This is a genomic window from Ruegeria sp. CDSC054, from assembly GCF_059610645.1.
On the sequence record NZ_JBXWOA010000020.1, the window covers coordinates 1 to 54094 of the forward strand.

At 58.6% G+C, this 54094-nt stretch carries 53 protein-coding genes and 1 pseudogene; 32 read left to right on the forward strand and 22 right to left on the reverse strand.

From position 1 onward, the window contains the following. Positions 1 to 105 precede the first annotated feature (105 nt). The 5 genes from AC2FGC_RS22520 to glyA form a co-directional block, all read right to left on the reverse strand. Positions 106 to 528 carry a universal stress protein gene (locus tag AC2FGC_RS22520; RefSeq protein ID WP_496783514.1) on the reverse strand — a complete coding sequence of 141 codons (423 nt, stop codon included), beginning with the start codon at positions 526 to 528 and terminating at the stop codon, positions 106 to 108. Between the two features lie 78 nt (positions 529 to 606). Beyond that, positions 607 to 1977, reverse strand: a complete 1371-nt coding sequence (locus AC2FGC_RS22525; protein ID WP_108860658.1) for an alanine/glycine:cation symporter family protein — start codon at positions 1975 to 1977, stop codon at positions 607 to 609. A 25-nt stretch (positions 1978 to 2002) separates the two neighbouring features. Beyond that, the gene (gene lipA, locus AC2FGC_RS22530) at positions 2003 to 2947 is read right to left on the reverse strand and encodes a lipoyl synthase (protein WP_496727254.1); all 945 of its coding nucleotides are present in this window, start codon (positions 2945 to 2947) and stop codon (positions 2003 to 2005) included. A gap of 14 nt (positions 2948 to 2961) precedes the next feature. Then, positions 2962 to 4344, reverse strand: a complete 1383-nt coding sequence (gene lpdA, locus AC2FGC_RS22535) for a dihydrolipoyl dehydrogenase (RefSeq protein ID WP_496727255.1) — start codon at positions 4342 to 4344, stop codon at positions 2962 to 2964. A gap of 11 nt (positions 4345 to 4355) precedes the next feature. Then, complete coding sequence (gene glyA / locus AC2FGC_RS22540) at positions 4356 to 5609, reverse strand: serine hydroxymethyltransferase (RefSeq protein ID WP_108860661.1); 1254 nt, start codon at positions 5607 to 5609, stop codon at positions 4356 to 4358. Positions 5610 to 5756: 147 nt separating this feature from the next. Between glyA and AC2FGC_RS22545 the strand changes: the two genes are divergently transcribed. Then, positions 5757 to 6359, forward strand: coding sequence for a helix-turn-helix domain-containing protein (locus AC2FGC_RS22545; protein WP_058273647.1), 603 nt, complete (start codon positions 5757 to 5759; stop codon positions 6357 to 6359). 69 nt (positions 6360 to 6428) lie between these two features. Here AC2FGC_RS22545 and AC2FGC_RS22550 read toward each other — a convergent pair whose 3' ends face one another. Genes AC2FGC_RS22550 through AC2FGC_RS22570 form a run of 5 tightly spaced genes read right to left on the reverse strand, consistent with a single transcriptional unit; the run spans position 6429 to position 10404 of the window. Further along, on the reverse strand, positions 6429 to 6812 hold the full coding sequence (locus tag AC2FGC_RS22550; protein ID WP_058273646.1) for a carboxymuconolactone decarboxylase family protein: 384 nt from the start codon (positions 6810 to 6812) through the stop codon (positions 6429 to 6431). A gap of 17 nt (positions 6813 to 6829) precedes the next feature. Beyond that, on the reverse strand, positions 6830 to 7570 hold the full coding sequence (locus AC2FGC_RS22555) for a sulfotransferase-like domain-containing protein (protein WP_496779054.1): 741 nt from the start codon (positions 7568 to 7570) through the stop codon (positions 6830 to 6832). Positions 7571 to 7594: 24 nt separating this feature from the next. Continuing rightward, a complete protein-coding gene (locus AC2FGC_RS22560; RefSeq protein ID WP_496727257.1) occupies positions 7595 to 8413 on the reverse strand; it encodes a hypothetical protein in 819 nt (272 codons plus the stop codon). An 18-nt stretch (positions 8414 to 8431) separates the two neighbouring features. Next, complete coding sequence (locus tag AC2FGC_RS22565) at positions 8432 to 9520, reverse strand: aromatic ring-hydroxylating oxygenase subunit alpha (protein ID WP_496727258.1); 1089 nt, start codon at positions 9518 to 9520, stop codon at positions 8432 to 8434. Then, entirely contained in the window at positions 9517 to 10404 is an 888-nt protein-coding gene (locus tag AC2FGC_RS22570; protein ID WP_496783516.1) for a MurR/RpiR family transcriptional regulator, read from the reverse strand. The genes AC2FGC_RS22565 and AC2FGC_RS22570 overlap by 4 nt, the downstream gene beginning before the upstream one ends. A gap of 68 nt (positions 10405 to 10472) precedes the next feature. Here AC2FGC_RS22570 and AC2FGC_RS22575 point away from each other — a divergent pair, with 68 nt between their 5' ends. The 7 genes from AC2FGC_RS22575 (at position 10473) to AC2FGC_RS22605 (ending at position 18438) form a co-directional block, all read left to right on the forward strand. Beyond that, a complete protein-coding gene (locus AC2FGC_RS22575; RefSeq protein WP_496727260.1) occupies positions 10473 to 12926 on the forward strand; it encodes an FAD-dependent oxidoreductase in 2454 nt (817 codons plus the stop codon). Beyond that, positions 12926 to 14008: an alcohol dehydrogenase family protein gene (locus AC2FGC_RS22580; RefSeq protein ID WP_496727261.1), complete on the forward strand. Its 1083-nt coding sequence runs from the start codon at positions 12926 to 12928 to the stop codon at positions 14006 to 14008. Before AC2FGC_RS22575 ends, AC2FGC_RS22580 begins: the two co-directional genes overlap by 1 nt. Further along, entirely contained in the window at positions 14005 to 14583 is a 579-nt protein-coding gene (locus AC2FGC_RS22585) for a dimethylsulfonioproprionate lyase family protein (RefSeq protein WP_496783518.1), read from the forward strand. The genes AC2FGC_RS22580 and AC2FGC_RS22585 overlap by 4 nt, the downstream gene beginning before the upstream one ends. 88 nt (positions 14584 to 14671) lie before the next feature. Further along, on the forward strand, positions 14672 to 14956 hold the full coding sequence (locus AC2FGC_RS22590) for a cupin domain-containing protein (protein ID WP_496727263.1): 285 nt from the start codon (positions 14672 to 14674) through the stop codon (positions 14954 to 14956). Next, on the forward strand, positions 14953 to 16059 hold the full coding sequence (locus tag AC2FGC_RS22595; RefSeq protein ID WP_496727264.1) for a mandelate racemase/muconate lactonizing enzyme family protein: 1107 nt from the start codon (positions 14953 to 14955) through the stop codon (positions 16057 to 16059). The genes AC2FGC_RS22590 and AC2FGC_RS22595 overlap by 4 nt, the downstream gene beginning before the upstream one ends. After that, on the forward strand, positions 16056 to 17159 hold the full coding sequence (locus AC2FGC_RS22600) for a mandelate racemase/muconate lactonizing enzyme family protein (protein WP_496727265.1): 1104 nt from the start codon (positions 16056 to 16058) through the stop codon (positions 17157 to 17159). The genes AC2FGC_RS22595 and AC2FGC_RS22600 overlap by 4 nt, the downstream gene beginning before the upstream one ends. Before the next feature lies 1 nt (position 17160). Then, on the forward strand, positions 17161 to 18438 hold the full coding sequence (locus AC2FGC_RS22605; RefSeq protein WP_496727266.1) for an aspartate aminotransferase family protein: 1278 nt from the start codon (positions 17161 to 17163) through the stop codon (positions 18436 to 18438). 228 nt (positions 18439 to 18666) lie between these two features. Here AC2FGC_RS22605 and hemC read toward each other — a convergent pair whose 3' ends face one another. Then, a complete protein-coding gene (hemC, locus tag AC2FGC_RS22610) occupies positions 18667 to 19626 on the reverse strand; it encodes a hydroxymethylbilane synthase (protein WP_496727267.1) in 960 nt (319 codons plus the stop codon). A gap of 107 nt (positions 19627 to 19733) precedes the next feature. On the opposite strand from hemC, the gene hemE reads away from it, so the two are divergent. After that, the gene (hemE, locus tag AC2FGC_RS22615; RefSeq protein ID WP_496727268.1) at positions 19734 to 20777 is read left to right on the forward strand and encodes a uroporphyrinogen decarboxylase; all 1044 of its coding nucleotides are present in this window, start codon (positions 19734 to 19736) and stop codon (positions 20775 to 20777) included. A 47-nt stretch (positions 20778 to 20824) separates the two neighbouring features. Here the strand turns inward: hemE and AC2FGC_RS22620 are convergent, their stop codons facing one another. Further along, entirely contained in the window at positions 20825 to 21934 is a 1110-nt protein-coding gene (locus AC2FGC_RS22620; protein ID WP_496783519.1) for a CaiB/BaiF CoA transferase family protein, read from the reverse strand. Between the two features lie 339 nt (positions 21935 to 22273). On the opposite strand from AC2FGC_RS22620, the gene AC2FGC_RS22625 reads away from it, so the two are divergent. The 6 genes from AC2FGC_RS22625 to uvrC all read left to right on the forward strand — a co-directional run bounded on the left by AC2FGC_RS22625 (position 22274) and on the right by uvrC (position 28960). Then, complete coding sequence (locus AC2FGC_RS22625) at positions 22274 to 23203, forward strand: ABC transporter ATP-binding protein (RefSeq protein ID WP_058273632.1); 930 nt, start codon at positions 22274 to 22276, stop codon at positions 23201 to 23203. After that, entirely contained in the window at positions 23200 to 23961 is a 762-nt protein-coding gene (locus AC2FGC_RS22630; RefSeq protein WP_496727270.1) for an ABC transporter permease, read from the forward strand. Before AC2FGC_RS22625 ends, AC2FGC_RS22630 begins: the two co-directional genes overlap by 4 nt. 104 nt (positions 23962 to 24065) lie before the next feature. Then, complete coding sequence (locus tag AC2FGC_RS22635) at positions 24066 to 24863, forward strand: S49 family peptidase (RefSeq protein ID WP_496727271.1); 798 nt, start codon at positions 24066 to 24068, stop codon at positions 24861 to 24863. 168 nt (positions 24864 to 25031) lie between these two features. Next, entirely contained in the window at positions 25032 to 25994 is a 963-nt protein-coding gene (locus tag AC2FGC_RS22640; RefSeq protein ID WP_496727272.1) for a calcium/sodium antiporter, read from the forward strand. A gap of 21 nt (positions 25995 to 26015) precedes the next feature. Next, on the forward strand, positions 26016 to 26795 hold the full coding sequence (locus tag AC2FGC_RS22645) for an SDR family oxidoreductase (protein WP_496783522.1): 780 nt from the start codon (positions 26016 to 26018) through the stop codon (positions 26793 to 26795). Between the two features lie 326 nt (positions 26796 to 27121). Further along, complete coding sequence (gene uvrC, locus AC2FGC_RS22650) at positions 27122 to 28960, forward strand: excinuclease ABC subunit UvrC (RefSeq protein ID WP_496783524.1); 1839 nt, start codon at positions 27122 to 27124, stop codon at positions 28958 to 28960. On the opposite strand, the gene AC2FGC_RS22655 is transcribed toward uvrC, so the two are convergent. Further along, positions 28957 to 29841, reverse strand: coding sequence for a DMT family transporter (locus AC2FGC_RS22655; protein ID WP_496727276.1), 885 nt, complete (start codon positions 29839 to 29841; stop codon positions 28957 to 28959). The two genes, uvrC and AC2FGC_RS22655, sit on opposite strands and share 4 nt — an antisense overlap. A 178-nt stretch (positions 29842 to 30019) precedes the next feature. Between AC2FGC_RS22655 and pgsA the strand changes: the two genes are divergently transcribed. From pgsA to AC2FGC_RS22670, 3 genes are read left to right on the forward strand one after another with little or no spacing between them, the layout of a single operon-like run. After that, complete coding sequence (pgsA, locus tag AC2FGC_RS22660) at positions 30020 to 30688, forward strand: CDP-diacylglycerol--glycerol-3-phosphate 3-phosphatidyltransferase (RefSeq protein WP_496727277.1); 669 nt, start codon at positions 30020 to 30022, stop codon at positions 30686 to 30688. 3 nt (positions 30689 to 30691) lie between these two features. Continuing rightward, complete coding sequence (gene moaD / locus AC2FGC_RS22665; RefSeq protein ID WP_496727279.1) at positions 30692 to 30937, forward strand: molybdopterin converting factor subunit 1; 246 nt, start codon at positions 30692 to 30694, stop codon at positions 30935 to 30937. Between the two features lie 4 nt (positions 30938 to 30941). Further along, positions 30942 to 31385 (forward strand): molybdenum cofactor biosynthesis protein MoaE, encoded by a 444-nt coding sequence (locus tag AC2FGC_RS22670; protein ID WP_496727281.1) that lies wholly within the window; start codon positions 30942 to 30944, stop codon positions 31383 to 31385. A gap of 49 nt (positions 31386 to 31434) precedes the next feature. On the opposite strand, the gene AC2FGC_RS22675 is transcribed toward AC2FGC_RS22670, so the two are convergent. From AC2FGC_RS22675 to ubiA, 4 genes are all read right to left on the reverse strand, one after another. After that, positions 31435 to 31965 carry a hypothetical protein gene (locus AC2FGC_RS22675; protein ID WP_496727282.1) on the reverse strand — a complete coding sequence of 177 codons (531 nt, stop codon included), beginning with the start codon at positions 31963 to 31965 and terminating at the stop codon, positions 31435 to 31437. A 172-nt stretch (positions 31966 to 32137) separates the two neighbouring features. After that, the gene (locus tag AC2FGC_RS22680) at positions 32138 to 32458 is read right to left on the reverse strand and encodes a hypothetical protein (RefSeq protein WP_058273621.1); all 321 of its coding nucleotides are present in this window, start codon (positions 32456 to 32458) and stop codon (positions 32138 to 32140) included. 1 nt (position 32459) lies between these two features. Further along, complete coding sequence (locus AC2FGC_RS22685; protein WP_496727283.1) at positions 32460 to 34394, reverse strand: OmpA family protein; 1935 nt, start codon at positions 34392 to 34394, stop codon at positions 32460 to 32462. Positions 34395 to 34459: 65 nt separating this feature from the next. Next, positions 34460 to 35422: a 4-hydroxybenzoate octaprenyltransferase gene (gene ubiA, locus AC2FGC_RS22690; RefSeq protein ID WP_496727284.1), complete on the reverse strand. Its 963-nt coding sequence runs from the start codon at positions 35420 to 35422 to the stop codon at positions 34460 to 34462. 12 nt (positions 35423 to 35434) lie between these two features. Between ubiA and AC2FGC_RS22695 the strand changes: the two genes are divergently transcribed. The 6 genes from AC2FGC_RS22695 to pheS all read left to right on the forward strand — a co-directional run bounded on the left by AC2FGC_RS22695 (position 35435) and on the right by pheS (position 41289). Continuing rightward, on the forward strand, positions 35435 to 36160 hold the full coding sequence (locus tag AC2FGC_RS22695) for a 16S rRNA (uracil(1498)-N(3))-methyltransferase (RefSeq protein WP_496727285.1): 726 nt from the start codon (positions 35435 to 35437) through the stop codon (positions 36158 to 36160). Then, a complete protein-coding gene (locus tag AC2FGC_RS22700; RefSeq protein WP_496727286.1) occupies positions 36157 to 37005 on the forward strand; it encodes a GNAT family N-acetyltransferase in 849 nt (282 codons plus the stop codon). Before AC2FGC_RS22695 ends, AC2FGC_RS22700 begins: the two co-directional genes overlap by 4 nt. Continuing rightward, entirely contained in the window at positions 37002 to 37529 is a 528-nt protein-coding gene (locus AC2FGC_RS22705; protein WP_496783526.1) for a hypothetical protein, read from the forward strand. Before AC2FGC_RS22700 ends, AC2FGC_RS22705 begins: the two co-directional genes overlap by 4 nt. A gap of 64 nt (positions 37530 to 37593) precedes the next feature. Then, entirely contained in the window at positions 37594 to 38964 is a 1371-nt protein-coding gene (locus AC2FGC_RS22710; RefSeq protein WP_058273615.1) for a glutamate--cysteine ligase, read from the forward strand. A gap of 64 nt (positions 38965 to 39028) precedes the next feature. Beyond that, on the forward strand, positions 39029 to 40150 hold the full coding sequence (locus AC2FGC_RS22715) for a Hint domain-containing protein (RefSeq protein ID WP_496727288.1): 1122 nt from the start codon (positions 39029 to 39031) through the stop codon (positions 40148 to 40150). Positions 40151 to 40215: 65 nt separating this feature from the next. Next, on the forward strand, positions 40216 to 41289 hold the full coding sequence (pheS, locus tag AC2FGC_RS22720; RefSeq protein ID WP_496783528.1) for a phenylalanine--tRNA ligase subunit alpha: 1074 nt from the start codon (positions 40216 to 40218) through the stop codon (positions 41287 to 41289). A gap of 107 nt (positions 41290 to 41396) precedes the next feature. Here pheS and AC2FGC_RS22725 read toward each other — a convergent pair whose 3' ends face one another. Beyond that, positions 41397 to 41795, reverse strand: coding sequence for a hypothetical protein (locus AC2FGC_RS22725; RefSeq protein ID WP_496727290.1), 399 nt, complete (start codon positions 41793 to 41795; stop codon positions 41397 to 41399). A 247-nt stretch (positions 41796 to 42042) separates the two neighbouring features. Here AC2FGC_RS22725 and AC2FGC_RS22730 point away from each other — a divergent pair, with 247 nt between their 5' ends. The 5 genes from AC2FGC_RS22730 to AC2FGC_RS22750 all read left to right on the forward strand — a co-directional run bounded on the left by AC2FGC_RS22730 (position 42043) and on the right by AC2FGC_RS22750 (position 48003). Then, positions 42043 to 42837, forward strand: coding sequence for a CE1 family esterase (locus tag AC2FGC_RS22730; RefSeq protein ID WP_496727292.1), 795 nt, complete (start codon positions 42043 to 42045; stop codon positions 42835 to 42837). 65 nt (positions 42838 to 42902) lie between these two features. Then, the gene (locus AC2FGC_RS22735) at positions 42903 to 43310 is read left to right on the forward strand and encodes a cupin domain-containing protein (RefSeq protein WP_496783532.1); all 408 of its coding nucleotides are present in this window, start codon (positions 42903 to 42905) and stop codon (positions 43308 to 43310) included. An 88-nt stretch (positions 43311 to 43398) separates the two neighbouring features. Next, positions 43399 to 45795 carry a phenylalanine--tRNA ligase subunit beta gene (gene pheT, locus AC2FGC_RS22740; protein WP_496727294.1) on the forward strand — a complete coding sequence of 799 codons (2397 nt, stop codon included), beginning with the start codon at positions 43399 to 43401 and terminating at the stop codon, positions 45793 to 45795. A gap of 77 nt (positions 45796 to 45872) precedes the next feature. Continuing rightward, positions 45873 to 46322 carry a YtoQ family protein gene (locus tag AC2FGC_RS22745; RefSeq protein ID WP_496727296.1) on the forward strand — a complete coding sequence of 150 codons (450 nt, stop codon included), beginning with the start codon at positions 45873 to 45875 and terminating at the stop codon, positions 46320 to 46322. A 73-nt stretch (positions 46323 to 46395) separates the two neighbouring features. Then, entirely contained in the window at positions 46396 to 48003 is a 1608-nt protein-coding gene (locus AC2FGC_RS22750; RefSeq protein WP_496727297.1) for a GMC family oxidoreductase, read from the forward strand. Here AC2FGC_RS22750 and AC2FGC_RS22755 read toward each other — a convergent pair. Then, positions 47984 to 48682, reverse strand: a complete 699-nt coding sequence (locus AC2FGC_RS22755; RefSeq protein WP_496727299.1) for a glutathione S-transferase family protein — start codon at positions 48680 to 48682, stop codon at positions 47984 to 47986. The genes AC2FGC_RS22750 and AC2FGC_RS22755 overlap by 20 nt on opposite strands. A gap of 211 nt (positions 48683 to 48893) precedes the next feature. Here AC2FGC_RS22755 and AC2FGC_RS22760 point away from each other — a divergent pair, with 211 nt between their 5' ends. Then, the gene (locus AC2FGC_RS22760; protein WP_496727304.1) at positions 48894 to 49706 is read left to right on the forward strand and encodes a mechanosensitive ion channel family protein; all 813 of its coding nucleotides are present in this window, start codon (positions 48894 to 48896) and stop codon (positions 49704 to 49706) included. Between the two features lie 195 nt (positions 49707 to 49901). On the opposite strand, the gene ald is transcribed toward AC2FGC_RS22760, so the two are convergent. Then, on the reverse strand, positions 49902 to 51020 hold the full coding sequence (ald, locus tag AC2FGC_RS22765; RefSeq protein ID WP_058273693.1) for an alanine dehydrogenase: 1119 nt from the start codon (positions 51018 to 51020) through the stop codon (positions 49902 to 49904). A 138-nt stretch (positions 51021 to 51158) separates the two neighbouring features. On the opposite strand from ald, the gene AC2FGC_RS22770 reads away from it, so the two are divergent. Further along, positions 51159 to 51617 (forward strand): Lrp/AsnC family transcriptional regulator, encoded by a 459-nt coding sequence (locus tag AC2FGC_RS22770; RefSeq protein WP_496727301.1) that lies wholly within the window; start codon positions 51159 to 51161, stop codon positions 51615 to 51617. 3 nt (positions 51618 to 51620) lie between these two features. Here the strand turns inward: AC2FGC_RS22770 and AC2FGC_RS22775 are convergent, their stop codons facing one another. Beyond that, on the reverse strand, positions 51621 to 52460 hold the full coding sequence (locus tag AC2FGC_RS22775) for a CPBP family intramembrane glutamic endopeptidase (protein ID WP_496727302.1): 840 nt from the start codon (positions 52458 to 52460) through the stop codon (positions 51621 to 51623). Positions 52461 to 52749: 289 nt separating this feature from the next. On the opposite strand from AC2FGC_RS22775, the gene ppk2 reads away from it, so the two are divergent. Beyond that, the gene (gene ppk2 / locus AC2FGC_RS22780; protein ID WP_496727303.1) at positions 52750 to 53667 is read left to right on the forward strand and encodes a polyphosphate kinase 2; all 918 of its coding nucleotides are present in this window, start codon (positions 52750 to 52752) and stop codon (positions 53665 to 53667) included. 60 nt (positions 53668 to 53727) lie between these two features. Here the strand turns inward: ppk2 and AC2FGC_RS22785 are convergent. Next, positions 53728 to 54094 (reverse strand): annotated as a pseudogene (locus AC2FGC_RS22785) (CAP domain-containing protein); the annotation flags it as partial.

A 54094-nucleotide genomic window follows, 5' to 3' on the forward strand; every position in this document is an offset into this window, starting at 1 on the left:
ACAGGCATCTCCCAACCAGCAAAATCAACCAACTTACCGCCAAGTTCGACGTGCAAGTCATACAAGGGGGTGCGTTTTAAATCGGTCATATCTCTAGCCTTTCGATCAGCGAGATTGGTCACGAACGACCATGACAGTGCAGTGCGCGTTGCGTACGACACGGGCCAGGTTCGGGCCAATTTCATAATTCGGGAAATCGCCTTTGGTCGACGCCATGACGATCAGATCAATGCCGTCCTTGTAGGCCAGCTTTAGGATTTCGCGGTAGACGCTGCCTTCTTCGATGTGAATTGCAACGTCGGAGGCATTGGCATGATCCAGAATGGCTTGAACCGCATTACGCACGTGCTCTTTGGCACCGGCGCCATAGTTGGCGGGCAGGTTCGGCAGCTGGATGATCTCGGGAATGACGGCAACCGCATGCAGTTCGGCACCGTAGAACTTCGCCTGTTCCAGTGCGACCGGCAGGGCCAGTTTCCACGAGCGGTCGTCGGTGTGGTCAATAGGCAGCAGGATTTTCGTGGCCATCACGTCTCTCCTCGAGATATGGAATTCTATTTCAAAGGCGGGGGGCCGGAATGGCCCCCCGTATTCTTCAGGGCCGGATTATTCGGCAGGCGTGCCGCCCGGCTCTTCGGATTTGCCGCCCGAGGCAAAGAACTCTTTCGTCAGTTTGAAGACGATCGGGCTCAGCAGGGCCAGGGCGATCAGGTTCGGAATGGCCATCATGGCGTTCAGCGTATCCGCCAGCAGCCAGACAAAGCCCAGATCCGCGGTTGCGCCGAAGTAGATCGCGACAATCCACAGAACGCGGTACGGCATCAGGGATTTAACACCCAGCAGGAACTCGACGCATTTTTCACCGTAGAACGACCAGCCGAGGATGGTTGTGAAGGCGAAGATCGACAGAGCGATTGCGATCAGAGCACCGCCACCCGGCAGCGACGTGGCGAATGCCAGCGAGGTCAAGGCCGCACCGGATTCACCGGAGGTCCATGCACCTGTGGAGATGATCGCCAGACCGGTGATCGAGCACACGATGATGGTGTCGATGAACGTACCCAGCATCGCGATCAGGCCCTGGTTGACCGGACCTTTGGTCTCGGCTGCCGCGTGAGCAATCGGAGCCGAACCCAGACCGGCTTCGTTCGAAAACACACCACGTGCCACACCAAAACGGATGGCGGCCCAAACGGCTGCACCTGCAAAGCCACCTTCGGCGGCGGACGGCGTGAAGGCGTAGGTGAAGACCAGTGACAGCGCGTTGCCGATCTCGCCGATATTGATGATCAGAACCAAAAGGCCTGCAACAATGTATGCAATTGCCATGGCCGGAACCAGTTTACCAGCAACCGCACCGATGCGGGTGATGCCGCCCAGAATAACGGCTGCGGTCAGGACCATCAGAACAACGCCGGTGACCGAAGTGTTTACGCCGAAGTTCGATTCCAGAACCTGCGCCACGCCGTTGGCCTGCACGCCGTTTCCGATGCCAAAGGCTGCAACTGCGCCGAACAGGGCAAATGCAACGCCCAGCCATGCCCATTTCGCGCCGAGGCCGTTTTTGATGTAGTACATCGGGCCGCCGACAAAATTGCCCAGCTCGTCTTTTTCACGGTATTTCACCGCCAGAACAGCTTCGGCATATTTGGTGGCCATGCCCACCAGGGCGGTCATCCACATCCAGAACAAAGCGCCCGGACCGCCCAGGAAGACAGCAGTGGCCACACCGGCGATGTTGCCGGTACCAATGGTTGCCGACAGCGACGTCATCAGCGCGTTGAACGGGCTGATCTGACCATCACCTTGGCCTTCGCGGCCAGCAAACAGCAGCTTGAAGCCGGTGCCGATTTTCAGGATCGGCATGAATTTCAGCCCGACCTGCAGGAAGAAGCCGACGCCAAGGATGAGGACCAGCATCAGCGGCCCCCATACGACGCCATTGATGGCTCCTACGATTGAATTTAACGCTTCCATGGTTTCCCTCCCATTTGCGTTTGGTTTATGCCCCGTTGGCGATGGCCCGCTGGCGGGCCTGCTTGAGGGCGGCAAAATCTTCGTCGGCGTGGAACGAGGAACGTGTCAGCGGCGTCGCCGACACATGCAAAAAGCCCTTGGACCTTGCGATCTGTTCCAGTTGGGCGAACTCCTCCGGTGACCAGAACCGGTCAATTGGATGGTGTTTTGGGGTCGGCTGCAGGTATTGACCCACGGTCAGAAAATCGACCTGAGCCGCGCGCAGATCGTCCATGACCTGACGCACGTCATTCAGGCTCTCGCCCAGGCCAACCATCAAGCCGGATTTCGTAAAGATTTCTGGGTTTGCGCGCTTGGCATCATCCAGAAGTCGCAGTGAAGTATAGTAGCGTGCGCCGGGGCGAACGGTCGGGTACAGGTGCGGAACGGTTTCCAGATTGTGGTTGAACACGTCCGGGGCAGCATCGAACACCACATCCGCCGCATCGCCTTTGCCCAGAAAATCGGGAGTTAGCACCTCGACCGTGGTGCCGGGGTTCTGATGACGCACGGCACGGATGGTTTGCGCGATATGCTCGGCCCCGCCGTCTGCCAGATCATCGCGATCGACCGAGGTGATCACTACGTGGCGCAAGCCTAGTTTCATAACCGCTGCAGCAACCCGGCCCGGCTCGAACAGGTCCAGTGCATTGGGGCGTCCTGTTGAGACGTTGCAGAAGGAACAGCCGCGGGTGCAGACTTCGCCCATGATCATCATGGTGGCGTGGCGCTTGGACCAGCATTCGCCGATGTTGGGGCATGCAGCCTCTTCACAAACCGTCGTCAGATTTTGGTCGCGCATCAGGCGGCGGGTCTCGTAATATTCGGGCCCGTCGCCCTTTTTCTTGCGAATCCACTTGGGCTTTCGCGGGATGACGCTGTCAGTCTTTTTGGCTTTTTCCGGATGGCGGGTGCGAAGCTGGATGGTCATCTGGCTGTTCCCTCTCAGGCGTGAATTGCGCGGCCCATGGCGTCCAGGCAGGCTTCCTTGACGGCCTCGCCCATTGCCGGATGCGCATGACAGGTTGAGGCGACTTCGGCGACGGTTGCGCCCTTGGTCATGGCCAGAACCAGTTCGGCGATTAGGTCACCGCCATGTGCGCCGCAGATATGCGCGCCCAGGATTTTGCCATTTGGGTCGGCCAGTACTTTGACGGCTCCGTCTGTCTCGCCAGTCGAACGCGCGCGTGAGTTGGCCATGAAGGCAAACTTGCCGACAGCGTATTCGGACCCGGCTTCTTTCAGCGCTTCCTCGGTCAAACCGACCGAAGCGACCTCGGGGTCCGTATACACAACGCCAGGAACGGTATTGTAGTCCACATGCCCGGTTTCACCGGCCAGCATTTCGACACAGGCGACGCCGTCTTCTTCGGCCTTGTGGGCAAGCATCGGGCCGGGGACACAGTCGCCAATCGCATAGATGCCGGGAACCGAGGTGCGGAACGACGTGTCCACCTGAATGAAGCCGCGCGGGTCAAGGGCTATCCCCAGATCTTCCAACCCAAGCCCGCGCGATACGGGGCGGCGTCCGACGGCGATCAGAACCTTGTCGGCTTCGATCACCTCTTCCTTGTCTTTGCCGACCCGGTCCAATGTCAGCGTCAGCCCAACGTTGGTTTTGTCGATGGTTTTCAGTGCGCGCCCCAGCTGAAACTTCAGGCCACGCTTTGACAGGGCGCGCTGTGCGAGTTTTGCTATCTCGCCGTCGATTCCGGGCAGAATGCGGTCAAGATACTCAACAACCGTGACCTTCGCGCCCAATCGGGACCAGACCTGTCCAAGTTCCAGGCCGATCACGCCAGCACCGACGACCACCAGATGTTCGGGAACAGCATCCAGCGCGATCGCTCCGGTCGAGCTTAGGATATCCTGCTCGTCAATCTCGATCCCGTTTAGCGGGGTTGGCTCGGAACCGGTGGCGATCAGGATGTTTTTGGCTTCATAAACATCGTCGCCAACTTTGACCTGCCCGTCGGAGGGGATACTGGCCCAGCCCTCGATCAGATCGACGCCGTTTTTCTTGAACAGAAACGCAATGCCCTTGGTCAGATCGCCGACGATCTTGTCCTTGCGCCCCATCATCGAGCTCAGATCGATGCTGGCCCCCTCGACAGCAATGCCATGGGAGGAGAGATGTGCAAGCTCGGCATATTTGGCCGAGGAGGTCAGCAACGCTTTGGAGGGTATGCACCCCACATTCAGACAGGTTCCGCCAAGCGAACCGCGGCCTTCAACGCAGGCGACTTTCATGCCCAGTTGTGCTGCGCGGATTGCTGCAACATATCCGCCGGGTCCGCCCCCGATGACGATTAGGTCGTAGATACTCATTGAACGGTCTTTCAGTAGATCGGGTGGCTGGCGCAGAGTGCGCGGACTTTTTCGCGGGTTTCGGCTTCGATCTTCGCGTCGCCCTCGGGGGATTGGGCCAAGGCCTCGAGCACGTCGCCGATCAGGTGACCGATCTGTTTGAACTCTTCCGGTCCAAACCCGCGGCTGCAGCCTGCTGCGGTACCCAGCCGGATACCGCTGGTCACGGTAGGTTTTTGCGGATCGCCCGGCACGCTGTTCTTGTTGCAGGTGAAACCGGCACGCTCCAGCGCGGCTTCTGCGTCTTTGCCGGTCACGCCCAGCGGGCGCAGATCGACCAGCATCAGGTGGTTTTCCGTGCCGCCCGAAACGATGTCACATCCACGCGCCATCATGACGTTTGCCAGCGCCGATGCGCTATCCACAACGCGTTGCATGTAGTCCTTGAATTCGGGCTTTAGCGCCTCGCCAAACGCGACAGCCTTACCGGCAATCACATGCATCAGGGGGCCGCCCTGAAGGCCGGGGAATACGGCCGAATTCATCTTTTTCGCCAGCGCCTCGTCATTCGTCAGAATGATCCCGCCGCGCGGACCGCGCAGGGTTTTATGTGTGGTCGAGGTAACCACATGCGCGTGGCCGATAGGCGAGGGGTGCAGCCCGGTTGCGACCAGACCGGCGATATGTGCCATATCCGCCAGCAGCCAAGCGCCGACCTCATCCGCAATGGCGCGGAAGCGGGCGAAATCGATCTTTTGCGAATAGGCGGATGCGCCAGCGATGATCAGTTGCGGCTTTTCGGCTTTCGCCAGTTCTTCGACCTGATCATAGTCAATCAGACCGGCATCGGTCAGACCGTACTGAACCGGGCGGAACCACTTGCCGGATTGTGCTGGTTTGGCACCGTGCGTCAGGTGGCCACCCGCATCCAGTGACATGCCCAGGATCGTGTCGCCGGGGCTGAGCAGGGCCAATTTAACAGCGCCGTTTGCCTGCGCGCCCGAATGCGGCTGAACGTTTGCGTATTCGCAGCCGAACAACTGTTTCAGACGGTCGATGGCCTCGGATTCAACTTCGTCTACAAATTCGCAGCCGCCATAGTAGCGACGACCAGGGTACCCTTCGGCGTATTTGTTGGTCAGGACTGACCCCTGCGCGTCGATCACAGCTTGCGAGACAATATTCTCGGACGCGATCAATTCGATCTGTTCAGCCTGACGTTTGCCTTCTCGCGCAATTGACGCTGCGACAACCGGATCAGCTTCGGTAAGCGACGTTTTGAACATGGTTTCCTCCTCAGGCACCGAATCCTCAGTACGAAATTTTGTTTCCTATAGTGGAAATAGTGCAGATAAAGCAACATATATCTCACATTTGTGAAGTTGTGTGGTTTGAGGGAAATCTGTAACCTCTGATAAAACAGGGAGATTTTTATGGGCGACGAGACTCGCGGTGATGTTTCCTCACCGGAAGATCAGGACGAAGGTGAGGTTCTGGGGCGTTCCATACGCGATGCACGACGTGCAAAAGGCTGGACTTTGGAGGAAGCTGGACGCGCGGCGGGAATCGGTCGGTCCACGCTGTCGAAGATCGAGAACAACCAGACGCGGCCAAGTTTCGACATCGTGCGCAGGCTGACACAGGCGCTGGATATGAGCACCCCTCAGCTGTTTCTGCAGTCCGGGCAATCGGGGATTTCGGGAAGGCGCGACTTTACCCCGAAAGGTGAAGGCGAGATAAAAAGCACGCCGACCTATTTACATGAATTGCTGTGTCCCGAGCTGACCAGTAAGAGGATGCTGCCCTATATCGCGACAATCAAAGCCCGCGACCTGTCGGAGTTCGAAAACTGGATCCGGCATACGGGTGAAGAGTTCATGTATGTCATCAGCGGCGAGTTGATCTTTGTATCAGAGCATTATCGCCCCCTGCCGATGAAGGCTGGTGACTCGCTTTATTATGACAGCGGGATGGGGCACGGGTGCATTTCAACCAGTGAGGAAGATGCGAAAGTGCTGTGGGTGTCACTCGAATAAGCACGACGCACAAGGCATGAATAAAAGCGGCCCCAGCGGCCGCTTTTTTTGGATAAGACGGTCACCGGGTCAGGTGTGGCCCAGTACCTTGCGGGCAACGCGGAAACACTCCAGCGCTTGTGGGACACCACAGTAGATGCCAATCACGTGGATGATGGCTCGGATTTCCTCGGGCGAGACGCCGTTGTTGATCGCGCCTTTGCAGTGAATTTCCCATTCATGCATCTTCCCAAGCGCGCCGATCATGGACAGGTTCATCATCGACCGCGTCTTGGCGTCGATCACGTCATCGCCCCAGCCAAATCCCCAGCACCAAGCGGTCATCGCCTCTTGGAACGGACGGGTAAAGTCATCTGCCGCCGCCAGGTTCTTTTCCACGTATTCCGCGCCCAGCGTGTTCTTGCGCTGTTCAAGGCCTTTCAGAAACAGGTCCTCGTCAAAAATGTCTGCCATGTTTTCTCTCCGGTGTATCAGCCAGTCAGCCGATGTTTGTACAGATGGTCGTAGTGGGGTTTCATCCGGCGGTACACCTGTTTGACCCGATCCGGCGCGTCCGAGATCGAGATATGTTTGCGGGGCTGCGGAGCCAACCCCGTCGAATTGGCCAGATTGGCGTGGAACGACCCGCCATCCCACCAAGAGTGCGCGGATGGGTCGCCACCGGGTTCCCAACTCAACGCGTCTTCCAGAAACGGGATGCCGACCGCTTCGCAAAAGCGTTCGGTCATGGCGTGCGGGTTTTCCAGCAGGTCATCACTGTCGATAACAGGTGGGGGCGTGCCGTTCAGGGCTGTAACCAGATCGAACAGGGCCCGCTGTTCTGGAAAGCCGACCTCACCTTCGGCGAAGTCGGGCCATTGTTTGTACATTGAGGTTATCGTTTTTGCCGGATCGCGGATCAGGAAGGCGTGGTTGAAATTCGACAGGAACTCGGCGTCCCACATGTGATTGATGTAATGCGGGAAATCCTTGATGAAGACAGACCTCTTCTGCGCGCGCGCCTGAATGTCGGCCCAAACCGTGTCCAGTGTCAGGCCCGGTGTCGTCACATCCTCCGGCTGGAACCTGTGCCACAGCGGGTCTTCACCCTGATACCACGCTTCGCCAAAGGGTTCGTGCAGACAATCCAGATCTCCGCGCTGTCGCATCATCCATTCAAAAGCAGTGGACGTAGAGCGGGGCACCGCCCAGAGCGCGAGGACTTTGTTCATGTCGATGATCCTTTGAAGTGAAGTTTATAGCCGCCCCAGAAGTTGCCCGCGGGGTGTTTCCGGCGCGAGGTTGAGGGATTTGAAGATGCGCCAGTACAGCGCGATGTCGTGGCCGATCACCGGTTTGCCAAGCGCGGCCTCAAGCGTATCCGCCAGATGCAAGGGGCGCTGTGGCAGGCCATTCGGCCCCGTGCGGAAATTGCACATGCCGTTGATCAGGATCGCATCGGCCTGCGGGGCCTGCTCGGCCACGTATTCGAAGCTTTTCATCGCGATATCACCGTCAAAAACCCAGCGGTAGGAATTGACCTCCTCCTGGCTGCTGAACCATCCCTGATCGTGGAAATTACCGGCATACAGCACGTCGAACCCGGCTTCTTTTAGAAATCCGACGGTGCCCCGCCACCATTCAGGCCAGTGGTAGGCCGCGTTCAGGGCGACCTTTTCGACATTCATCTCGCGCAGCGCTTCGACCATGGCGTAACCGGCCATGTGGAACTGTGTGCCGTACTTGTCCGACAGATCCGCGCAATGCTGCCGGACCCCTTCGACGCCTAACCCACAGGCGTGGACCCAGTTCGAACCGACCTGCCCGCAAACATCGACGCCGTTGCGGGACATACAATGGACGAAATCCTCGAGCATGCCGAAGTTCTGTTTCCGCTGGTTCAACCCGTGCACGTAGTTCGGGACGTGCAGCATCCAGCCATGCACACCGACCGTTTCAGGGCACATGCGCAGAAAATCCGACGGCGCCGCGTCAAAGTCGAAGGGCGGGCTGGTAAAGCCGACCTGATAGGGAAACAGCTTGTGTTCGGGGCGCCAGTCTTCAGGCATCAGCATGGGCGGGCCACCTCATCACTAGTCCACCGCCTCGCGCATCCATTGCTGCAAACGGGCAATCGAGTGTTCCGACATCACGCCACAACCCGGGTCCAGCACCAGCGGGCCGGGGCGGTAACCGCGGGATTTCAGGCCGCGGTGAACGGATTCAACGAGGTGGATATCTTCTTCTACCGTGGTTTCGCGGTCCTGCACGGCCAGTTGCCGGATCACCGCACTTTCCGAGCCGCCCTCGGTGTACCAGCCGCGCCAGACGGTGCAGTGGTCGGCATCGACCGCGCGCCAGTGATAAGTGTTGAGCACATTGCCCGGGTAGCACTGGAACGAGAACATGGGCCACAGGAACCACGACTGATAATCGCCCGCATGGGGCACCGACAGATCGATGGGGTAGGTCATCTTGTCGAGGCTCTGACACTCTGTCGTATGGCGCAGGACATAACCACCCCCTGCGTCGGGCTGGATGTCATAGGTCTCGGGCTTGACCACGCCTTCCGCAAAGGTCGGGTGGTTGGTCGGGCAGTGATAGCATTCCGAGTAGTTCTCGATGCTGACCTTCCAGTTGCAGTTCTCGGGGATCTTGACCCACTCCAGTGGTTCCAGATCGTCGATATGCGGAACAAAGGCGCGGATTTCCTCGCGCACGCCGGGGTACCATTCATCCATCGGCGCGGCGTCATCGTCGAGATTGACGAAGATGAATCCGTTGAACACCTCGGTCCGAACCGAGTTCAAGCAGATGGCACTGCGGTCAAAGCCGGGTACAGATTTGATGTTCGGCCCGGCGCGCAATTGACCGGACAGCTCATAAGTCCAGGCATGGTAGGGGCAGACCACGACCCGAGTGTTGCCTGCGCCCGTCACCATCTCATGTGCGCGGTGCTGGCAGACGTTGTAAAAAGTTCGGATTTCCCCGTCGCGGCCGTGAATGCAAAAAAGGTTCTGTCCAGCAATCTCGAAGGTGAAGTAATCCCCTGTCTCGCGCACCTGGGCGACGTGACCTGCAAATTGCCACGTTCGGGCCAGTAATCCCTGCATCTCTTGCTCGAAGATCGCTGGGTCAGTGTAATACCGGGCGTCCAGTGAATGCGTCAGAGGTGCGTTCATTCGGGTTCCTCCGCGTAGAGGCCAAGCTGGTGGCGGCGTTGGTGAAATCGTTCTACCCGCTCGACGATCTCATCGCTGGAAACGGCAATCACAAAGGACAGCAGCGTTTCCAGCAAGGCGATGGTCGAAACCGAGGACGGAAAGAACTGTGGTGTGTCGGCGGCAACGACAAAACCGTGTTGTGCGTTCAGGATCACCGGGCTGGCCGGGCTGTCTGAAATGCCGATGACGGTCATTCCCTGTTGCCGCGCCAGTTTGATCGCGTCGATCACTTCGGTGCGGTAGGGATGGCAGGTGATGGCGATCAGTACGTCCTGCTGGTCAGCCCATGCCAGATCATCCACCGGAGTAGAGCCGGGACGCGGGATAGCGTGGAACTGTTTCATGCCGGTTGAAGCCAGATAGGTGAAATTGCGTGCGTTCGAATTGTTGACGCCCACACCCAGTGTGAAAATCTGGCGACAATTCCAGATATTCTCGGCTGCGGACTTAAGATTAGCGGCGTCAATCCCGGCAAAGGTTTCTTCGATATTGCGGATCGCGGCGCCGATCATATCGGCATAGAGGCCGCCCAGTTCCCCTGACTTGCCGATGTCCTGCAACCAGCGGGCGCGGTCCGGAAATGACACTCGTCCCTGCCGGATCGCATCCCGGAACGGGGCGCGAAAATCTTCGTAGCCCTCGAACCCCACCTGCCGCGCCATGCGGACAAACGTGTTGGGTTTGACTTTCGCCGCCTCGGCGATCTCTCGCACGGTAGAAACTCCAACATCGGTTGGGTTTTCCAGCACGTAACGCGCGGCCTTCTGCGCTTCGGGCGTAAGGGCGTCCCATTCCTCGGACAGGCGATCCAGAACAGTTGATGATACATTTGTGTCATTCATGATTGACGATGGTACATTTGTGGAATTAGCCTGTCGAGCAGAAACGCGACTCGGGAAGAGGAAAAATCATGTCCGAGAAGAATCTGCCGTCGCATGCCCGCGTGGTGATCGTGGGCGGAGGTGTCATGGGAGTCGGTCTGGCCTATCATCTGGCGCATGAAGGATGGGGCGACGACACCATCCTGCTTGAAAAGGCCGAGCTGACCAGCGGCAGCACCTGGCACGCCGCTGGGCAGATCACGCATTCGACGTCCAGTTTTGGGTTGGGTAAATGCGTCGACTACAACATCAGTTTGTATTCTGGCCAGCTAGAGGCCGAAACCGGCCAGCCGGTGACGTGGCATGGCTGCGGATCGTTCCGTCTGGCCTATACCGAGGACGAGATGGACTGGTTGCGTCACACCCTGTCTGTGGGCCGGTCGCTGGGGTTCAACATTGAGCTGGTCGGACCTGAAAAGGTGGCCGAACTGCACCCGTTCTACAATCTCGAAGGCGTGTTGGGTGCACTGCACACGCCTGATGACGGGCATGTGGACCCGACCAACGTCACCATGGCAATGGCAACTGGAGCGCGGCAAAAGGGTGTACGCATCTTCCGCAACTGCCGCGCCATCAACATTACGCAGGCCGAGAATGGCGAGTGGGTGGTAGAGACCGCACAGGGCACCATAACTTGTGAGCATGTGGTGAACGCTGGCGGCACCTATGCCCGTCAGATGGGCGAATGGTCGGGGCTGCAACTGCCCATGACCTCGATGACCCACCATTACTTCGTGACCGAGCCGGTGCCCGACTTCCAGAATCTGGACAAGGAACTGCCCGTGATCCGCGATGACCGCAAGGTCTCGGGCTACATCCGGATGGAGCAGCAGCGCGGCCTGATCGGGATTTACGAAAAAGAAAACCCGAACTCGGTCTGGCATGATCATTGCCCCTGGGAATACGAGAACTGGCTGTTCGATGCGGATTACGACCGGGTGATACCCTGGCTTGAAGAAAGCCTGAACCGGATGCCGATCTTTGCTGATCTGGGCATTCAACGTGACGTGCATGGGGCGATTTCGCACCCGCCCGACGGCAACCCGCTGATCGGGCCAGCGCCGGGTGTTCGGAACTATTGGTGTTGTTGCGGGACGCAGATCGGCATCGGCTGGGGGCCAGGTCTGACCCGCGAACTGGCGCGCTGGATGGTGCATGGGGCGGCCGATATCTCGATGCGCGAATTCGACCCGCGCCGGTTTGGGGCGTATGCCACCAAGGATTGGCAGGTGATCAAGGCCGAGGAAGACTACTGCCTGCGCCATGAAATCCCTTTCCCGCATTTCAATCGTCTGGAAGGCCGCCCGATCAAGCCATCGCCGCTGTATGAGCTGCTGAACTCCAAAGGCGCGGTGCATGAAGAGGTCTATGGGTTCGAACGCCCCCGCTGGTTCGCGCGGGATGGGGTTGAGCAGCACGATCACTACTCCTTCCGCCGCACACCGGCAGACGACATGGTCGCGGCTGAAGTCAATGCGGTGCGCGAACAGGTCGGCATCATGGATGTCACCGCTTTCACCAAGGTCGAGGTTTCGGGTCCAGACGCCCACGCCCTGCTGGACCGGTTGACCGCCAATCGGATGCCGCAAAAGGTGGGCTCGATCACGCTGACCCATATGTTGAACCGACGCGGGCGGATCGAATTGGAAACGACGATTGTCCGCAAGGCCGAGGACCGCTTCTACCTGGTCTGTGCGGCCTTCTTTGAACAGCGCCTACTGGATCATCTGGCACACGAGCGTGCCGGTGAGGATGTACAGATTACCGCGCTGTCCACCGACTGGTCGGCCTTGTCGCTGAACGGTCCCCGGTCACGCGACGTACTGTCCCGCTGCACCGATGCCAATCTGACCAATGCCGGGTTCCGCTGGCTGTCCGCGCAGGAGATCACCATCGCAGGCCACAAGGTCTGGGCCTTCCGCATGTCCTATGCAGGTGAGCTGGGATGGGAACTTCACATGCCCAATGCCGCCTGTCTTGACGTCTACAACGCGCTTTGGGCCGCGGGTGAGGCGCATGGCATCACCGACTATGGCAGCTTTGCCATGAATGTGATGCGGATGGAGAAGGGGTTCAAGGGCGCGGGCGAGCTGACCAACGAGGTCACCTTGGCCGAGGCTGATGTGCTGCGCTTTGCGCGTACGGACAAAAGGTATCTGGGCAAAGACAAAACCCTGAACGCTGACTTGCCGTGGGTGTGTGCCTATCTCGAAATTGAGCCGGATGGTGAAATTGACGGCCACGGTGGAGAAGCGGTGATGCTGGATAGTCGTGTCGTGGGTTCAACAGCCTCGGTCGTCTATGGGCACACGGTCGGCAAGATACTCGCCTTTGCGTACATCAAGCCCGAGGCTGCTGCCCCTGGCACCGAGTTACAGGTCGTGATCCATGGCCAACCCCGCGCGGCCTGTGTTCTGGGCGAACCAGCCTATGATCCGCAAAGCCTGCTGCCCCGCACCGACGCTATTTTGGAGACTGCATAATGAGCTTGCCTGACAGAATGAAGGCCATGGTCACGATGGGCCATGGCGGCTTGGAACAAATGGTGCTGCACAAAGACTGGCCGCGCCCGGATCCCGCAGCCGGCGAGGTGTTGATCAAAGTCGCAGCCTGCGGGCTAAACAATACCGACGTCAACACGCGATCCGGCTGGTACTCAAAAACCGTGACCGATGCAACGACGGGCGACGCGTTCGAGGAAGTCAGTGACGAGGATCCTACCTGGGGCGGCGCGCCCATCACTTTTCCCCGGATCCAAGGGGCTGATATCTGCGGGGAGGTCGTCGCCGTGGGAAAAGGCGTCGACCCCGGGTTGATCGGTCAACGTGTGATCACCGATGGATGGCTGCGCGACCCGTCTGATCCGGGCAATAAGGACAAAACCGGCTATTTCGGCTCGGAACGGGACGGTGGGTTCGCCGAATACGCCACGACCCTGGCGGTTAACGCGGTGCCGATCCGGTCCGACCTGTCGGATGCCGAACTGGCAACGTTCTCGTGTTCCTATTCGACTGCCGAGGGCATGCTGACCCGCGCCAACGTCACCGACGCCGACACGGTTCTGGTGCCCGGAGCCTCGGGCGGGGTTGGCGGTGCCTTGGTGCAACTGGCCAAACGCCGGGGTGCCCGTGTCATTGCACTGGCGTCAGAGGCGAAACACGCAGACGTGGCGAAACTGGGCGCGGACATGATCCTGCCACGCGCTCCGGAAAACCTGCGTGCGGCGCTTGGCAATGAAAAGGTCACCGTTGTAGCCGACGTGGTTGGTGGCCCCTACTGGCCCAACCTGATCGACATTCTGGAACGTGGGGGGCGCTATACATGCTCGGGCGCGATTGCCGGGCCCATGGTCGAATTTGACCTGCGCACATTCTACCTGCGTGACCTGACCTTCACCGGCTCTACCGTGATTGATCCGCAGGTGATGCGTAACATCGTTCAGTATATCGAGGCCGGTGAGATCAAGCCCGCCCTGGCCGCGACATTTCCGCTGGAAGAGTTGCGCGAAGCGCAAGCCGCTTTCATTGCCAAGCAGCACACCGGCAATATCGTGGTGATCCCATGACGATGGACGACGTTCTCGAAGCTGCCCGACAGATGCATCAATCACATCCTGAGCTTTCAGAATTCGGAGCCTGGCCTGATGACCTGACGCCAACGGATCAGGAGCCATACCAAATCCCAGCCGTTGAATTGATTCAGCAAACTGACTTCGCGACCGGGTACGCAACGCGATCCCTTTCCGACGCGATCAGGGCAACCGCACATCTAGCGCAGTGGAAACACACCTATACGGAGGAAGAGGTCGGCGCCGATTTTCTTAACCGCTATGGCTATTATGAGCTGTTCGGCCCAACCGGGCATTTCCACTCGACCCAAATGCGCGGCTACGTCGCCTACTGGGGGGCGGGTCTGAATTATGATTGGCACAGCCATCAGGCCGAAGAACTCTATCTGATCGTAGGCGGTGGAGCGATGTTCCGTGTCGATGAAGACGAGACTTATGTCGGCCCCAATCAGACACGACATCACTGCAGCTGGCAAAGCCACGCCATGACAACAACCGACGAGCCAATTCTGGCTTTCGTTCTTTGGCGAGGACAAGGATTGAACGACTTGCCACAAATGGATGCGGCATGAAAACCATTCCGATACCTATCTGCCCATCCCAATGTGGGCATGCCTGTGTTGCGAAATGGCCCAGTAGCTCGATTGAGGAGTTCCGTCTATGAGACCGCAAGCCGAAGCCACTCAGATGATTGATGACGCCCGCGTGCGTGTGACGCGATTTGACTTTGCACCGGGGGCCGAAACGGGATGGCATCGCCACGCAATGGACTACGTCATCACCGCCATAACCGATTGCCATATGCGGCTGGAACTGCCCGATGGTTTGGTCAATGAAGTAACGGTTGCTGCAGGAGTAACTTATCGCCGCGACGAGGGTGTCGAACACAACGTGATCAATGCCGGGGACGCGCCGATGACCTTTGTTGAAGTGGAACTGAAATGAAAATCACTCGTCTTTCAGTCTACCATGTCGACCTACCGCTTGAGCATCCGTATTGGTTGTCTGGCGGGCGGTTGAAGTTTGAAACGCTCGACGCAACGATTGTAAAGATCGAAACCGATTCAGGTCTGACCGGTTGGGGCGAGGGTACCCCGTGGGGCCACACATATGTTCCAGCCCACGGTCCGGGTATTCGCGCCGGAATTCAGACGATGGCACCGTTCATTCTGGGCCTTGATCCGCGTCGGGTGCTGGATGTCGAACGGGCGATGGATATCGCTCTGCCAGGCCACCTCTATGCCAAAAGCCCCATTGATATGGCTTGCTGGGATATTGCGGGTCAGGCCGCCGGTCTGCCAATTGCCGATCTGATGGGCGGCGGGTCTCGCACGCCGCGCCCGATTGCCTCGTCGGTCGGTGCGAAGACCGTCGAAGAAACGCGCGAAGTGATGGAGCGCTATCGCAGCCGAGGCTACGTTGCGCATTCGGTTAAAATCGGTGGGGATGTAGAACGCGACATTGCCCGCGTCCGTGACGTGGAAAGCATCCGACGCCCCGGCGAGATCGTCCTTTATGACGTCAACCGTGGCTGGACCCGGCAGCAAGCCCTGCGGGTGATGAGCGCCTGTGAGGATCTGAACGTGATGTTTGAACAGCCCTGCGAGTCGCTGGACGATATCGCCGCGATCGCGGGCCGCCATGCCTCACCCGTTTCGGTGGATGAAAGTCTTGTGACCCTGCAAGATGCCGCCCGCATTGCCCACGAAGGGTTGGCTGAGGTGTTCGGAATAAAACTGAACCGCGTCGGCGGCCTGACTAAGGCGGCGCGGATGCGGGACATCGCGTTGGCGCATGGAATCGACATGTTCGTGATGGCCACCGGTGGTTCGGTTCTGGCCGATACCGAGGCGCTGCATCTGGCGGCCACCATCCCGGACGACAACTGTCATGCCGTTTGGGCGTGTCAGGACATGATCACCGTCGATGTCGCTGGCGGGCGAGGCCCCCGCAATATCGACGGCCACCTGCACTTGCCGGAAACGCCGGGACTTGGCGTGCAACCTGACGAGAATGCGTTGGGCGATCCTGTCGGGGTATACCAGTGAAGATCACCAAGATAACCCTTTGGTCCGTCGACCTTACCAGCCACGAGACCTATCATATGGCCGAGGGTAAGACCTGTGCGACCGTGATCTCTCATATCCTGAGCCTTGAGACGGATACGGGCCTACAGGGTTGGGGCGAGGTCTGTCCGATCCCGCATTACCTGCCAGCTTTTGCGGGCGGAGTGCCAAGCGCGATTGCTGAGATGGGTCCCGAGATCTTGGGCATATCCCCTTACGGGGTGGACGCGCCAATGCGTAAGCTGGAAGGTTTCCTGCAGGGACATCGCTATGCCAAGTCCATAGTCGACATTGCGCTTTGGGATTTGTTCGGGCAGGCAACGGGCCAGCCGGTCTATGCGTTGCTGGGTGGGCGGACGCGGAAGGACATGCCGCTGTATCACTCGATCACTTGCATCGCGCCAGATGACATGGCGCGGATCGCTAAGACGGCTTATCAGACCGGCATTCGCCAGTTTCAGGTCAAGCTGGGGATCGAAGGCGACTGGCAGGCCGACGCCGAGCGTTTGACCAAAGTGCGTGAGGCCGTGGGACCGGGGCCTTTGGTCTATGGCGACTGGAATTGTGGTGCGTCACGCCTGCACGCTACGCGAACGGGCAGGGCGGTGGCCCAGCTGGATGTGATGCTGGAACAGCCCTGCAAAACACTTGAGGACTGTGCCGCGGTTCGACGGGCCACTGGCTTACCTATGAAGATAGACGAGAACGCCCATGATCTGGCGTCGCTGCGGCGTGCATATGAGCTGGGCTGCATGGATGCCGTCGCTTTGAAACTGTCAAAGTTCGGCGGGTTGTCGGCCATGCGCCGGGCGCGCGATCTGACCGTGCATTTCGGAGCCGAAATCTGCGCCGAATGCACCTGGGGCTCGGATATTGTCACCGCTGCATCGCTGCATTTTGCGGCCTCGACCCCGCACGGGTCACTGATGAACACCTGCGACCTGTCATCTTATGTGGCGCCTCGCATTTGCCCCGACGCACCAAACCGTGAAAACGGCCGGATTGCCCCGCCCGAAGGACCGGGGTTAGGTGTTGTGCCGAACCCGGAGGTTCTTGGCCCGCCAGTATTGGAGATCGTTTGAGATGCTGAAAATCAACACCCAAACCGAATGGATCGCCCGCGCGAATGAGGTACTGCCCGCCGGTGGGTTTGGTAATTTCGACCCCGGTATCGTCATCGCGCGCGGCGAAGGCAGCCGGGTCTGGGATGAGGATGGCAATGAATATGTGGACTACCTGATCGGTTCCGGTCCGATGTTGCTGGGCCATGGTCATCCCGAGGTCATGGAAGCCGTGCTGGAACAACTGCCCAAGGGCATGACCTTCTTTGCCAACAACGCGCGGGGTATCGAACTGGCCGAAGCGATTGTTGACGCGGTGCCGTGTTGCGAGCAGGTCCGCTTTGTCGCTGCGGGTGGTGAGGCGGATATGTACGCCATCCGTCTGGCCCGTGCCTATACTGGCCGCAGCAAGATCCTGAAGTTCGAAGGCGGCTATCATGGGATGAGCGCCGAGGCACAGATGAGCCTGGCCCCCAGCCGCCACGTCAACTTCCCCCGCGCTGTCCCGGACAGCGCGGGCATTCCCGACAGTGTGGCCGAACAGATGCTGATCGCGCCCTTCAATGATCTTGATGCGGTGGCCAATCTACTGGCCGAGCATGATGACGTTGCCGCGATCATGGTTGAGCCGTTGCAACGAATTGTCCCTCCGGCACCCGGATACCTTCAGGGATTGCGCGATCTCTGCGACAAATACAATGTCCTGTTGATTTTCGATGAAATCGTCACCGGATTCCGTTTGGCCTATGGCGGTGCGCAAGAGAAATATGGCGTGACGCCCGATATCTGCACCTTGGGCAAAATTATCGGCGGCGGCTTCCCTTTGGCCGCGCTGGGCGCAAGCGCCGAGATCATGCAGCATTTCGACAAAGCGAAAGTAGGCGAGGAAGGCTGGCTGATGCAGTTGGGCACGCTGTCGGGTAACCCCGTCGCATCGGCTGCCGGGTTGAAGACAATGGAGGTTTTGCGGCGCGACGGCATGTATGACCGCCTGCGTGAAATCGGTGCCGAGCTTCAACAGATGCAGGTGGATGCACTGACCGGGGCCGGCATCCCGCATCAGATCTGCGGGGACGAAACCCTGTTCGACATCTATTTCACCGATACGGACTGTCGTGACTACCGCAGCGCCAAACATGACGACCCCCGCCGTAACGCTGTCTACAACGATTTGCTGCGCGCACATGGGATTTTCAAAGCCCCCGGCAAACTCTATCCGTCACTGGCTGTGACCCAAGCAGATCTGGATCAGACGCGGATGGCCGTTGAGAAAGCGGTTCAGGCGATCAGCGCAGAATAGAGGTCACAAGGTCATAAAAATAAGCGGGCCGCCGTCATTTCTGACAGCGGCCCTAACTGGTTGGATTTCAGGGTCTGGTCTCGCCCCCTCGAATACCACTTAAAACAAAACGGACTAAAAAAACTTTCGACTTTTTCGAGACCGACCCGACTTCACAACCGGTATGAATACTTTATGCACCATCGACGGCACTGTCTCAGTGAAGTAGTTCACTTTTCATAAACTTTTTTATTTTTTCCAATCAAAAAAGCCTGGGCCTGCCTGTTTCAGCAGGGATTCTGCCATGGCGCGACCTATTTCCGGGCCATCTGCGACCGATCCAGTGGTGTCCTCGGATATGGATTCGGACCCGTCGGGGCGCAAAACCTCTCCGCGCAGGCGTAGTTGATCACCTTTTATTTCCGCCAAACCCGCTATCGGCGTTTCGCAGGAGCCGTCCAAAGCGGCCAGCAATGCGCGTTCCGCCGCCAAACGCTGCCCGGTCTCAGCGTGGTGGATGGCCTCGAGCATTTCGGCTGCACGGGAATCGTCGATACGGCGCTCGATGCCGATCGTGCCCTGGGCAATGGCGGGCAGCATGTCTTCGGCGGCGATGGCGGTTGCGGGAACATCCGCCATATTCAGACGCCGGATGCCCGCCATGGCCAGAAACGTGCAATCGGCCACACCATCTGCCAGCTTCTTGAGCCGCGTTTGAACATTGCCCCGGAACTCGACCACATTCAGGTCCGGGCGACGGTTCAACAATTGTGCCCGGCGCCGTAGCGATGAGGTGCCCACAACTGCACCCTGCGCGAGGTCACGAATCGAGCTCAGGCTGGGTGAGATAAAGGCGTCTCGCACATCTTCGCGCGGCAGAAACGTGTCCAGCACCAGACCCTGGGGCTGTTCGACCGGCATGTCCTTGGTCGAATGCACCGCGATGTCGATATCGCCACGCAGCATCGCCTCTTCGATTTCCTTGGTGAACAGGCCCTTGTTGCCAATCTCTTTCAGCGGGCGGTCCGCATCAATCATGGCGCGGTTGTCACCAGTGGTCTTGATCACCACAATCTCAAACGCGTCTTCGGGCAGATCAAAGGCTTTGCCCAGCCGTTGCCGGGTTTCATAGGCTTGTGCCAGCGCCAGCGGTGAGCCACGAGTGCCGATCTTGAGCGGTGATGCGGGGGTTGGCAGGGTCAAAGTCATGGGCACAGCTTTAGTCGCGTCACATTGCCCTGACAATGGGGGCAGAGCTTGACAAATTGCCACTGAGGCACGACCCGTTGCGACAAACCTGACGATTGGGGACAAAGATGGCCGAGACAAAGAAACTGCTGCGGGCGCTGGCTGGCGAAGTACAGGACGTGCCACCGATCTGGATGATGCGGCAGGCGGGGCGTTATTTGCCGGAGTACCGCGCAACCCGGGCGCGGGCCGGGGACTTTTTGTCTTTGTGTTATAACCCCGAGTTGGCGGCCGAGGTGACGTTACAGCCGATCCGCCGCTACGGGTTCGACGCAGCGATCCTGTTTGCGGATATCCTGTTGGTGCCGCAAGCTCTGGGTGCGGATCTGTGGTTTGTCACAGGTGAGGGGCCGCGGTTGTCGACGATCACTCAGCAATCTGATTTCGATGCGCTGAAACCGGTATCGGATATCCATGAAACCCTGTCGCCGGTGTACGAAACTGTCCGAATCCTTTCGCGAGAATTGCCATCTGAGACCACCCTTATCGGGTTCGCAGGCGCGCCGTGGACTGTGGCGACCTACATGATTGCCGGGCGGGGTACACCGGACCAAGGACCGGCCCACGCGTTGCGTGAAGAGAACACGGCCTTGTTCGAGGCGTTGCTGGACCGGATCACACTGGCAACGATCGAGTATCTCTCGGCCCAGATCGAGGCCGGGGCCGAGGTGGTGAAGATTTTCGACAGCTGGGCCGGGTCGCTGAAGGGCGATGCCTTTCAGAAATACGCGGTCGAGCCTTGCCGCGTGATCACGCAGGCGATCAAAGCGCGCCATCCCGGTATTCCGGTGATTGGCTTCCCGCGCGAGGCGGGTGATGCCTATGTCGGCTTCGCCAATACCACCGGGGTAGATTGTGTCGCGCTGGACAATTCGGTGTCGCCGGATTGGGCGGTCGAACATGTGCAGGTGGATGGTTGCGTTCAGGGCAATCTGGCCTCGTCACACATGGTGACGGGCGGACAGGCGCTGGTGGATGAGACGCGTCAGATTGTCGAGGCGTTCTCGAAAGGACCGCATATCTTTAATCTGGGCCACGGGATCACACCCGATGCCGATCCCGATAATGTTCAGCTGATGATCGACACGGTGCGGTCGTGGCGGGACGCGTAGAGGGGCCAGCCCCTCTTGGTCTTTGGCCAATTCACCCCAGGATATTTTTAGCCAGGTGAAGGGTCGGGAGGCGCGTTGGTGGACAGCTGATCCAGAATGTCCTGCCTGTGTTCGCCTCGGCGGGGGCTGGGTTTGGGCTGCCATGTCTCGGTCGAAAAGCGGGGTGCAGCCGCGGCCTGCAACGCGCCGTCTTGGTTGATCCAGGTTTGGCGCGCGGCGTTCATGGGATGGGCTTGCGCCTCGACCGGGTCGAGTACGGGCGCGACGCAGGCATCGGATCCCTGAAACATATCGGCCCAGTGGGCGCGGGGTTTGCTGGCAAAAATTTCTGAGAGTCGCTGTGTGAGTTTGGGCCAAAGTGCCGGAACATACTGGTTTTTGAATTCGGGATCGCCTGAGAGCCCCAGTTTTTCCAGGAATTCGGCGTAGAATTTGGGTTCAAGACACTGGACGGTCATAAACCCCCCGTCCAGGCACGCGTACGTGCGGCTCCAATGCGGGCCGTCCAGCAGGCTGTGACCACGCGTCTCAGACAGATTTCCGGATTGGCGCATGCTCATCAACAGGTTCATCATGTGGGCTGAGCCGTCATAGATGGCCGCATCAACCACGGTGCCCTGTCCGGTCCGCTGCGCGTTGAGAAGCCCGGCCAGAATACCAGCAACTAGATACATGGCACCGCCGCCAATATCCCCGACCAGAGTCGCCGGGGTCTGCGGGAGCTGGTCCGCGGCTGAGGCGTACCACAATGCCCCGGACAGAGAGATATAGTTCAGATCGTGCCCGGCAGTTGCGGAGAACGGGCTGTCCTGACCCCATCCGGTCATGCGACCATAGACCAGTTTGGGGTTGGTATCCTGAAAAGCGTCGGGGCCAAGCCCCAGCTTTTCCATCACGCCTGGGCGAAACCCTTCGATCAGCGCGTCGGCCGAGGCGATCAGGCGTCTTGCGATGTCCAGATCGGCTGTATCCTTCAAATTCAGATCAATCGAGCGTTTGCCGCGATCCAGGACGGATTGCTCGGGCATACCAGGTCCGGCAGGCTGGCCCTTGCGGTGGATCGTGATGACGTCCGCCCCCAGATCGGCCAGTAACATGGCTGCAAAAGGACCTGGCCCCAAACCTTCAACTTCAATGATCCGTATTCCGCTGAGCATGGGCCTTCTCCTTTTGGCGCAAGTTTTCGGGGATGCCCAGGGATTGCAAGACCAGATTCAACTGACTGTGATAGTGCGCCTGCATCCGCCGCAGCGTTTGATGTTGGCCGCAATTGAACCGCACGGTGCCCGCAGCCTATCAGCAAGGACAACATTATGCGCGTTTGCCTGATGCGTGTTTGCTAATTGAGCATGTACACAAGCGGATTACCGAATGGCGGCGGTGCCGCAGACCTGACACAGCCGCGCGCCCACAAAAAAGCGCAGAACAATGTGCGGAATTGACCTGTTCTGTGCCGGGCCGTCGGGGTAGTGTCCCCGCCAGAACAGGGAACGTGCATGACAACTATTCTGTCCATCAGGGATTTGCGTAAGTCCTATGCCGACGGATTCGAGGCGCTCAAAGGGGTGTCCTTGGATATCGAGCAGGGCGAAATTCTGGCGTTGCTGGGCCCGAATGGGGCCGGCAAGACGACTCTTATTTCCACCGTGTGCGGCATTACCACTCCGACTTCGGGCACTGTTACCGTAGGTGGGCATGACATCCAGACCGAATTTCGTGCCGCGCGCCGGATGATCGGGCTGGTGCCGCAGGAAATCGCGCTTGAGCCGTTTGAGAAAGTTTGGAACACGGTCCGGTTCTCTCGCGGCCTGTTCGGATATGGCAGCGACAACGCCCGGATCGAAGAGATCCTGCGCAAGCTGTCTTTGTGGGACAAGCGTAAAAACGCGATCAAGGAACTGTCCGGTGGCATGAAGCGCCGCGTGCTGATTGCCAAGGCCCTGGCACATGAGCCGCGCGTGCTGTTCCTGGATGAGCCGACCGCCGGCGTAGATGTCGAACTGCGCAAGGACATGTGGGAGATCGTGGCCGAGCTGAAAAAGGCCGGGGTAACCATCATCCTGACGACACATTACATCGAAGAGGCCGAAGCCATTGCCGACAGGGTAGGTGTGATCGACAAGGGTGAGCTGCGGCTGGTGCAGGACAAGAACACCCTGATGGCCCAGATGGGCAAGAAACAGATCGAGGTTATGCTGGCCGATCCTATCCAGGCCATTCCCGACAGTCTGGCTGTGCATAACCTGACGTTGAACGGCAATGGCGACGCGCTGGTCTATACCTATGACACCCACGCGGACCGCACTGGGATCACCACTTTGCTGAACGACGTGGCGCAGGCGGGGCTTGTTCTGCGCGACGTGCAGACCCGGCAGTCGAGCCTGGAAGAGATTTTCGTGAACCTGGTATCCGGAGAACCCGCATGAACTGGTCTGCCATCGCAGCAATCTACCGGTTCGAAATGGCCCGGTTCTTCCGCACTCTGGCACAGAGCTTTCTGTCGCCGGTCCTGTCGACCTCATTGTATTTTGTGGTCTTCGGCACTGCGATCGGCAGCCGCATCCAAGAGGTCGAGGGTGTATCTTATGGCGCGTTCATCGTGCCGGGGCTTATCATGTTGTCCGTTGTGATGCTGGCAATCTCGAACGCGTCTTTCGGGATCTACTTCCCGAAATTCCTTGGTACGATATACGAACTGTTGTCGGCGCCAGTGAATTTTATTGAGATCGTAATAGGTTACGTCGGGGCCGCCGCCACCAAGTCGTTGTTTGTCGGGCTGGTAATCCTGGTGACAGCCACATTCTTCGTGGACATACGCATTGAGCATCCCTTTGCGATGGCAGCGTTCCTGATCCTGTCCTGCCTCAGTTTTTCGCTGTTGGGCTTTATCGTAGGGATATGGGCCAGCAACTTTGAACAAATATCTTTGGTGCCACAGCTGGTTATCACGCCACTGATCTTTCTGGGGGGAACGTTCTATTCGATCTCGATGCTGCCGCCTGTTTGGCAGACGATCACCCTGTTCAATCCGGTTGTTTACCTGATTTCCGGGTTCCGCTGGTCGTTTTACGGGTTGGCCGATGTCCCGATCGGATTCAGCCTGCTGGCGATTCTGGTCTTCACAGGGACTTGTCTGGCTGTGATCGGCTGGATCTTCAAAACCGGTTGGCGTATTCGCAGCTAGGGCGTTGCATTTTTGCCCGCCATGTGTGTGAATTTGGTTCACGTCACGTCTAAGGCCCGAACGGTCCCTTGTTTAGGGCCCGGCTGCACTCTACATCGGCACCCATGAAGCTCAGCCTGCCATTTGTCAAAAAGCAGCCCCTCGTGGCCGTGGTTCGCCTATCCGGCGCCATCGGAATGGCGGGGCGTGGATCGTTGAACGATACCGCGCTGGCCCCCGTTCTGGAAAAGGCGTTTCGCAAAGGTAAACCTGCGGCCGTGGCGCTTGAGATCAACTCGCCCGGTGGATCGCCGGTGCAAAGCTCTCTGATCGGGTCGCGAATCCGGCGGCTGTCGGAAGAGCTTGAGGTCCCCGTTATTGCCTTCGTCGAAGACGTTGCAGCGTCTGGCGGCTACTGGCTGGCCGCTGCCGCTGACGAAATCTGGGCCGATGACAGCTCGGTCCTGGGGTCGATCGGTGTGATTTCGGCCGGGTTTGGCGCGCATGTCCTTCTGGCGCGACAAGGCATCGAGCGGCGCGTACATACGGCGGGCAAATCAAAATCAATGCTCGACCCGTTTTCGCCGGAAAAAGAAGAAGATGTCGCGCGGCTGCAAGGCTTGCTGGGTGATATCCACGCGAACTTCATCGACCATGTCAAAGCCCGCCGCGGTGACAAGCTGGATCAAAGTGCGGATTTGTTCACGGGCGAGGTCTGGCTTGCCAGACGCGCGCAGGAACTGGGCCTGATAGACGGCGTCGCACACCTAAGGCCGAAAATGCAGGAGCGGTTCGGCGACAAGGTGAAGTTCCGCCGCTATGGCCTGCGCAAACCGATCTGGTCGCGGTTTGGGGCCACACTTGCCCAGGACGCCATAACCGGAATTGAGGAGCGGGCGGCTTACGCGCGCTTTGGTTTGTGACGTGATCGTTAAGGTTGTCACCCTTTTCCTGATTGCCATGGGTGTCCTGGCGATGTTCGGCAAGTTGCGTTTTCCGGGGCAGAAAAGGCTGCAATCTGCAAGATGTCCGCGCTGTGGACGGTTCAGTATCGGTAAGGGGCCTTGCTCCTGCGAAAAAGGAGGCCGTACATGACGGCATGGCTGTTATCCGGCCTCGGCTTGCTGATCTTGCTTCTCGCAGGTGATGCTTTGGTCCGCGGTGCAGTGAACCTGAGCCTGCGCCTGGGTGTACCAGCCCTGATCGTCAGCCTGACCATTGTGGCGTTTGGCACCTCGGCCCCCGAGCTGTTGATCGCGATCAGCGCGATCAAGGAAAACGCGCCGGGGATTGCGCTGGGTAACGTGGTCGGGTCGAATACGGCGAACATTTTGCTGGTTCTGGGACTGCCAGCCTTGCTTGCCACGCTTCACACCAGTGAATGCAACACCAGAAGAAACTATGTTTTTATGTTGCTGGCCACGGTGCTGTTCATCGGCCTGGCATTCTGCGGCGTGTTCAATCTGGCTAGCGGTGCTATTTTGCTGGCTGCTTTGGGATTGGTCCTTCTCAATGCCTTCCGCGATGCGCGCGCGCATCGCAAGGCCTGCGGTGAAGCCTGTGGGGAAGAGGATGAGTTGGAAGGTCTGGAAGAGGCCGATCCGGACATGCCCTATTGGAAGCTATCGATTTATCTGGTCCTGGGCCTGATCGGCCTGCCGATGGGTGCACATCTTCTGGTCGACAACGCCACGATCATTGCCCGCACATATGGCGTCAGCGAAACGATTATCGGACTGACGCTGATCGCAGTTGGGACATCCCTGCCGGAACTGGCCACGACCGTCATGGCGGCTTTGCGCAGACAGGCGGATGTCGCCTTGGGCAACGTGATCGGGTCGAACATGTTCAACCTTTTGGCCATCGTCGGTATCGCCACTTTGTTTGGACGTATCCCTGTGGACCCGGAATTCCTGCGTTTCGATCTGTGGGTCATGCTGGGCGCATCGCTTCTGTTGATCCCGTTCGTGTTCTTGAAACAAGATATCACACGCGGCTGGGGTCTGGTGTTGACGCTGCTGTATGCCGTCTACATCGTCTCGCTGTTGGCGTGACCTGAAGATAGGGGGAAATCCATGGCCCAAGCGTTAGTGACCGGTGCAGGTGTTCGTCTTGGTCGGGCAATGGCCCTGTATCTGGCAAAGCGGGGATATGACGTCGCCGTGCACTATGCGACGTCTGAAGAACCTGCCGCCGAGACCGTAGCCGAGGTGCAGGCGCTTGGGCGCAAGGCGGTCGCCTTGCACGCCGATCTGCTGGATGAGGCGCAGGTCCTGACCTTGCTGCCCCGTGCGGCAGAGGCGTTGGGTGGACCAATCACCTGTCTGGTGAACAACGCATCGATTTTTGAATACGACAGCCTTCAAACCGCCACGCGGCAAAGCTGGAACCGGCATCTCGACAGCAACCTGCGCGCGCCATTCGTTCTGACGCAGGCCATGGCTGCGCAGGGGCTGAAGCCGGGCACGGACGAGGCGGGCGAACCTGTTGCCACCGGCCTGATCATCAACATGGTCGATATGCGGGTGCGCAAGCTCACGCCAGAGTTCATGACCTATACGATTGCCAAGATGGGTCTGTGGGCCTTGACCCGAACCTCGGCGCAGGCGCTCACGCCAGCGATCCGCGTCAATGCGATCGGGCCAGGACCAACGATGCAGGGCCACCGGCAAAGCGAAGAACACTTTCAGGCGCAGCGTGCAAACACGGTTCTGGAACGCGGGTCGAACCCGTCAGATATCACTGCCGCCTTGGGCTATTTCCTGGATGCGCATGCGGTCACGGGGCAGCTTTTATGCGTCGACGGTGGGCAGCATCTGGGGTGGAAAACGCCGGACGTTCTGGGCCTTGAATAGGTAAAGCTGCTGCAAGTTTTGCACCGCTCTCGGTTCTGTTACCTGCTCGTTACAAAAATGTCTTTTTTTTCATACACTTGTCTTGTGAATGAAAATATTTACAATAAAAACAATAGGTTAAATATTTGCTTATTTTTTGTGCAAATCAAGGATTCCTTAATGAAACAAGGGAAAATCGCCAAGCTCAGAAACTTATCTTCACACTTATCCACAGAAACCGTGGATTTGTTTTCTCTTGATCTGAAGGCCACAAGATTGCAGCCATGGTCAGAGAATCATATCTCAGGCAAATGACGACAGACAGCGACCCGACCCAAGACACTCAAATGACCGGCTATGCGTGCATTCAGCGGTATCTGAAAACGCTGGACAGTTCACCCGGTGTGTATCGCATGTTGGATGCGGACAGCCGGGTGCTGTACGTCGGCAAGGCGCGCAACCTCAAAGCGCGGGTGTCGAACTATGCGCGGCCGGGACATTCGGGGCGGATTGAGCGGATGATCGCGGCGACAGCCTCGATGATGTTCCTGACCACACGGACCGAGACCGAGGCGCTGCTACTTGAGCAGAATCTGATCAAGCAGCTCAAGCCCAAATACAACGTGCTGCTGCGTGACGACAAAAGCTTTCCCAATATTCTGGTCGCCAAGGACCATGCCTTTCCGCAGATCAAAAAGCATCGCGGCGCAAAGAAAGAGAAGGGGACCTATTTTGGCCCCTTTGCCAGCGCGGGTGCGGTGAATCGGACGCTGAACCAGTTGCAAAAAGCGTTTCTGTTGCGCAATTGCTCGGACTCTATGTTCGATAGTCGGACGCGTCCCTGTCTGCTCTTTCAGATCAAGCGCTGTTCCGGGCCTTGCGTGAACCTGATCTCGGAAGAAGAGTACAGCGAAAGCGTCAAAGATGCCGAGCGGTTCCTGTCTGGCCGGTCGACCAAAGTGCAGGAAGAACTGGCTGAACAGATGATGGCTGCCTCCGAGGCAATGGAGTTCGAGCGTGCAGCCGGACTGCGTGATCGCATTCGCGCGCTGACGCAGGTACAGACATCTCAGGGCATCAACCCGCGTGGCGTGGCCGAGGCGGATGTGATCGGCCTATATATGGACAGCGGGCAGGCTTGTGTTCAGGTGTTCTTTATCCGCGCCAATCAAAACTGGGGAAACAAGGATTTCTATCCACGTGTCGGTGCGGATGTGTCCGCGGCTGAGGTGATGGAGGCTTTCCTTGGCCAGTTCTACGACAACAAGGAACCGCCGCGACAACTGATCCTTTCGGATGCCGTCGAAAACGCTGACCTGATGCAAGAAGCACTAAGCGAGAAGGCGGGACGCAAGGTCGAAATTTTGGTGCCTCAACGGGGTGAAAAACAGGAACTGATCGCGGGTGCCTTGCGCAACGCGCGGGAGTCTCTGGCCCGACGGATGTCAGAGAGTGCCACGCAAGCCAAGCTTCTGCGCGGAGTGGCCGAGGCGTTTGATCTGGACAGCCCGCCGAACCGGATCGAGGTTTACGATAACTCTCATATCCAGGGCACCAATGCCGTCGGCGGGATGATCGTAGCAGGTCCGGACGGGTTCATGAAAAATGCCTATCGAAAGTTCAACATTCGGGGCGACGACCTGACCCCTGGTGACGATTTCGGGATGATGAAAGAGGTTCTGACCCGCCGCTTTACCCGCTTGCAAAAAGAGGATCCGGATCGTGACAAGGGATTGTGGCCCGACCTGTTGCTAATCGACGGCGGCGCGGGGCAGGTGAGTGCTGTGCGCGAAATCATGGTCGAGCATGGGGTCGAAGATATCCCTATGGTCGGTGTTGCAAAGGGGGTTGATCGTGATCACGGTAAAGAAGAGTTCCACCGTACCGGTCAGCGCCCCTTTGCATTAAAACGCAACGACCCGGTGCTATATTTTATTCAGCGCCTGCGGGATGAGGCGCACCGGTTTGCAATCGGCACTCACCGTGCCAAACGGGCCAAAGCGGTCGGCGCGACGCCGTTGGACGAAATCCCCGGAGTTGGTGCCGCGCGTAAGCGTGCATTGCTGGCGCATTTTGGCAGTGCCAAGGCGGTCAGCCGGGCCAATCTGGCGGATTTGAAAGCGGTCGAGGGGATCTCAGCCGGGTTGGCGCAAAAGGTCTACGACTTCTTCCACGACAAAGGCTAGGCCTTGCGCCCGCGCCACAATATGTACAGGCCCGAGGCGACGATCAGCGAACTGCCGATCCACATCGTCTGGTCGAGATCCTCGCCAAAGAAGACCACACCCAGGGCGACACCAAACAGCAGGCGGGAATAGCGGAAGGGCGTGACAGCGGATACTTCTCCCGTCCGCATGGCTTTCATCAAGGAACCGTATGCGATTGCGCCAAGGCCTACGGCTCCGGCGATATGCAGGCTTGTGAGCAACGGCACTGGCGCAATCGGGGCCTGTTCCCAAAAGCTGTAGGCAAACCCGGCGACAATCACGCTGACAAAGCCGTAGAACCCTAAAACTTCGGTTCCAAGGCTGGCGGGTGCGACCCGGCTGGCCAGATCGCGACCTGCAAATCCCAACATCCCCAGCACGGCCAGCAGGGACAGGATGGTGAAACTGTCACCAGTTGGTTGGATGATGATCACAACGCCGATCAGGCCAACGAGAATGGCGCTCCACCGCCGCCAACCAACGGTCTCTCCGAATAGCAGCGCGGCACAGGCGACGACCACAAGCGGGGTGGCCTGCAGGATAACGGTTGCAGATGACAAGGGCGTCAGTGTGATAGCCAGGACGTAGAACAGCCGTCCGAGAATTTCGAACACCGCGCGGATTTTCATCGCGGGCGACAGAACATCCGGTTGCAGCAGCCGCGTGCCACGTGCCATTGCGACACAGGCAAAGATGAGCGCGCCACCCAATCCGAACAGGACAAGTATTTGCCAGACGGGCAAGGCAACCGCCGCCGCTTTCAGCAGCGCGTCTTCCAGTGCGAAACATGCCATCGCGCCGATCATCCATGCGCTACCGATCAGGTTGGCGCGCGCGTCGGTCTCAATATTCGGGGTCATCGGTTCGTCTTTGCCATTGGGCTTGGTCGGCTGCACTCTGACGACAATACGACCCGGGGCCAAGGCCAATAACCGGTGCCGCGCCGGACTGCGGCGCTTTGACCAAGCCTCTGTGATCGGTACAGTTTTTTTCCGCCCCGTCTTTCCTGTCCCCGGTCAGCGATGTAGGGTCTGCTTCATGAAGTGGAACCTGCCGAATATCCTGACCGTCCTGCGCCTGCTGGCCGCGCCCGGTCTGGCCGTAATGTTTCTGTATTTCACCAGACCCTACGCGGATTGGTTTGCGCTGATCCTATTTCTGACGGCAGCCATTACCGACTGGTTTGACGGATATCTGGCGCGCGCGTGGAAACAGGAAACCAAGATCGGGGCCATGTTGGACCCGATTGCGGACAAGGCGATGGTGGTGATCGCGCTGATGATCCTTGTGGGTTATTCCGCAGAGCACTGGACGCCATGGCTAGTGCTGCCAGCGACGGTCATCCTGTTCCGCGAGGTGTTTGTCTCGGGCTTGCGGGAATATCTGGGCGATACGGCCGGAACGCTGAAGGTCACGAAGCTGGCGAAATGGAAAACGACCGCGCAGATGGTGGCGATTGCCATTCTGTTTTCGCAGGGGATTTTCGAACACTATTTTGTGATGGCTACATTTGGCATGGATGCCGAAACAATGGATCTGGTCCTGACGGGTCAACTGGAAGACCTAAATCACATGCGCTGGCATCTCGAAGCGATGTTCTGGTCTGGCCGGATCGGGTTGTGGCTTCTGTGGATTGCGGCGGCGCTGACATTGATCACCGGCTATGACTACCTACGTAAAGCCATGCCCCATCTGAAGGAGAGCTAAGGGATGGATGTGCTGTATTTTGCCTGGGTGCGTGAACGGATCGGCCTGCCGAAAGAACGGATCGAGACCAAGGCCGCGACCGTATCCGATCTGGTCGCCGAGCTGAGCGCGCGCGAAGACCGCTATGCTGCCGCATTTGCGGACCTGTCCGCACTGCGCGTCGCTCTGGATCAGGAACTGTCCGATTTTGACGCATCGCTTGCTGGTGTGCGCGAAGTGGCTTTTTTCCCGCCAATGACCGGCGGCTAAAACCATGCGCATCGCGGTTCAGGAAGAAGAATTTGATCTTGGGGCCGAAGCCAATACCTTCGCTGCCGGAGACGATGCCAACGGCGCCATCGTGACCTTTACCGGCGTGGTGCGCGATCTGGCATCCGGTGATCTGGATGTGATGGAGATCGAGCATTACCCCGGTATGACCGAACGCGCGCTAACCAAAATAGCCAAAGAGGCACAGCAGCGCTGGTCGTTGGGCGATGTTCTGGTGATCCACCGCCACGGGCGCCTTGCCCCCGGGGACCGGATCATGATGGTGGCTACTGCCGCGCGGCACCGCAAGGATGCGTTTGAGGCGGCAGAATACCTGATGGATTACCTAAAATCCCGCGCGCCTTTCTGGAAAAAAGAAATCACCACATCCGGCGCGCAATGGGTCGCAGCCAAGGATGAGGATGAAGATGCGCTGACGCGGTGGTAGGTTCTGTGCCCGGCACCGGATTATCTGGTGCCGGGTCTATTATAGCGAGTTAGGTGCTTTGTTCGGTGTTACACTGCCGTGCGGCTTCGATGGCTTTTTTAGTACCATCCAGACTAACGGTGAATGCGAACTCTTTCTTCGGAAACACGGTCATTTCGTATTTGTTCATGACGTCATCCACAAACTGGGCGTTGTTCGCAAGGATGTATCCGCCTGTATATCCGTCGGCGAGATGCTTAGTCTTCTTGTGCGCCTCAGCTTCGTAGACGTTGCCGTCGAGTGACAGGAAGATCTTTTCTTTCTTACCCTTCAAGCCAATGTCGTTCTTCGTGAACACACCTAGATAGCCCATCTCGTGGTCTTTGGTCAGACCCATCTGAACAACGTTCTGGTTTTCGTCCATACGCTCGATCAGGCAGGACCCGCGGGAGTCATCCACAAAGATGGTCCAGCCGGATTCTTCGCCCCAGTTGGTGAAGGTATCATTCTCTGAAGGTATCACGTCACTTGACGCCCAGACGGCGGCGCCGGTGAAGATGCTTAGAGTTGCAGCAGCAGTTAATGATGATTTGAAATTCATAGTACACTCCAATTTTCTGGATAGTGAACAGTGATGTGCATGTGTAAAAATGCACCAATTCCTAATATTGAATTTGTTGTAGGAATTGAAGGCGATTGCCTCGGATCGGCTGATTTGTGCCGAAGGTGCAGTCGGCCCCAACCGGGGTCAGCTATTAAGCCCGGGGCTGGGATCAATCCGCGTTGTTGATACGCCCGCGTAGTTCTTCGGCCTCTTGCCGCGCCGCGCGCAGGCCGTCCATGGCGGCTGCCAATTCGGCCTCGGTCTGGGTCAGCTGGTTGGTCAGTTCGGCCTCGCGCTGCTGCAGATAGGTGATCGCCTGATCGCGGGTTTCTTCTGCCTCGTGCAGTTCCTGGCTCATGCGGTCCAGATCGGCGACGTCGCTTTGGCGGACGCGCGACAGGCGATGGGCCAGCCAGTTGGCGAACCACCCCATGCAAAAGGCGGCAAACAATATGACGGCGGTCGCGATAATGAATTCGATTCTGTTCAATTTACTGGTCCCCTGCGCCCGAGTCGGTTTCCGCATCCGTTTCCGGGGCTTCGGCCTCTGGCTCTGCGTCTTGTGACGTCTCTGTTTCGTCTTCCATCGCTTCCAGCGCGGTTTGAGATTCGGCGGTGGATTCGGGCCGGATCAGGCGGAATTCGATGCGTCTGTTTTCTTCCCGCCCGATTTCGGTGTCATTGTCGGCGATTGGCTGGGTTTCACCATAGCCCAAGGCGGTAAAGCTGGCTGTGGGCACGCGCCGCGCGCGCAGTTCATTTAAGATGGATTGTGCACGCGACTGGCTGAGCTGCTGGTTCATCTCTTCGCGACCTTGGCTGTCAGTGTGGCCCTGAATCTCCAGCCGGATGGGTCCGCATTCCCGCAGGATGTCGGCGATCTGATTGACCGTATCGCGCGATTCGGCGGCGACCGTGGCAGAACCTGGTTCAAAGGCGATTTTGGAACCCGCCTGAACCTCGGCGATGCGCTCTTCGCAAACATCCGGGTCGGGCAGCTTGTCTGCGGGCTCGGGTGGCTTTTGATAGGTGATCGACAGGCTGAAATCTTGTGCCTCGCCCAGTTTTTCCGACAAAAGCCCCGAAATATAGGCCCGGGTTTTGGGGTCGTGGCTGACACCGTTCAGAACCACTTCGTCCGGTGTCACGGTCAGCGCACCATTGTGCAGTTGCGACAACGCCTCAAGCCCGCTGAGGACGCGAATGGGCCAATCGGCGGGCAGGTCAGGGGCGACGCGGGTTGCGGTATGGACGTGTTCGTAACCAAAGGCTGCACGGGCATAGCTGTCGACCATGTCGCGCAGGGTTTCATCCCCCAGCCGGCCGCGCATTTGTACCAGACCCTCGGGGCTTCGTGTTGCTGAGAATTCGGGCGGGCCGGATTGGTCTTCCGTTTCGGGTTCCGGCAGAACTGCATGCAGGGCAAAGACCTCGGGCAGTGCGTTTTCCAGTTCGCCGATCACCTGGTCAAACAGCGCGGCACCAGTGCCTTCGGCTGCGACCAGAGTGATATCCGCATCTGACAAAGTCACCGTACCCTGGCCGATTTCCGCCAGCGCCCGAATGCTTAACACGGCGGCGTCGGGCCAGCGAGGTGAGGGTTCACCCAGACCGATGGTGCAGGAATAAGGCCCGGTCAGACCAGCATCCTGTGCGGCTGCGACGATCCGGTCCCGCGCCTTTTCGTCCTGGGCCGAGCAGGCATCGAATTGCCCGCCATTTTCGTCGATCAGGTAACGCAGGGTGAAGGGTGTAATGACCGGGCGAGGTGCCGAGATGGACAGGCCTATGCGTAGGCTCGGCGGTGCCGCGCGGGTCAGCTCTTGCTCAAGCCGCTCTTTTTCCTGCTGACTGTCGGCAATTGCGGTCACCTTCACAAGCCCGGGGCTGGCCGAGATTTTGGCCCGAGGCAACCGGGTCAGCGCCTCGACCGCATAAGTAACCGCTTCGTCCCAGCCTTTCGGCTTTGGATAATCGGCGGTTTCCAACAAATCTGAGACCGGCCCGTCATTCAGTCTGCGCAATCTCTCTGTCAGCGCGTTGCGATCTTCGCTGGCCGGGATCAGGCCAATAACCGATATTCCGCTGTCATTGCGCAGAATCTCGGCTGAAAAGCGTGGCGAGGCCAGTTGCGTCGTGGGCGCGACTTCCATTTCGTCAATGACGCGCGAGGTGTCGACCTCGGTCCCTGCCGCTGTCAGAGCGTTGAATCGTGTGGCCTCATCCGAAGCCGTACCGGTCAGAACGACCCGCAGCCCGTCCGATTGGACCTCGGCCCAGTCGTGACCCTTCAGGTCCAGCGCACGTCGCACGGCGAACTCTGAGGCTTCTTCGACTTTTGTCACGGCAAAACTTGCCGCCAACAGAGACAGCCCTGCGGACACAAGGAAGACAAAGGCAACGACGAAGACATAAGGCAGGCGCATGTGCGAACTATCGACTCCTCGGGTGAGTGTTCGGAACTCTTACAGAGGCCTAGGCCCGGGTGCAATCAGAGCAACAAGGCGACGCAAAGGAAGATCAGCGGAATAAGGCCGGTGTCACGGTTGGCGCGGAACAATTGCAGCAGTTTGGCGTTGTCTTCGATATCAAGCCCCCGCAATTGCCATGCCATGTGCCACCCCATCGCCCAAGGCCCGCCAAGTGCCACCACCAGGGCCATGATTGACGTCTGGGTCGTCGCGGCGTCGATGATTGCCAGTCCCATAAGCGCCACTGTGGCCATCAGGAAATACTTCAACCATCGCGCAGTGTCGGTGCCAAACAGCCGGGCGGTGGACTTGATCCCGATCAGTTCGTCATCTTCGGCGTCCTGATGGGCATAGATCGTATCGTAGAACAGCGTCCATGCGATCCCGGCTAGGTACAGCGTGATTGCGGGTATACCCACGGTTCCCGTGTGGGCAGCCCAGGCCAGCAGGATGCCCCAGTTGAAGGCCAGCCCCAGAAACACCTGCGGCCACCAGGTGAATCGCTTGGCAAAGGGGTAGATCGTCACCGGCAACAGCGACAGTACGCCCATCGCAATTGCGGCCTGGTTGAAGGTCAACAGAATCATCAGCGCCAGCAGGCATTGTAGCCCCATCCAGATCACTGCCTGCCGCACGCTGACCTGACCCGATGGAATTGGGCGGGATCGGGTGCGCTCCACCTGACCGTCAAATTCGCGGTCGGTGATGTCGTTCCATGTGCAGCCCGCACCGCGCATCAGAAAGGCTCCGAAGGCGCAGCCGATGGCGATCCACAGATCCTCCCACCGCGGGGTGCCGTCGCTGAGGATGGCCAGTGCCAATCCCCACCAGCAGGGAATCAACAGCAACCACGTGCCGATGGGCCGGTCAGCGCGGCTCAGGCGCAGGTAGGGGCGGGTGAAAGCGGGCGCATATGTATCGACCCAGTTGCCGCTGACAGCGTCGGCAACCTGACCGTCTGGTGTTGGAGCATTGCCTTGCATATGTAAGGTCTCATGAGTGCAAAGATCAGACTGTATGTAGAGCACCCTCTGGGTCAGGGGCAATCGGTTCCTTTGACGCGCGAGCAGGCCCATTACCTGTTTGGCGTCATGCGCCTGTCCGTCGGTGGACGGGTCGCGCTGTTCAATGGGCAGGACGGAGAGTGGCTGGCCGAGGTAATAGAGGCAGGCAAGCGGGGCGGCGTCTTGTCCTGCGTTGAGCAATCCAAACCGCTGCAACTGCCACCAGACCTGTGGTTCCTGTTCGCGCCGATCAAAAAGGCGCGCACTGACTTTATCGTTGAAAAGGCGGCGGAAATGGGCGCGGCGCGGATCATGCCGGTGCAGACGGAATTCACCAATTCGGAACGCATTCGTCAGGACCGATTGCAGGCGCACGCCGTTGAGGCGACCGAGCAATGCGGTGGAACATTTGTGCCCGAGGTGGCTGATCTGCAGCGATTGGATCGCGTATTGGAAAGCTGGCCCAAAGGGCGGCAACTGATGTTCTGCGATGAGGCCGAGGTAGGCTCGGCCCTGCGGCTGGCTGGCAATGAAACGGACCAACCCTGGGCTATTCTCATCGGCCCCGAAGGTGGTTTTTCCGAGCGCGAGCGTGCGCGGCTGGCTGCGCTGCCCTTTTCGCATGTGGTCAGCCTTGGCCCGCGCATCCTGCGCGCCGATACGGCTGCCGTAGCGGCGCTGACGATGTGGCAGCAGGCGCTGGGAGACTGGGTGTGAACTGGCAAGAAGCGCAAGGCGCAGACGTTCCAAAGATCGACAGGTTCCTGTTCGAACATATCCAGACGTCCATGTTCCCTCTGGCGAACCTGCGGGACTTCGGCTTGCGCGGCTCAGACCCGCGCGCCTTGAACTTGTGGACATTGGGTGATGGTCCGAGGGCGATTTTTGGAATCACAAATGAAGGTATGGTCCTGCCGCAATGCCCCGAATGCTCGGATGACGTACTGAGGCAGGCGATTCGCCTGATCCGGGGGCGCAGGTTGTTCGGTCTGGCGGCTGAGGCCACTCAAGCACGTCGGATCATGCAGCTTGCGGGATGGGAAGACCGCCCTGCAACCCTAAACAGTGACGAGCCGGGGTTCTCGCTGGAGCTGAATCAACTTGTCATGCCGGACGCCACCAGCGCGAAACTGGTGCCGCCGGATGAACTGAACCGATCCATAACAGTGGGATGGCGGCAAGACTATCTGATCGAAGCAATGGGCTTTGACCCCGAACGCGCGCAACCTCAGGCACAAAAAGATATCGCTGCCTATATCGAACGCGATTCCCATCGGGCCTTGCTGATTGATGGTCGGCCAGTAGGAATGACCGGGTTCAACTCGCGTTTGCCAGAGGTTGTCCAGATTGGCGGTGTTTATACGCCGCCCGATCTTCGGGGGCATGGATACGCGCGACTAGCAGTGGCGCTACATCTACGCGAGGCGCACAGCAACGGCGCAACCCGCGCTGTTCTGTTTGCCGCTAGCGATGCCGCCGCGCGTGCCTATATAGCAATAGGGTTCCGGCCAGCAGGCCATTATTCCCTGATTTTGTTCAAAAACCCTGAGGACACGGCATGAGTTTCATCCGACCCGAAGCCAAACTGGCCCTGTGGCGCTGGCGCGAAGTGCTGGTGGCAGGGGTCGTCTTGTTGGTCGGCCTCAGCTGGATCGGCGAACCCGGTGGATTGCTGGGTTGGCTGGGCTGGGTACTGATCGCGGTCTCGGTGGCGCTGGCCGTTATTGGCATTCAACGCGCCCGGTTCCGTACCGGTGCAGGTGGCCCCGGTCTGGTGACAATCGATGAAGGTCAGATCACTTATCTGGGACCGCTGACAGGCGGCATCGTTGCGACACGTGAAATCGAGCGCCTTGTGCTGGACCCGACATCGTCCCCGGCACATTGGATTTTGGATCAGCAGGGGCAGCCGACGCTTCACATTCCTGTGAATGCGGAAGGTGCCGAAGCGCTGTTTGATGTGTTCTCGGCCCTTCCGGGTTTGAAAACCGAACAAATGCTGTTGGAACTGAACGGTGGCGCGACGCATCCTGTGGTTATTTGGGAACGCACGCCTCTGCGTCCGGCCCATTTGAGGCTGCATTGACACTGGCGCGGTTTAAGACCACGACTGACCAAACGACAGACACATCAGGATCGGAGCACGGTTCATGTCCATTCCCCAGTCCGGCGGCGGACCGATCGAACGCCATGAGCAACTGGCCGAATATCTGGAATCGGGCTGCAAGCCCAAACAGGATTGGCGCATCGGAACCGAACATGAGAAGTTCGGTTATTGCAAAGACACGCTGAAACCGCTGCCCTTTGAGGGTGAGCGTTCCATTCTTGCCGTCCTGCAGGGTTTGCGTGATTTGCATGGCTGGGCCCCGGTGGAAGAGGCCGGCAAGCTGATCGGGCTGGAAAAAGACGGCGCCAATGTATCGCTGGAACCCGGCGGGCAGTTGGAATTGTCAGGCGCGCCGCTTGAGACCATTCATGAAACCTGTGACGAGGTGAACGCGCATCTGCGCGATGTGAAGGATATCGCGGACAAGATCGGTGTCGGTTTCATCGGCCTTGGGGCCGCCCCGATCTGGACCCACGAGGAAATGCCGCTGATGCCCAAGGGGCGTTACCGGCTGATGAATGACTACATGGAAAAAGTCGGCACCATGGGCCGGTCGATGATGCGCCGGACGTGTACGGTTCAGGTCAATATCGACTTTGGATCCGAGGCCGACATGGTGCAGAAACTGCGCGTCGCGCTGGCGTTGCAGCCTGTGGCAACGGCACTGTTTGCCAATTCCCCGTTCTTTGAGGGTAAGCCAAACGGCCAAAAAAGCTGGCGCAGCTATATCTGGCGTCATCTGGATGATGCGCGCACCGGTATGCTGCCCTTTGTGTTCGAAGACGGGTTCGGGTTCGAGGCTTGGGTCGAGTACGCCTTGGATGTGCCGATGTATTTCGTCTATCGCGACGGCAAGTATATCGACGCGCTGGGCCAGTCCTTCCGTGACTTTCTGCAAGGCAAACTGCCTGCTTTGCCAGGCGAAACGCCGACGTTGTCTGACTGGGCGGATCACCTGACCACAGCCTTCCCCGAGGCGCGGATCAAGAAGTTCATGGAGATGCGCGGGGCCGATGGTGGTCCCTGGCGGCGCCTGTGTGCCTTGCCCGCATTCTGGGTCGGTTTGACCTATGATCAAGGCGCGCTGGATGCGGCTTGGGATCTGGTCAAAGGCTGGGATGCCGAGACGCGCGAAGAGCTTCGGGTTGCCGCCGCCCGGGACGGCCTGCAGGCGCAGGTCGGCGACATCAACATGCACGATCTGGCTGGCGAGGTGGTTTCGATCGCCCAAGCCGGCTTGAAATCCCGCGCCTTTCCCGGTGCAGGTGGGTTGGTACCGGATGAAACGCATTTCCTGAATGCGCTCAAGGACAGTATCGAAACTGGCAAGGTTCCGGCGGACGAGTTGCTGGATCACTATAACGGCGACTGGAACGGCGATCTGACCCGGATTTATCCCGATTTCAGCTACTGACCGTCTTTTAGGTCTGTTGCCTTTAGGAGAGTATTTGCCAATTAACGTGATGTGACCTTGCCATGTGGCGGGGTCAACCGACTATGCTTGGCGGGATATTCCCGAGCGTGATGGCGTCATGGCCCGTATCAGCGAACTGCATTATTCCAATGCCTATGCCGCCCAAAGCGGCGTTTCCGAGTTCCTAGAGGTTGCGCTGAGATCCGATGAGGATCCGGCCAATTTCACTGTGTCCTTCTATCAGGCGAATGGTCAGGTCGGGATCGAGATTCCGCTGACCCACCCATCGGTTCAGGTTTCAATCGACCCTGACAACAATGAACAGGTCTTTGTAATTTCAGCAGATTTCTTTCCGATCCTGCTGACAGACCCCAATGGCGGGGGTCCGAACAACTATGAAGCCTATGCGCTGACCAATACATCGACGGGCGAGGTCATTGATTTCTACGATATCGGTGGCGGAACCACGGATATCGTCGCTCAAAACGGGTTGGCCGCCGGGGAAACTTCGGAAAATCTGCCGGTTCTTGTTGGGCCGAACCAAACCACGACAACCCTGCAGTTCAATCAGCCCAACCCGGACACACTGGTGCATGCGCCGCTCTCGCCCGGCGATTCAGGCGCACCGTGTTTCGCGGCTGGCACGTTGGTCGACACGCCGGATGGTCCGCGTAGGGTTGAAACTCTGGGGCCGGGTGACCTGGTGCTGACACAGGATGATGGTGCTTGCATCATTCGCTGGGCCGGTGGCCGCACTGTTTCAGGACGGGGTCGTTTTGCACCCGTTCGTATCCGTTCCGGCGCGTTGGGGGCGGAAAGGGACATTTACGTCTCGCCGCAACACCGCCTGCTGGTCTCAGGTTGGCAGGCGCAGCTGCTGTTCGGAGAAGATGAGGTTCTTGTCGCGGCCAAATCAATGGTCAATGACACGACCATCACATCCGCGCCTTGCGACCTTGTCCACTATGTCCACCTGTTCTTTGACCGGCATCAACTGGTGTCGACCTCTGGTCTGATCTCGGAAAGCTTCTTTCCCGGGGCGCAGGGCCTGTCGAGTCTTGATCGCGAAGCCGCAGACGAGCTGTTCGCCCTGTTCCCCGAGCTTTTGGATCAGCCACAAACTTATGGCCCGACCGTGCGCCCGGTCCGGTGCGGCCCACAAGTGGCAATGCTGCGGGCGATCTGATCCGTCCCTCTTGCTTTCGCGGACTGCTGTGATAGCAGAGCCTCAACAGCATTCAGGGAACCGTCATGGACGATCTTAAGGGAAAATATCTGGGTCAGATCGCCGATGCAGGCGACGAAAACGCGCTCGAAGCGATCCGTGTCGCGGCTGTCGGCAAAAAGGGCGAGGTTGCGCTGAAGATGCGCGAGTTGGGCAAGATGACGCCCGAGGAACGCCAGGTCGCTGGCCCCGCGCTGAACGCCCTAAAGGATGAGATCAACTCGGCCCTCTCCGCCAAGAAAGCCGCTTTGGCTGATGCCGCGCTGGACGAACGCCTGCGCACAGAATGGTTGGACGTCACCTTGCCGACCCGCGCCCGCCGTCAGGGGTCGATCCATCCAGTTAGCCAGGCGACCGAGGAACTGACCGCGATCTTTGCCGAACTGGGTTTCTCGGTGGCCGAAGGGCCACGGATCGAGGACGACTGGTACAACTTTGACGCCCTGAATATCCCCGGCCATCACCCTGCGCGGGCCGAGATGGACACGTTCTACATGCACCGCACCGAAGGCGACAATCGCCCACCGCACGTGCTGCGCACCCATACCTCGCCGGTGCAGATCCGCTCGATGGAGAAACAGGGCGCGCCTATCCGCGTGATCTGCCCGGGCGGTGTGTACCGCGCCGACTATGACCAGACCCACACGCCGATGTTCCATCAGGTCGAGGGACTGGCCATCGACAAGAACATCTCGATGGCAAACCTGAAATGGGTTCTGGAAGAGTTCGTGAAGGCGTTCTTCGAGGTCGACGATGTCGAACTGCGCTTCCGCGCCTCGCACTTCCCCTTCACTGAACCGTCGGCCGAGGTCGATATCCGCTGTTCCTGGGACAACGGCCAGTTGAAGATCGGCGAGGGCGACGACTGGATGGAGATTTTGGGCTCGGGCATGGTCCACCCCAAGGTGATCGCCGCCGGTGGTATCGACCCCGAAGTCTATCAGGGTTTTGCCTTTGGCATTGGCATCGACCGTCTGGCGATGCTGAAATACGGTATTCCTGATTTGCGCGCGTTCTTTGACAGCGACCTGCGCTGGTTGCGGCATTACGGGTTTGCGGCGCTGGATATGCCGAACCTGCATGGTGGTTTGAGCCGTTAGAGAGATCATTGGACGACTGGCTAACAGCATATCGCGATTGGTGGAAACGTAGGGTTTCCAAACGTCCACTGCTTTGGCTTTTGTGTTCGTTTCTCGCGGTTTTTGTTCTACCGATGCTGACGTCTTGGGTTTCGGAAAGCAACTCGGCCGCCGTCTTGATCGCTTTTGTCGTATCTGCGCTTTTGTTTCTGCCGGGCATGCTGATTGCTGGCCTTGAGTTTTTGAAGCCCGGTGCTTTTCACATGCGAGATAGGATTCAAAAAGAAAAAACCCAAGACCTGATTAACAAACGCAACAGCGGTTTTTGGAAGTGGTGGTAGGTAGTGTATCAACTTGGTGTATACCTTGCGACCTACTACGACTGGTGCTTCGCGTTTTCTGCACGCCATCGCCGGTGGGTGGGTTATGCCGTTGTATTTGGACCTTTTTTGATCTTTTTCGGGCTCGCGAGCTTCTTTCCCGGATGGATCAACGCGTTGATCCTGCTGGCTATGACGCCGTTCCAAGGACTTTTCTTGCTAGCGCATCACCGTGTCTGGGAAAAACGAGACCAGATTTACACCGACCGGCTAAACCGAGTCTACAAAACCAAAAAGCTCATAGATCGCTTCAAGAAGTAAGCGCGGAACAAAGGCCGATAGGCCGCCGCGCTATCGCCAGACCGCCCGCACGGGCTGGCGACAGCACGGCTTGTCACAATCTCGCACGGGGTTGTGACGTGACAGCGCGCGCAGCCTCGCTAGGGTTCGGCAGATGATTTATCGACTGCTCTGTCTCCTCGTGGTGACCGCCACCCAAGCCATCGCAATCGAATCCTGCCACGGCGATACCGCCTGTCAGGTCGGCGACCGTTCCTATCATGTGTTGGAACCTGACGGGTGGGATGGCGAAACGCCTTTGCCGGTGTTGCTGCATTTTCACGGCTGGGCGCGGCAAGGGACGGTGGTGGTGAACCACGAACGCATCGCCGGAGCCACGAAGCTGCGCGGCGTGTTGTTGGTGGCCCCGAACGGGTTGGGCAAAAGCTGGGACTTCTGGACCTCGGACACTGGGGATGTGCCTTTCGCTGACCGGGTGCTGGAGGATGTGGCTAGTCGCTATCCGATTGACCCCGACCGCATATATGTCTCGGGCTATTCCTACGGCGGCGCGATGGCGTGGCGCTATGTCTGCCAGTCCGGCAATGACACAGCCGCCTTGCTGGGCATCGCGGGCACCATTCGCCAGACCGAAGACTGTCCGCAGGCCCCGGCCGAGGTGCGCCATGTGCATGGGACCAGCGATACCGTCATGGATTTCCCCTTTGGACCGGGCGGTGATACGACCTATCCGGTGACACTGTGGCGGCAGAAATTCGGCTGCGAAACCGCCACCCCACGCGGGGATTGGAGCGTTGTGCCGATCCTGACGCTCAGCCGGGTGGAATGGACCGATTGCGCCCGGGGGCAGGTATCACTGGATACGCATCCGGGCGGGCATTTCATCCCGCATGGCTGGATTGGGCGGCAGTTGGATGAGCTGCTGGGGCGCGAGCCGACATATCCCTGATCATTTGACTTGCACAGGTATTTCCAGCTTGGTTGCCCGGAATGATCCGAAAATGGAACTGCCCGATGAAAACCTTGCTGCTATGCGCCCTGATCCTTGCAACCACACCTGTTCTGGCGCGCGATACGTATCCGCCGGTTGAGGTTCTGTTGCAGACCGATAAGTCCGTAATTGGTGAACCGCTGGAATACCCCGAAGGCAAGGCGCAGATAACCATGGCCATCGTGACCATGCAGCCCGGCCAAAAAACCGGCTGGCACCGGCACGAGGCCCCATTGGCGGCTTACATGCTGGAGGGTGAAATCACAGTGGATTACGGGGATGCCGGGACCAAAACCTACAAAACCGGTGATGCGCTGGTCGAGGCGTTCCGTTCACCTCATGCAGGCGTGAATTCAGGCGAAGATATCGCGCGGATTCTGGCTGTGTTTGCCGGTGCAGAGGGCGTTTCCAACACGGTCGCGGAAGAGTAGGCGCCCAAGCCCCCCTCACCCTCTTTCCCCTGTCCGCAATATCCGTTAAACGCGGTCTGACCCTAGATTTACTGGCGGATACCGACCGATGAAATTCACTCTTTCCTGGCTGAAAGACCACCTCGACACCGATGCGTCGGTAGATGAGATTGCAGAGACGCTGACCGATCTTGGACTGGAAGTCGAAGAGATCGTGAACCCTGCTGACCGTCTGGCAGGCTTTACGCTGGGCTATGTGAAGCACGCGGAAAAACATCCTGATGCCGACAAGCTGCGTGTGTGCACGGTCGCGACCGACGAGGGCGATCTGCAGATCATCTGCGGCGCGCCGAATGCGCGCGAAGGCATCACTGTCGTTGTCTGTAAACCCGGCATGTATATCCCCGGTCTGGACCTGACCATCAGCGTCGGCAAGATCCGCGGTGTCGAAAGCTTTGGCATGATGGCCTCCGAGCGCGAACTGGAGCTGTCGGACGAGCATGACGGCATCATCGAACTGCCTTCGGGTGAAGTCGGCGACAAGTTCGTCGACTGGCTGGCTGAAAACGAACCCGCGAAGGTCGATCCGATGATCGAAATCGCGATCACGCCGAACCGCCCTGATGCGCTGGGCGTGGCCGGGATCGCCCGCGATCTGGCTGCGCGCGGTGTTGGCACGCTAAAAGAGCGTGATTATGTGCCGGTGCCGGGTGATTTCGAAAGCCCGATCAAGGTGACGATTGATGAGGACACGCTGGATGGCGCGCCGCATTTCACCGGTCGTCTGATCAAGGGCGTCAAAAACGGCCCCAGCCCGCAATGGTTGCAGGATCAGTTGAAGGCAATTGGTCTGCGTCCGATCTCGGCGTTGGTCGATATCACCAACTACATGACCTTCGACCAGAACCGTCCGCTGCACGTGTTCGACGCCGATAAGGTTCAGGGCAACCTGCGCGTTCACCGTGCCAATGGTGGCGAAAAGCTGGTGGCGTTGGATGAGAAGGAATACACCCTGCAGCCCGGCATGATGGTGATTTCGGACGACAAAGGTCCCGAATCCATCGCTGGTATCATGGGCGGTGAGGAAACCGGCTGTACCGAAGAGACCGTGAACGTCTTCCTCGAAAGCGCGTTCTGGGATCATGTGCAGATCGCGTTGACCGGCCGTGCGCTTAAGATCAACTCGGACGCGCGCTATCGGTTCGAACGTGGCGTGGACCCGGAATACACGCTGGAAGGGTTGGAACACGCGACGCAGATGATCCTGGATATCTGCGGTGGTGAAGCCTCGAAAGTGGTCGAAGCTGGCAAGGTGCCGGATCATTCGCGCGCCTATAAGCTGGACGCTGAGCGTGTTAAGTCGCTGGTCGGCATGGACATTCCCGAGGCCGAGCAGCGCCAGACTCTGACACGTTTGGGCTTCCGCCTTGAGGGTGAGATGGCGCATGTCCCCAGCTGGCGTCCCGATGTCATGGGTGAGGCCGATCTGGTGGAAGAGGTCGCTCGGATTGCATCTCTGACCAAACTGCAGGGTAAGCCGCTGCCGCGTGTTACGGATGGTATTCCCAAGGCGGTGATGACCCCGTCGCAGCGGCGTCAGTCGATGGCACGTCGCACTTGTGCGGCGTTGGGGTACAACGAATGTGTCAGCTATACCTTCATCGATCAGGCCTCGGCCGCGTTGTTCGGTGGCGGGGATGAGGCGACGCAGCTTGAAAACCCGATCTCGTCCGAGATGAGCCATATGCGCCCCGATTTGCTGCCCGGTCTGTTGCAAGCTGCGGCCCGCAATCAGGCGCGTGGGTATGCCGACGTGGCACTGTTCGAGGTTGGCCCGGTGTTTCACGATGGTGAGCCTGGCGATCAGAAAACCCAGATCACTGGCCTTTTGGTTGGACGCAGCGGTCCCAAGGATGTGCACGGCGCTTCGCGCCCTGTCGATGTGTTCGACGCCAAAGCAGATGCCGAGGCTGTGCTGGCCGCAATCGGTGCGCCCGCTAAAGTGCAGGTCCTGCGCGATGGTGATGCCTGGTGGCATCCTGGCCGTCACGGCAAGATCTGTCTTGGCCCGAAAAAGGTGTTGGGCGTCTTTGGTGAGCTGCACCCACGCGTGTTGCAGGCGATGGATATCAAAGGCCCTGCGATGGCTTTCACCATCTGGCCGGAGGAGGTGCCTCTGCCACGTAAGTCCGGTGCCACCCGAGCGGCGCTGGAATTGCGCGATCTTCAGGCGGTCGAGCGTGACTTTGCCTTTGTCGTCGACGAGGGCGTCGAAGCGCTGACACTGGTGAACGCCGCAGCGGGTGCTGACAAGGCGCTGATCGAGGACGTCCGGGTCTTTGACGAGTTTATCGGCGGTAGCCTGGGTGAGGGTAAGAAATCTCTGGCCATCACTGTTCGCCTCCAGCCGACGGATGCGACGCTAAAGGAAAAAGACATCGAAGCGGTGGCTGAGAAAATCATCGCCAAGGTCACCAAGGCGACTGGCGGCGTTCTGCGCGGGTGATGCCTGGCCGCCTCCGGCTGGAGTTTTTGAAAAGATGAAGGGGCGGTGGCGCCCTTTCTGTTTTTGCGGAGGAGCAAATGATGCTGAACGTTTACCTATCCGGCGAAATCCATACCGATTGGCGGGAACAGATCATCGAAGGCGCTCAGGGTCTGGACATCACGTTCAACAGTCCTGTGACTGATCACGCGGCCAGCGATGACTGTGGTGTGGCCATTCTGGGGGGCGAGCCAAACAAGTATTGGCACGACCACAAAGGCGCAATGGTCAACGCGATCCGCACGCGCAAGGGCATCGCGGATGCCGATGTAGTCGTGGTCCGCTTCGGTGAAAAATACAAACAGTGGAATGCGGCATTTGACGCGGGTTACGCTGCGGCGCTGGGGAAATCACTGATTGTGCTGCACGGCCCTGATCACCAACACGCGTTGAAAGAGGTGGATGCGGCGGCACTGGCCGTGGCCGAGCATCCGGGCCAAGTCGTTGATGTACTGCGCTATGTTCTGACGGGCGCGCTGCCAAAATAACTCACGCGACGTTTTCCTTGCGGGAAATCAGGGTGCTTTCTACCGTCTGTTTGGGCAGTACGGGGAGACATTCATGGAATTCGACTATGTCATCGTGGGCGGTGGGTCCGCCGGATGTGTTATGGCCGCGCGGCTGAGCGAAGATCTAGACACAAGCGTTTGCCTGCTTGAAGCGGGTGGCGCCGGTGAAGATCTGGTGATCCGGGCTCCGGCGCTGGTGGCAGCCATGGTTTCGGGGCGGCCCAAGCTAAACAACTGGGCTTTTCAAACCGTGCCACAGGCCGGGTTAAATGGTCGGAAGGGGTTTCAGCCACGGGGAAAGGCAATGGGCGGATCGTCGGCGATCAATGCGATGCTGTATGTGCGCGGACACCCCACGGACTATGATGAATGGGCGGATTTGGGGTGCGAAGGTTGGGATTGGAAGAATGTCCTGCCTTACTTCCGCAAGACCGAGGGCAACGCGCGCGGTGCGGATGATCTCCATGGCGGTGATGGTCCCTTGCAGGTGTCGGACCAGTCTGAGCCGCGTGCCATCTCTCATGCGTTTGTCGAGGCCTGCGGCCAGCAACAAATTCGCAAGACAAAGGATTTCAACGGGCCGACACAGGAAGGCGCGGGCCTGTATCAGGTCACGCAGTTCCACGACGGGGCGCATAAGGGTGAACGCTGCTCGGCGGCTGCGGCCTATTTGCGGGGCGTCAAATCGCGGCCGAACCTGACAATCATGACAGGGGCAGAAGCTCAGAAGATCCTTTTGGACAAAAAGCGCGCAACCGGGGTTTTGCTGCGTCAGAAAGGTAAGGCTGTCGAGGTTCGCGCTCGCCGTGAAGTCATCCTTTCGGGGGGTGCTTTTGGTTCGCCACAATTGCTGATGTTGTCCGGTGTCGGGCCCGAGGCCGAGTTGAAACAGCACGGTATTCCCGTTCTGCACGACTTGCCCGGCGTTGGTCAGAATCTGCAGGACCATCTGGACTATGTCCTCAGCTATCATTCGAAACGTAAGGATGTCATCGGGCTGACCCCGGGCGGGCTATGGAACCTGGCTAAGGCGGGGTTGGACTGGCGCCGCACTGGAGAGGGGCTGTTTGCGACTCCTTTTGCCGAAGGCGGCGCGTTCTTCAAATCTGATCCATCCGTTTCCAAACCGGATCTTCAGCTGCACTTTGTTGTCGGAATCGTTGACGACCACATGCGCAAGATTCACTTGTCGCACGGGTTTTCGTGCCATGTCTGTGTGTTGCGCCCGTTCAGCAGGGGCAGCGTGGGCCTAACCTCGGACCGGGCCGGAGAGGCGCCGCGTATTGACCCGGCTTATCTCAGCGATGACCGCGATCTGGATCTGTTGAAGCGCGGGGCTCGTATCATGGAATCAATTCTCGAATCCGAGCCGCTGGAACCCTGGCGCAAAAAGCGACTCTATGCCCATGACGACAGTGATCAGGCCTTGGAGGCTGATATCCGCAGCCGTGCCGACACGATCTATCACCCGGTGGGCACCTGCAAGATGGGGATCGACGATATGGCCGTTGTCGATACCGAAGGTCGGGTTCATGGGGTCGAGGGGCTGCGGGTGGTCGACGCATCGGTCATGCCGACTTTGGTCGGCGGCAATACCAATGCGCCCACTATCATGATTGCCGAAAAGATCGCCGAAGCAATCAGTCCCGGGGCGGCGTAACCAGGCCTTTTTGCACCGCGGGTCGCTCTAGGAACCGGTCGAGATACGCCACCAGATTGGCGTGGTCTTCCCAACCAACAAGGTCGTGGGCATTGTAGAATTCGAGCCCGCGCAGCCACGGCGCGATTGCGATATCGGCAATCGAATAGTCTCCGGCAATCCAATCCTGGCCTTCAAGCTGTTGGTTCAGGACATTCAGCAATCGCTTGGCCTCGTTCACGTAGCGTTCACGCGGGCGGGGGTCTTCGATCTCGCGGCCTGCGAATTTGTGGAAGTAGCCCAGTTGCCCGAACATCGGACCGATGCCGCCCATCTGGAACATCACCCATTGGATCACGCGATATTTGTCGGCTTTGGTCTGACCCAGAAACTTGCCGCTTTTCTCGGCGAGATATATCAGGATCGCTCCGCTTTCGAACAGACCAATGGATTCTCCGTCCGGACCATTCGGGTCGATGATCGCCGGGATTTTGTTGTTGGGGTTCAATGACAGGAATTCGGGGCTTTTGACATCCGAGTCCGAAAGCGTAACCCGATGGGCTTCATAGGGCAGGCCGGTTTCTTCCAGCATGATCGACGCTTTGACGCCGTTCGGCGTGGGGAAAGAATAGAGCTGAATCCTGTCGGGAAACTGCGCAGGCCAGCGGGCTGTTATCGGGTGAGAGGCGGTGTCCAGCATGGGGGGCTCCTGTCATGGGTTGCCAGCAATAGTTAGGTACACCTGCCCAGTCTTGCCAGTATCCGGGCTGTGCATACAAGGTCAGGGACTGTGTGCGTGAGAACAACGGGGAAAACCTGCGTATCTCACACCTAGACCGACGCGCGCTTATGGATCACTATTCCGCCAATCCCGCGCTGAGAGACGCGGGTTTGCCGTGAATCAAAAGGAGATGCGCGTGGATGATGTCGTAACACAGGTGGGTGCCTTTGCCCCGCTGATCATAAGCGCAGTCAAAGCGCTGGTCGTACTGATCCTTGGATGGATCATTGCTGGCGCCATTGCCGGTGTAGTCCGGCGCAGGATCAATGCGACACCGCATATTGATCAGACGCTTGGGAATTTCGTCGCCAGTCTGGTGAAATGGGTCATATTGGCCATGGTACTGGTTGCAGTGCTGGGCATCTTTGGCATTCAGGCGACAAGCATCGTCGCCATTTTGGGTGCTGCTTCTCTGGCCATTGGTTTGGCCCTTCAAGGAACTCTGAGCGATCTTGCTGCCGGTGTCATGCTGGTTGTCTTCCGCCCTTACAAGCTAGGTCAGTATGTCGATATCGGCGGCACCGCAGGCACTGTTAAGGATCTGAACCTGTTCACGACCGAGCTGGTGACGCCGGATAACGTGCAGATCATCGTTCCCAACGGACAATCCTGGGGATCGATCATCACGAACTACTCGGCCCATGAAACGCGCCGCGTCGATCTGGTGTTCGGCATCGACTATGGCGACAGTGCGGATGAGGCAATGAAGATCATTCTGGATGTCGCGAAGGCTGATGAGCGCATCATGGATGACCCGGAACCGTGGGTGCGCGTGACCAATCTGGGCGACAGCTCGGTTGACCTGACAGCGCGCCTGTGGTGCGCGGCGGCGGATTATTGGGATGTGAAGTTCGACCTGACCAAAGCCGTCAAGGAAGCCTTTGACGCCAAAGGTGTTTCGATTCCCTACCCGCATTCGGTGGAAATCCACAAGGAAGGGTAAAGGCTCCCGCCCGTCGCGTGGGCATTGGAAATGCCCTCCTCCGGTTGGGCACGGCGCCGCGCTTTCAGCGCGGCGTTTCTTTTTTGGAAGCCAGGATCGTGGCTACAAACGAAAAGCGGCGCGCCAGAGGCGCGCCGCTATGCCCAACGCTGTAAAGCAGCCGCTTCAGCGGCTACTTTCAGGGGCGGGAGTGCTTCAGGCGTTGACGATTGCCTCAGGCGAGACAACGTCCAGACCCAGCGCCGTACCAACAGCTTCGTAAGTCAGCTGACCGGCATGGACGTTCAGACCTGCCAGCAAATGCGGGTCGTCCTGACATGCTTTCTTCCAGCCTTTACCAGCCAGTGCCAGCAGGAACGGCATGGTCGCGTTACCCAATGCGATGGTCGAAGTCCGCGCAACCGCGCCCGGCATGTTGGCAACGCAGTAGTGCATGACGCCGTCAACTTCGTAGATCGGGTCAGCATGGGTGGTCGCTTTGGAGGTTTCAAAGCAGCCGCCCTGGTCGATGGCAACGTCAACCAGAACCGCACCGGGTTTCATGGTGGACAGCTGCGCACGCGAGATCAGCTTGGGTGCCGCAGCGCCCGGGATCAGAACAGCACCGATGACCATGTCGGCATCCTGGATCAGCTCGGCCGTTGCTCCGGCTGTCGAGTACTGGCTTTTGAATGTGCCGCCGAAGACGTCGTCGAGGTAACGCAGGCGTGGCAGAGACCGGTCCAGAACGGTGACATCAGCGCCCATGCCGGCCGCGATCTTGGCTGCGTGCGTGCCAACAACGCCGCCGCCGATCACGATGACTTTGGCTGGGCCAACACCGGGAACGCCACCCATCAGAACACCGCGGCCGCCATTGGCCTTTTGCAGGGTCCACGAACCGACCTGAGGTGCCAGACGACCAGCAACTTCGGACATCGGCGCCAGCAGCGGCAGGCCGCCGTTGCGGTCAGTTACGGTTTCATAGGCAATCGCGGTGCAGCCCGACGCCAGCAGGTCGTGGGTCTGGTCTGGATCAGGTGCCAGGTGCAGGTAGGTGAACAGCAGCTGGCCTTCACGCAGCATCTTGCGCTCAACCGCCTGAGGTTCCTTGACCTTTACGATCATGTCTGCGGTCGCAAAAACTTCTTCGGCGGTGTCGACAATGCGAGCGCCTGCAGCGACATAAGAGTCGTTGTCAAAGCCAGAACCCATGCCGGCATTGGTTTCAATGATGACCTCGTGGCCGCGCGCAACAGCTTCTTGCGCAGCGTTGGGGGTCATGCCAACACGGAATTCCTGGGGTTTGATTTCCTTGGGGCAACCGATTTTCATTTCTCGCTCCTCCATTCATAAACTGCCCAAATTATGTGCAATTTGGGATGCAATTTCTGTGAAACTCTGCCCGTCATTTTGGTTTTCTTTGCGAGAATCTTCGGTACTATTGGAATATCTTGCAAAGGATTTGCGCGTATGAGCCTCGACACGACCGATAGAAAGATTCTGGCCGCCCTGCAGAGAAACGGCAGGATGTCGAATGCCGAGCTGTCAGATCAGGTGAATCTGTCGCCGTCGGCATGTCACCGGCGTGTCCAACGGCTTGAAGCCGACGGGTACATTCGAAACTATGTGGCATTGCTGGATGCACGCAAGATGAACGTCCCGACCACCGTGTTTGTCGAGATCACCTTGCAGGGCCAGGCCGAAGAGCTTTTGGATGCGTTCGAAAAAGCAGTGGCGCGTATTCCCGACGTTCTGGAGTGTCATCTCATGGCGGGGACGGCGGACTATATTCTGAAGGTTGTCGCCGAGAACACCGAGGATTTCGCCCGAATTCACCGTCAGTACCTTTCGCGCTTGCCCGGCGTGGCGCAAATGCAAAGCTCATTTGCTTTGCGTACTGTGTTCAAGACGACGGCCTTGCCGGTGTGACCGTCAGGCTGGGGCCGGGTAGGTGAACAGGATCAGATGCATGGCATTGAAGCCGAAATGCATTATGACGGGCACCCACAACCGACCGGTCGCATAAAATCCCAAACCACAGGCCGCGCCAAGAATCGCGGCATAAGCGACTAGGGCCGGACCCCCGGCAAAATGCGCCAAACCAAACAGAAGGCTGGCCAGAGTCACACCAAGTGCTGCACCTAGTTTGGACGCAATAAGCGACTGCAGATACCCACGGAAAAAGGCCTCTTCCGTCAAGCAGGTCAGAAACAGATTCGAGAGTGCGAACACAATCCACCAAGGTGGCAGGCTGACCTCTGGCCGGATGGCCTGCGCGGCCAGTCCAACGGCGAAGAGGGCGGGTAAGGCCGCAAGGCCCACCAGCAACGGTGTTCTCCGGACAGGTCTCGCTGAATTGGTCAGTCCCGGCCACGCCAACAGAACCGCGAACAGCACCATTGGCTTGTCCAGATTCAGGTACATTGAAAACGCCGAACTGTCGGGCCCGGCATAGACCCGGTCCAGTACCAGCAGGTTTTGAAATCCGGGCACCAGATGCGCGCCCAATCCAAGACACCAGCCAATCAACATGACGTGGCCAACCGCCGCGCCGGTGCCTGTGAGATGGTTCAGGGCCGCAGCACCCAGCAATCCGGCTGCAACAATTCCAACAGCCAAAGGCGTGACCAGCCCAATGGCGAGGGCGGCAAGACCAAACACCAACAGCAGCGTCAGGCCAAGTTGCCGCCGGCCCGAGGCCGCACTGACCATGCCGGCGATCAGTATGAACCAGGGCCATATCAATGGCAGGAGGGATACAAAATGCGCCACGGCTCTCTCTCGTATTCAGGTGCGTATTGATGCCGTCGGACACCCCCAAATGGCAAGGCCGTGTAAGGGTCGGCCTGTGCCTTACTGTCGGCGTTGCGTCAAATCAGACGCTTGTATCCAGGCGCAGGTCGGTTCAATTATAGGGATGACCGTACATCTGCCTGTTTTACGGCACCGCACCAACTTGATATTGAACCGGCGCGGGGCGTTCATCAATTATTTCTGATGACATCAGGCGGTCACACTCTCTGGGTATGGTCGGAACCCGTTGACTGATAAGGAGCAGATCTTGGCTTACCAACACAATGACGCCCCAAAAGACTGGCTGGAAGCCGAGCTCGAAGACTCGTTGGACGAAGATTTCGAAATCGAATTCAGTGAGCCGATGCTGTCGATGGAAGTTCGCAAGATCTACAAGGAACAGCATCCCGACATGTTGGACCGCAAGGTCTATTTCCAGAACCTGCTGCGATTGCAGGCCGAACTGATCAGAGTGCAGGATTGGGTTCAACATACCGGCGCCAAAGTGTGCATCCTGTTCGAAGGTCGCGACAGTGCCGGTAAAGGGGGGGTAATCAAGCGGATTACCCAGCGCCTGAACCCGCGTGTTGCGCGTGTGGTTGCCTTGCCTGCACCGAGTCGCAGGGAACAAAGCCAGTGGTATTTCCAACGCTACGTGCCGCACCTGCCCGCAGCTGGCGAAATCGTTCTGTTCGACCGGTCCTGGTATAACAGGGCCGGTGTCGAACGGGTCATGGGTTTTGCCAGCGAAGATCAGGTCGAACAGTTCTTTCAGGACGTTCCCGAATTCGAACGGATGCTGGTGCGGTCGGGGATCATCCTGCTGAAATATTGGTTCTCGATCACTGATGAAGAACAGCAGTTGCGATTCCTGATGCGCATTCACGATCCGATGAAGCAGTGGAAGCTGTCGCCGATGGATCTGGAATCGCGCATTCGGTGGGAATCCTACACCAAGGCCAAAGAGGATATGTTGTTCCGCACGAACATACCCGAAGCGCCCTGGTACATCGTCGAAGGCAATGACAAAAAGCGCGAGCGCCTGAATTGTATCGAACACCTGCTGACCAAGATCCCGTATTCGGATGTTCCGCAGGAAAAAGTCGACCTGCCGGATCGAAAGTACAACCCGGAATACGAACGCCGGGTTCTGCCGGACGATCTGTATGTCCCAAAGGTCTATTGAACTATTGAAGTAGAAATTGGTGCGAGGCAGGGTCGCCCCCGCCCCGCACCCTGGGACCCGTTAAGCGGCGTCCATCATGCAGTCGAAATCATAATAGTTGAACACAAAGACATCACCTGAATTGTCTCCGGTCATGTCAGAGCATGTCTCAACATCGTCCGCAGGATTGTCATCGCCGGTCATCACCATATCGAAATCGTCGGTTTCGGGTTCCGCATCGGCATAGTCCGTTTCGTTCCAATCAAACTGGTCGAACTGCGCCTGAATCGATTGGACGAATGCCCGGATCTCGGCCAGGAACTCCTGCACATCGAAACATGCAAATTCTTCAGGTTCTTCCGTTCCGGGCGTTTCTGGCTCCGGTACCTCGGCCACCGGTTCCTCGGGCTCGGTGATTTCTGGCTCCGGTACCTCGGCCACCGGTTCC

What these genes read in the sequence shown, in the direction of transcription:
- AC2FGC_RS22520 (WP_496783514.1), bottom strand. Translation starts at nt 528, where the DNA reads ATGGCCACGAAAATCCTGCTGCCTATTGACCACACCGACGACCGCTCG.
- AC2FGC_RS22525 (WP_108860658.1), bottom strand. Translation starts at nt 1,977, where the DNA reads ATGGAAGCGTTAAATTCAATCGTAGGAGCCATCAATGGCGTCGTATGG.
- lipA (WP_496727254.1), bottom strand. Translation starts at nt 2,947, where the DNA reads ATGACCATCCAGCTTCGCACCCGCCATCCGGAAAAAGCCAAAAAGACT.
- lpdA (WP_496727255.1), bottom strand. Translation starts at nt 4,344, where the DNA reads ATGAGTATCTACGACCTAATCGTCATCGGGGGCGGACCCGGCGGATAT.
- glyA (WP_108860661.1), bottom strand. Translation starts at nt 5,609, where the DNA reads ATGTTCAAAACGTCGCTTACCGAAGCTGATCCGGTTGTCGCAGCGTCA.
- AC2FGC_RS22545 (WP_058273647.1), top strand. Translation starts at nt 5,757, where the DNA reads ATGGGCGACGAGACTCGCGGTGATGTTTCCTCACCGGAAGATCAGGAC.
- AC2FGC_RS22550 (WP_058273646.1), bottom strand. Translation starts at nt 6,812, where the DNA reads ATGGCAGACATTTTTGACGAGGACCTGTTTCTGAAAGGCCTTGAACAG.
- AC2FGC_RS22555 (WP_496779054.1), bottom strand. Translation starts at nt 7,570, where the DNA reads ATGAACAAAGTCCTCGCGCTCTGGGCGGTGCCCCGCTCTACGTCCACT.
- AC2FGC_RS22560 (WP_496727257.1), bottom strand. Translation starts at nt 8,413, where the DNA reads ATGCTGATGCCTGAAGACTGGCGCCCCGAACACAAGCTGTTTCCCTAT.
- AC2FGC_RS22565 (WP_496727258.1), bottom strand. Translation starts at nt 9,520, where the DNA reads ATGAACGCACCTCTGACGCATTCACTGGACGCCCGGTATTACACTGAC.
- AC2FGC_RS22570 (WP_496783516.1), bottom strand. Translation starts at nt 10,404, where the DNA reads ATGAATGACACAAATGTATCATCAACTGTTCTGGATCGCCTGTCCGAG.
- AC2FGC_RS22575 (WP_496727260.1), top strand. Translation starts at nt 10,473, where the DNA reads ATGTCCGAGAAGAATCTGCCGTCGCATGCCCGCGTGGTGATCGTGGGC.
- AC2FGC_RS22580 (WP_496727261.1), top strand. Translation starts at nt 12,926, where the DNA reads ATGAGCTTGCCTGACAGAATGAAGGCCATGGTCACGATGGGCCATGGC.
- AC2FGC_RS22585 (WP_496783518.1), top strand. Translation starts at nt 14,005, where the DNA reads ATGACGATGGACGACGTTCTCGAAGCTGCCCGACAGATGCATCAATCA.
- AC2FGC_RS22590 (WP_496727263.1), top strand. Translation starts at nt 14,672, where the DNA reads ATGAGACCGCAAGCCGAAGCCACTCAGATGATTGATGACGCCCGCGTG.
- AC2FGC_RS22595 (WP_496727264.1), top strand. Translation starts at nt 14,953, where the DNA reads ATGAAAATCACTCGTCTTTCAGTCTACCATGTCGACCTACCGCTTGAG.
- AC2FGC_RS22605 (WP_496727266.1), top strand. Translation starts at nt 17,161, where the DNA reads ATGCTGAAAATCAACACCCAAACCGAATGGATCGCCCGCGCGAATGAG.
- hemC (WP_496727267.1), bottom strand. Translation starts at nt 19,626, where the DNA reads ATGACTTTGACCCTGCCAACCCCCGCATCACCGCTCAAGATCGGCACT.
- hemE (WP_496727268.1), top strand. Translation starts at nt 19,734, where the DNA reads ATGGCCGAGACAAAGAAACTGCTGCGGGCGCTGGCTGGCGAAGTACAG.
- AC2FGC_RS22620 (WP_496783519.1), bottom strand. Translation starts at nt 21,934, where the DNA reads ATGCTCAGCGGAATACGGATCATTGAAGTTGAAGGTTTGGGGCCAGGT.
- AC2FGC_RS22625 (WP_058273632.1), top strand. Translation starts at nt 22,274, where the DNA reads ATGACAACTATTCTGTCCATCAGGGATTTGCGTAAGTCCTATGCCGAC.
- AC2FGC_RS22630 (WP_496727270.1), top strand. Translation starts at nt 23,200, where the DNA reads ATGAACTGGTCTGCCATCGCAGCAATCTACCGGTTCGAAATGGCCCGG.
- AC2FGC_RS22635 (WP_496727271.1), top strand. Translation starts at nt 24,066, where the DNA reads ATGAAGCTCAGCCTGCCATTTGTCAAAAAGCAGCCCCTCGTGGCCGTG.
- AC2FGC_RS22640 (WP_496727272.1), top strand. Translation starts at nt 25,032, where the DNA reads ATGACGGCATGGCTGTTATCCGGCCTCGGCTTGCTGATCTTGCTTCTC.
- AC2FGC_RS22645 (WP_496783522.1), top strand. Translation starts at nt 26,016, where the DNA reads ATGGCCCAAGCGTTAGTGACCGGTGCAGGTGTTCGTCTTGGTCGGGCA.
- uvrC (WP_496783524.1), top strand. Translation starts at nt 27,122, where the DNA reads ATGACCGGCTATGCGTGCATTCAGCGGTATCTGAAAACGCTGGACAGT.
- AC2FGC_RS22655 (WP_496727276.1), bottom strand. Translation starts at nt 29,841, where the DNA reads ATGACCCCGAATATTGAGACCGACGCGCGCGCCAACCTGATCGGTAGC.
- pgsA (WP_496727277.1), top strand. Translation starts at nt 30,020, where the DNA reads ATGAAGTGGAACCTGCCGAATATCCTGACCGTCCTGCGCCTGCTGGCC.
- moaD (WP_496727279.1), top strand. Translation starts at nt 30,692, where the DNA reads ATGGATGTGCTGTATTTTGCCTGGGTGCGTGAACGGATCGGCCTGCCG.
- AC2FGC_RS22670 (WP_496727281.1), top strand. Translation starts at nt 30,942, where the DNA reads ATGCGCATCGCGGTTCAGGAAGAAGAATTTGATCTTGGGGCCGAAGCC.
- AC2FGC_RS22675 (WP_496727282.1), bottom strand. Translation starts at nt 31,965, where the DNA reads ATGAATTTCAAATCATCATTAACTGCTGCTGCAACTCTAAGCATCTTC.
- AC2FGC_RS22685 (WP_496727283.1), bottom strand. Translation starts at nt 34,394, where the DNA reads ATGCGCCTGCCTTATGTCTTCGTCGTTGCCTTTGTCTTCCTTGTGTCC.
- ubiA (WP_496727284.1), bottom strand. Translation starts at nt 35,422, where the DNA reads ATGCAAGGCAATGCTCCAACACCAGACGGTCAGGTTGCCGACGCTGTC.
- AC2FGC_RS22695 (WP_496727285.1), top strand. Translation starts at nt 35,435, where the DNA reads ATGAGTGCAAAGATCAGACTGTATGTAGAGCACCCTCTGGGTCAGGGG.
- AC2FGC_RS22705 (WP_496783526.1), top strand. Translation starts at nt 37,002, where the DNA reads ATGAGTTTCATCCGACCCGAAGCCAAACTGGCCCTGTGGCGCTGGCGC.
- AC2FGC_RS22710 (WP_058273615.1), top strand. Translation starts at nt 37,594, where the DNA reads ATGTCCATTCCCCAGTCCGGCGGCGGACCGATCGAACGCCATGAGCAA.
- pheS (WP_496783528.1), top strand. Translation starts at nt 40,216, where the DNA reads ATGGACGATCTTAAGGGAAAATATCTGGGTCAGATCGCCGATGCAGGC.
- AC2FGC_RS22730 (WP_496727292.1), top strand. Translation starts at nt 42,043, where the DNA reads ATGATTTATCGACTGCTCTGTCTCCTCGTGGTGACCGCCACCCAAGCC.
- AC2FGC_RS22735 (WP_496783532.1), top strand. Translation starts at nt 42,903, where the DNA reads ATGAAAACCTTGCTGCTATGCGCCCTGATCCTTGCAACCACACCTGTT.
- pheT (WP_496727294.1), top strand. Translation starts at nt 43,399, where the DNA reads ATGAAATTCACTCTTTCCTGGCTGAAAGACCACCTCGACACCGATGCG.
- AC2FGC_RS22745 (WP_496727296.1), top strand. Translation starts at nt 45,873, where the DNA reads ATGATGCTGAACGTTTACCTATCCGGCGAAATCCATACCGATTGGCGG.
- AC2FGC_RS22750 (WP_496727297.1), top strand. Translation starts at nt 46,396, where the DNA reads ATGGAATTCGACTATGTCATCGTGGGCGGTGGGTCCGCCGGATGTGTT.
- AC2FGC_RS22755 (WP_496727299.1), bottom strand. Translation starts at nt 48,682, where the DNA reads ATGCTGGACACCGCCTCTCACCCGATAACAGCCCGCTGGCCTGCGCAG.
- AC2FGC_RS22760 (WP_496727304.1), top strand. Translation starts at nt 48,894, where the DNA reads ATGCGCGTGGATGATGTCGTAACACAGGTGGGTGCCTTTGCCCCGCTG.
- ald (WP_058273693.1), bottom strand. Translation starts at nt 51,020, where the DNA reads ATGAAAATCGGTTGCCCCAAGGAAATCAAACCCCAGGAATTCCGTGTT.
- AC2FGC_RS22770 (WP_496727301.1), top strand. Translation starts at nt 51,159, where the DNA reads ATGAGCCTCGACACGACCGATAGAAAGATTCTGGCCGCCCTGCAGAGA.